Origin of the sequence: Streptomyces sp. NBC_00285 (assembly GCF_036174265.1) — a bacterium.
Lineage (GTDB): Bacteria > Actinomycetota > Actinomycetes > Streptomycetales > Streptomycetaceae > Streptomyces.
This window is the reverse complement of record NZ_CP108055.1, coordinates 2,856,917-2,912,632: the sequence shown is the minus strand read 5'-3', so window position 1 is coordinate 2,912,632 and position 55,716 is coordinate 2,856,917. Positions and strand designations below refer to the sequence as shown.

Annotated in this window: 56 protein-coding genes and 1 pseudogene (2 of these 57 only partly in view); 36 read left to right on the top strand and 21 right to left on the bottom strand. The window is 71.5% G+C overall.

Annotated elements, in window-relative coordinates; all coding sequences use genetic code 11:
* Both OHT57_RS13455 and OHT57_RS13450 read left to right on the top strand, forming a co-directional pair.
* Positions 1–640, top strand: the 3' portion of a protein-coding gene (locus OHT57_RS13455; protein WP_328746598.1) for an ABC transporter permease. 185 nt of this gene lie to the left of the window's left edge; only the last 640 of its 825 coding nucleotides appear in the window; the start codon falls outside the window, past its left edge; it ends in the stop codon at positions 638–640.
* A 34-nt stretch (positions 641–674) separates the two neighbouring features.
* On the top strand, positions 675–1,352 hold the full coding sequence (locus OHT57_RS13450) for a DUF2567 domain-containing protein (RefSeq protein WP_328746597.1): 678 nt from the start codon (positions 675–677) through the stop codon (positions 1,350–1,352).
* Between the two features lie 217 nt (positions 1,353–1,569).
* Here OHT57_RS13450 and ybaK read toward each other — a convergent pair whose 3' ends face one another.
* The 4 genes from ybaK to OHT57_RS13430 all read right to left on the bottom strand — a co-directional run bounded on the left by ybaK (position 1,570) and on the right by OHT57_RS13430 (position 5,589).
* A complete protein-coding gene (ybaK, locus tag OHT57_RS13445) occupies positions 1,570–2,073 on the bottom strand; it encodes a Cys-tRNA(Pro) deacylase (protein WP_328746596.1) in 504 nt (167 codons plus the stop codon).
* A 15-nt stretch (positions 2,074–2,088) separates the two neighbouring features.
* The gene (locus tag OHT57_RS13440; RefSeq protein ID WP_328746595.1) at positions 2,089–2,829 is read right to left on the bottom strand and encodes an LON peptidase substrate-binding domain-containing protein; all 741 of its coding nucleotides are present in this window, start codon (positions 2,827–2,829) and stop codon (positions 2,089–2,091) included.
* Between the two features lie 11 nt (positions 2,830–2,840).
* Positions 2,841–3,848, bottom strand: coding sequence for a hypothetical protein (locus OHT57_RS13435; RefSeq protein ID WP_328746594.1), 1,008 nt, complete (start codon positions 3,846–3,848; stop codon positions 2,841–2,843).
* A gap of 163 nt (positions 3,849–4,011) precedes the next feature.
* On the bottom strand, positions 4,012–5,589 hold the full coding sequence (locus OHT57_RS13430; RefSeq protein WP_328746593.1) for an oxidoreductase: 1,578 nt from the start codon (positions 5,587–5,589) through the stop codon (positions 4,012–4,014).
* Positions 5,590–5,748: 159 nt separating this feature from the next.
* Here OHT57_RS13430 and hisD point away from each other — a divergent pair, with 159 nt between their 5' ends.
* The 10 genes from hisD to OHT57_RS13380 all read left to right on the top strand — a co-directional run bounded on the left by hisD (position 5,749) and on the right by OHT57_RS13380 (position 13,488).
* The gene (hisD, locus tag OHT57_RS13425) at positions 5,749–7,074 is read left to right on the top strand and encodes a histidinol dehydrogenase (RefSeq protein WP_328746592.1); all 1,326 of its coding nucleotides are present in this window, start codon (positions 5,749–5,751) and stop codon (positions 7,072–7,074) included.
* On the top strand, positions 7,071–8,201 hold the full coding sequence (locus OHT57_RS13420; protein ID WP_328746591.1) for a histidinol-phosphate transaminase: 1,131 nt from the start codon (positions 7,071–7,073) through the stop codon (positions 8,199–8,201). Before hisD ends, OHT57_RS13420 begins: the two co-directional genes overlap by 4 nt.
* Positions 8,198–8,791, top strand: a complete 594-nt coding sequence (gene hisB, locus OHT57_RS13415) for an imidazoleglycerol-phosphate dehydratase HisB (protein ID WP_328746590.1) — start codon at positions 8,198–8,200, stop codon at positions 8,789–8,791. The genes OHT57_RS13420 and hisB overlap by 4 nt, the downstream gene beginning before the upstream one ends.
* A gap of 3 nt (positions 8,792–8,794) precedes the next feature.
* Positions 8,795–8,959, top strand: coding sequence for a hypothetical protein (locus OHT57_RS13410; RefSeq protein ID WP_328746589.1), 165 nt, complete (start codon positions 8,795–8,797; stop codon positions 8,957–8,959).
* The gene (hisH, locus tag OHT57_RS13405; RefSeq protein WP_328746588.1) at positions 8,956–9,609 is read left to right on the top strand and encodes an imidazole glycerol phosphate synthase subunit HisH; all 654 of its coding nucleotides are present in this window, start codon (positions 8,956–8,958) and stop codon (positions 9,607–9,609) included. The genes OHT57_RS13410 and hisH overlap by 4 nt, the downstream gene beginning before the upstream one ends.
* Entirely contained in the window at positions 9,609–10,337 is a 729-nt protein-coding gene (gene priA / locus OHT57_RS13400) for a bifunctional 1-(5-phosphoribosyl)-5-((5-phosphoribosylamino)methylideneamino)imidazole-4-carboxamide isomerase/phosphoribosylanthranilate isomerase PriA (RefSeq protein ID WP_328746587.1), read from the top strand. Before hisH ends, priA begins: the two co-directional genes overlap by 1 nt.
* Positions 10,334–10,732, top strand: a complete 399-nt coding sequence (locus OHT57_RS13395) for a RidA family protein (protein ID WP_328746586.1) — start codon at positions 10,334–10,336, stop codon at positions 10,730–10,732. Before priA ends, OHT57_RS13395 begins: the two co-directional genes overlap by 4 nt.
* A complete protein-coding gene (gene hisF / locus OHT57_RS13390; RefSeq protein WP_328746585.1) occupies positions 10,729–11,484 on the top strand; it encodes an imidazole glycerol phosphate synthase subunit HisF in 756 nt (251 codons plus the stop codon). The genes OHT57_RS13395 and hisF overlap by 4 nt, the downstream gene beginning before the upstream one ends.
* A 143-nt stretch (positions 11,485–11,627) precedes the next feature.
* Positions 11,628–12,215, top strand: coding sequence for an ArsR/SmtB family transcription factor (locus OHT57_RS13385; RefSeq protein WP_328746584.1), 588 nt, complete (start codon positions 11,628–11,630; stop codon positions 12,213–12,215).
* Between the two features lie 22 nt (positions 12,216–12,237).
* Positions 12,238–13,488 (top strand): MFS transporter, encoded by a 1,251-nt coding sequence (locus OHT57_RS13380; RefSeq protein WP_328746583.1) that lies wholly within the window; start codon positions 12,238–12,240, stop codon positions 13,486–13,488.
* A gap of 233 nt (positions 13,489–13,721) precedes the next feature.
* Here OHT57_RS13380 and OHT57_RS13375 read toward each other — a convergent pair whose 3' ends face one another.
* On the bottom strand, positions 13,722–14,357 hold the full coding sequence (locus OHT57_RS13375) for a TIGR03085 family metal-binding protein (protein ID WP_328746582.1): 636 nt from the start codon (positions 14,355–14,357) through the stop codon (positions 13,722–13,724).
* Positions 14,358–14,439: 82 nt separating this feature from the next.
* On the opposite strand from OHT57_RS13375, the gene hisI reads away from it, so the two are divergent.
* The 11 genes from hisI (at position 14,440) to lgt (ending at position 23,251) form a co-directional block, all read left to right on the top strand.
* Complete coding sequence (gene hisI, locus OHT57_RS13370) at positions 14,440–14,832, top strand: phosphoribosyl-AMP cyclohydrolase (protein WP_328746581.1); 393 nt, start codon at positions 14,440–14,442, stop codon at positions 14,830–14,832.
* Between the two features lie 11 nt (positions 14,833–14,843).
* Entirely contained in the window at positions 14,844–16,322 is a 1,479-nt protein-coding gene (locus tag OHT57_RS13365) for an anthranilate synthase component I (RefSeq protein WP_328746580.1), read from the top strand.
* A 71-nt stretch (positions 16,323–16,393) separates the two neighbouring features.
* On the top strand, positions 16,394–17,035 hold the full coding sequence (locus OHT57_RS13360; RefSeq protein WP_328746579.1) for a TIGR02234 family membrane protein: 642 nt from the start codon (positions 16,394–16,396) through the stop codon (positions 17,033–17,035).
* 106 nt (positions 17,036–17,141) lie between these two features.
* On the top strand, positions 17,142–17,390 hold the full coding sequence (locus tag OHT57_RS13355) for an HGxxPAAW family protein (protein ID WP_328746578.1): 249 nt from the start codon (positions 17,142–17,144) through the stop codon (positions 17,388–17,390).
* A 92-nt stretch (positions 17,391–17,482) separates the two neighbouring features.
* Positions 17,483–17,914 (top strand): DUF2752 domain-containing protein, encoded by a 432-nt coding sequence (locus OHT57_RS13350; protein WP_328746577.1) that lies wholly within the window; start codon positions 17,483–17,485, stop codon positions 17,912–17,914.
* A 139-nt stretch (positions 17,915–18,053) separates the two neighbouring features.
* On the top strand, positions 18,054–18,863 hold the full coding sequence (gene trpC, locus OHT57_RS13345; protein WP_328746576.1) for an indole-3-glycerol phosphate synthase TrpC: 810 nt from the start codon (positions 18,054–18,056) through the stop codon (positions 18,861–18,863).
* 21 nt (positions 18,864–18,884) lie between these two features.
* On the top strand, positions 18,885–19,052 hold the full coding sequence (trpM, locus tag OHT57_RS13340; RefSeq protein WP_328746575.1) for a tryptophan biosynthesis modulator TrpM: 168 nt from the start codon (positions 18,885–18,887) through the stop codon (positions 19,050–19,052).
* A 133-nt stretch (positions 19,053–19,185) separates the two neighbouring features.
* Positions 19,186–20,469: a tryptophan synthase subunit beta gene (gene trpB / locus OHT57_RS13335; protein ID WP_328746574.1), complete on the top strand. Its 1,284-nt coding sequence runs from the start codon at positions 19,186–19,188 to the stop codon at positions 20,467–20,469.
* Complete coding sequence (trpA, locus tag OHT57_RS13330) at positions 20,466–21,290, top strand: tryptophan synthase subunit alpha (protein WP_328746573.1); 825 nt, start codon at positions 20,466–20,468, stop codon at positions 21,288–21,290. Before trpB ends, trpA begins: the two co-directional genes overlap by 4 nt.
* A gap of 91 nt (positions 21,291–21,381) precedes the next feature.
* Complete coding sequence (locus OHT57_RS13325; protein ID WP_328746572.1) at positions 21,382–22,161, top strand: DsbA family protein; 780 nt, start codon at positions 21,382–21,384, stop codon at positions 22,159–22,161.
* Between the two features lie 115 nt (positions 22,162–22,276).
* The gene (gene lgt, locus OHT57_RS13320; RefSeq protein WP_328746571.1) at positions 22,277–23,251 is read left to right on the top strand and encodes a prolipoprotein diacylglyceryl transferase; all 975 of its coding nucleotides are present in this window, start codon (positions 22,277–22,279) and stop codon (positions 23,249–23,251) included.
* 62 nt (positions 23,252–23,313) lie between these two features.
* Here lgt and OHT57_RS13315 read toward each other — a convergent pair whose 3' ends face one another.
* The 6 genes from OHT57_RS13315 to OHT57_RS13290 are packed head-to-tail and all read right to left on the bottom strand — an operon-like array spanning position 23,314 to position 30,244.
* Complete coding sequence (locus OHT57_RS13315; RefSeq protein WP_328746570.1) at positions 23,314–24,138, bottom strand: HpcH/HpaI aldolase/citrate lyase family protein; 825 nt, start codon at positions 24,136–24,138, stop codon at positions 23,314–23,316.
* Positions 24,135–25,325, bottom strand: a complete 1,191-nt coding sequence (locus OHT57_RS13310; RefSeq protein ID WP_328746569.1) for a CaiB/BaiF CoA transferase family protein — start codon at positions 25,323–25,325, stop codon at positions 24,135–24,137. The genes OHT57_RS13315 and OHT57_RS13310 overlap by 4 nt, the downstream gene beginning before the upstream one ends.
* On the bottom strand, positions 25,322–26,683 hold the full coding sequence (locus tag OHT57_RS13305; RefSeq protein WP_328746568.1) for an ADP-ribosylglycohydrolase family protein: 1,362 nt from the start codon (positions 26,681–26,683) through the stop codon (positions 25,322–25,324). The genes OHT57_RS13310 and OHT57_RS13305 overlap by 4 nt, the downstream gene beginning before the upstream one ends.
* The gene (locus OHT57_RS13300) at positions 26,671–27,849 is read right to left on the bottom strand and encodes an ADP-ribosylglycohydrolase family protein (protein ID WP_328746567.1); all 1,179 of its coding nucleotides are present in this window, start codon (positions 27,847–27,849) and stop codon (positions 26,671–26,673) included. Before OHT57_RS13300 ends, OHT57_RS13305 begins: the two co-directional genes overlap by 13 nt.
* 8 nt (positions 27,850–27,857) lie before the next feature.
* Positions 27,858–29,174 (bottom strand): ADP-ribosylglycohydrolase family protein, encoded by a 1,317-nt coding sequence (locus OHT57_RS13295; RefSeq protein ID WP_328746566.1) that lies wholly within the window; start codon positions 29,172–29,174, stop codon positions 27,858–27,860.
* On the bottom strand, positions 29,171–30,244 hold the full coding sequence (locus OHT57_RS13290; RefSeq protein ID WP_328746565.1) for an ADP-ribosylglycohydrolase family protein: 1,074 nt from the start codon (positions 30,242–30,244) through the stop codon (positions 29,171–29,173). Before OHT57_RS13290 ends, OHT57_RS13295 begins: the two co-directional genes overlap by 4 nt.
* Before the next feature lie 280 nt (positions 30,245–30,524).
* Here OHT57_RS13290 and OHT57_RS13285 point away from each other — a divergent pair, with 280 nt between their 5' ends.
* The 3 genes from OHT57_RS13285 to OHT57_RS13275 all read left to right on the top strand — a co-directional run bounded on the left by OHT57_RS13285 (position 30,525) and on the right by OHT57_RS13275 (position 37,683).
* Positions 30,525–31,256 carry a VIT1/CCC1 transporter family protein gene (locus OHT57_RS13285; RefSeq protein WP_328746564.1) on the top strand — a complete coding sequence of 244 codons (732 nt, stop codon included), beginning with the start codon at positions 30,525–30,527 and terminating at the stop codon, positions 31,254–31,256.
* A 378-nt stretch (positions 31,257–31,634) separates the two neighbouring features.
* A complete protein-coding gene (gene gltB, locus OHT57_RS13280) occupies positions 31,635–36,230 on the top strand; it encodes a glutamate synthase large subunit (protein WP_328746563.1) in 4,596 nt (1,531 codons plus the stop codon).
* Complete coding sequence (locus OHT57_RS13275) at positions 36,223–37,683, top strand: glutamate synthase subunit beta (protein ID WP_328746562.1); 1,461 nt, start codon at positions 36,223–36,225, stop codon at positions 37,681–37,683. The genes gltB and OHT57_RS13275 overlap by 8 nt, the downstream gene beginning before the upstream one ends.
* A 153-nt stretch (positions 37,684–37,836) precedes the next feature.
* Here OHT57_RS13275 and OHT57_RS13270 read toward each other — a convergent pair whose 3' ends face one another.
* From OHT57_RS13270 to OHT57_RS13255, 4 genes are all read right to left on the bottom strand, one after another.
* The gene (locus OHT57_RS13270; protein ID WP_328746561.1) at positions 37,837–38,784 is read right to left on the bottom strand and encodes a chitosanase; all 948 of its coding nucleotides are present in this window, start codon (positions 38,782–38,784) and stop codon (positions 37,837–37,839) included.
* Entirely contained in the window at positions 38,781–38,942 is a 162-nt protein-coding gene (locus OHT57_RS13265) for a hypothetical protein (RefSeq protein WP_328746560.1), read from the bottom strand. The genes OHT57_RS13270 and OHT57_RS13265 overlap by 4 nt, the downstream gene beginning before the upstream one ends.
* A gap of 115 nt (positions 38,943–39,057) precedes the next feature.
* The gene (locus tag OHT57_RS13260; protein WP_328746559.1) at positions 39,058–40,035 is read right to left on the bottom strand and encodes an acyl-CoA dehydrogenase family protein; all 978 of its coding nucleotides are present in this window, start codon (positions 40,033–40,035) and stop codon (positions 39,058–39,060) included.
* Complete coding sequence (locus OHT57_RS13255) at positions 40,035–41,174, bottom strand: acyl-CoA dehydrogenase family protein (RefSeq protein WP_328746558.1); 1,140 nt, start codon at positions 41,172–41,174, stop codon at positions 40,035–40,037. The genes OHT57_RS13260 and OHT57_RS13255 overlap by 1 nt, the downstream gene beginning before the upstream one ends.
* Positions 41,175–41,222: 48 nt before the next feature.
* Here OHT57_RS13255 and OHT57_RS13250 point away from each other — a divergent pair, with 48 nt between their 5' ends.
* Genes OHT57_RS13250 through OHT57_RS13240 form a run of 3 tightly spaced genes read left to right on the top strand, consistent with a single transcriptional unit; the run spans position 41,223 to position 43,829 of the window.
* A complete protein-coding gene (locus tag OHT57_RS13250) occupies positions 41,223–42,020 on the top strand; it encodes an SDR family oxidoreductase (protein ID WP_328746557.1) in 798 nt (265 codons plus the stop codon).
* Between the two features lie 13 nt (positions 42,021–42,033).
* The gene (locus tag OHT57_RS13245; RefSeq protein ID WP_328746556.1) at positions 42,034–42,648 is read left to right on the top strand and encodes a TetR/AcrR family transcriptional regulator; all 615 of its coding nucleotides are present in this window, start codon (positions 42,034–42,036) and stop codon (positions 42,646–42,648) included.
* 23 nt (positions 42,649–42,671) lie between these two features.
* Positions 42,672–43,829, top strand: coding sequence for an acetyl-CoA C-acetyltransferase (locus OHT57_RS13240; protein ID WP_328746555.1), 1,158 nt, complete (start codon positions 42,672–42,674; stop codon positions 43,827–43,829).
* A 3-nt stretch (positions 43,830–43,832) separates the two neighbouring features.
* On the opposite strand, the gene OHT57_RS13235 is transcribed toward OHT57_RS13240, so the two are convergent.
* Genes OHT57_RS13235 through OHT57_RS13220 form a run of 4 tightly spaced genes read right to left on the bottom strand, consistent with a single transcriptional unit; the run spans position 43,833 to position 47,156 of the window.
* Positions 43,833–44,882: an NAD(P)H-dependent flavin oxidoreductase gene (locus tag OHT57_RS13235; protein ID WP_328746554.1), complete on the bottom strand. Its 1,050-nt coding sequence runs from the start codon at positions 44,880–44,882 to the stop codon at positions 43,833–43,835.
* Positions 44,882–45,598, bottom strand: coding sequence for a CoA-transferase subunit beta (locus tag OHT57_RS13230; protein WP_328746553.1), 717 nt, complete (start codon positions 45,596–45,598; stop codon positions 44,882–44,884). Before OHT57_RS13230 ends, OHT57_RS13235 begins: the two co-directional genes overlap by 1 nt.
* Complete coding sequence (locus tag OHT57_RS13225; protein WP_328746552.1) at positions 45,595–46,401, bottom strand: CoA transferase subunit A; 807 nt, start codon at positions 46,399–46,401, stop codon at positions 45,595–45,597. The genes OHT57_RS13230 and OHT57_RS13225 overlap by 4 nt, the downstream gene beginning before the upstream one ends.
* Positions 46,398–47,156, bottom strand: a complete 759-nt coding sequence (locus OHT57_RS13220; RefSeq protein WP_328746551.1) for an enoyl-CoA hydratase family protein — start codon at positions 47,154–47,156, stop codon at positions 46,398–46,400. The genes OHT57_RS13225 and OHT57_RS13220 overlap by 4 nt, the downstream gene beginning before the upstream one ends.
* Positions 47,157–47,212: 56 nt before the next feature.
* Between OHT57_RS13220 and OHT57_RS13215 the strand changes: the two genes are divergently transcribed.
* Complete coding sequence (locus OHT57_RS13215) at positions 47,213–47,977, top strand: SDR family oxidoreductase (RefSeq protein WP_328746550.1); 765 nt, start codon at positions 47,213–47,215, stop codon at positions 47,975–47,977.
* Positions 47,974–48,879, top strand: coding sequence for an SDR family oxidoreductase (locus tag OHT57_RS13210; RefSeq protein WP_328746549.1), 906 nt, complete (start codon positions 47,974–47,976; stop codon positions 48,877–48,879). Before OHT57_RS13215 ends, OHT57_RS13210 begins: the two co-directional genes overlap by 4 nt.
* A 96-nt stretch (positions 48,880–48,975) precedes the next feature.
* On the opposite strand, the gene OHT57_RS13205 is transcribed toward OHT57_RS13210, so the two are convergent.
* Both OHT57_RS13205 and OHT57_RS13200 read right to left on the bottom strand, forming a co-directional pair.
* Positions 48,976–49,857 carry a hypothetical protein gene (locus tag OHT57_RS13205; protein ID WP_328746548.1) on the bottom strand — a complete coding sequence of 294 codons (882 nt, stop codon included), beginning with the start codon at positions 49,855–49,857 and terminating at the stop codon, positions 48,976–48,978.
* Between the two features lie 37 nt (positions 49,858–49,894).
* Positions 49,895–51,664 carry a glycoside hydrolase family 35 protein gene (locus OHT57_RS13200; protein ID WP_328746547.1) on the bottom strand — a complete coding sequence of 590 codons (1,770 nt, stop codon included), beginning with the start codon at positions 51,662–51,664 and terminating at the stop codon, positions 49,895–49,897.
* Positions 51,665–51,748: 84 nt separating this feature from the next.
* Between OHT57_RS13200 and OHT57_RS13195 the strand changes: the two genes are divergently transcribed.
* From OHT57_RS13195 to pepN, 5 genes and pseudogenes are all read left to right on the top strand, one after another.
* A complete protein-coding gene (locus tag OHT57_RS13195) occupies positions 51,749–52,624 on the top strand; it encodes a helix-turn-helix domain-containing protein (protein WP_328746546.1) in 876 nt (291 codons plus the stop codon).
* Positions 52,625–52,647: 23 nt separating this feature from the next.
* Positions 52,648–52,758: pseudogene (locus OHT57_RS13190) on the top strand (AraC family transcriptional regulator); the annotation flags it as partial.
* A gap of 265 nt (positions 52,759–53,023) precedes the next feature.
* On the top strand, positions 53,024–53,374 hold the full coding sequence (locus OHT57_RS13180; RefSeq protein ID WP_328746545.1) for a chorismate mutase: 351 nt from the start codon (positions 53,024–53,026) through the stop codon (positions 53,372–53,374).
* Between the two features lie 137 nt (positions 53,375–53,511).
* Entirely contained in the window at positions 53,512–54,108 is a 597-nt protein-coding gene (locus tag OHT57_RS13175) for a response regulator (RefSeq protein WP_328746544.1), read from the top strand.
* Between the two features lie 56 nt (positions 54,109–54,164).
* Positions 54,165–55,716 carry the 5' portion of an aminopeptidase N gene (gene pepN, locus OHT57_RS13170; protein WP_328746543.1) on the top strand. It continues 935 nt past the right edge of the window, so 1,552 of the gene's 2,487 nt are visible here — the first part of the coding sequence; it begins with the start codon at positions 54,165–54,167; its stop codon lies off the right edge, out of view.

Below are 55,716 nucleotides of genomic sequence, written 5' to 3'. Positions count from 1 at the left end.
GTCGATCGGGATCATGATCCTGATGCGGGGAGTCGTGGACGGCGGGGGCGAGGCGCAGTCCGTGGTCGCCGGGGCGTCCGTGCTCGTCGTCGCGTTCGTCGCGCTCAACCTGCTCGCGCAGTACTTCGGGCAGCTGCGGGCGAGCGGCGGGCTCGACCACTACGCCACGCTGCCGGTGCCGCCGGCCGCCGTGGTGCTGGGCGCCGCGGGGGCGTACGCCTCCTTCACCGTGCCCGGGACCCTGGTCACCGCCGTCTTCGGATGCGTGCTGTTCGGGCTGCCGCTGGCCCATCTGTGGGTGCTGGTGGCAGTGATCCCGCTCGCGGGTGCCGCCCTGGCGGGACTCGGCGCGGCGCTCGGACTGCTGGCACCGCGGCCGGAACTCGCCACGCTGCTCGGGCAGCTCGGGATGTCCGCCGCGCTGCTGCTCGGAGTGCTGCCCGCCGACCGGATGCCCGAGGCGGTGCGGTTCGCGCGGGACCTGCTGCCCTCGACCTACGGCGTCGAGGCCTTCGCACGGACCTTCGGGCCGCATCCCGACTGGGCCTTCGTACTCGGTGACCTCGCCGTGTGTGCATGCGTCGGCGTGGCCTCGCTGGCCGTCGCCACCTGGGCCTACCGCCGGGCAGCCGTCCGGTGACGCGCCGCACAGCCGGGCCTGGCACGATGTCAGAGTGACCGCACCGTTGACGCCTCCTCCGCCGCCGCACGAACCGTCCTCGCACGATGTGTGGCAGGCCCCGCCTGCCGGCTACGCGGCTGCCGTCGAAGCGCCGTACGGGCAGGGCGGGCCCGGGATGAAGACCGAGCTGATCGAGGCCGCGGTGATCACGGTGGCCGTGGCGCTCGCCGGGGCGCTGCTCGGGGTGCTGTGGTGGTGGCTGGCCCCGCACGTGCCGCTCGTCGGGAGTGTGGACGAGCAGGGGAACTGGGTCGTCTACCTCAAGGACACCGAGGGGGAGCAGGCGGTGGGCGCGGACGGCACGTTCGTCCTGCTGGCGCTCGCTCTCGGGGCGGTGAGCGCGGTCGCCGTGTTCCTGTGGCGTCGGCGGGGCGGGGTGCCGCTCGTGGTGGGGCTGGCCGTGGGGGCGTTCCTCGCATCCCTGCTCGCATGGCGGGTGGGGATGTGGCTCGGGCCGTCGTCCGATGTGCTCGCCCATGCGAAGTCCGCGGGCAAGGGAGTGACCTTCTCCGCGCCGTTGAAGCTGGGCGCGAAGGGGGCGCTGCTGGTCTGGTCCCTGGCCGGGCTGCTCGTGCACCTGGGGCTCACCGCGCTGTTCGGACCCCGGGATCCCGAGCCGGTGTACGTGCCGGTGGTTCCGCAGGACGGGTACGGGGCGCCTGTGCAGTAGGGGCTTTTTTCGCCCCCGCCGCCCCTTCCCTTCCCGGGGGGCTGCGCCCCCAGACCCCCCTTCGGCCCAAAGGGCCTCGCACTCAAGCGCCGGACGGGCTTCTACGCCGGGCGGCTGCCGTGGTTCGAACGGCCCTTCTTGGTGCGCCACTTGCGCTTGCGTGTTTTCTTCGACATGCCCTCTGTGCTTAGTCGAGGAAGGGGACCTCGTCGAGGGGTCACGCGCGGGCGATGGGGGCGAGGACCGCGTTCGTGAGGTGGACCAGGTCGGTCGGCGCGAGTTCCACCTCCAGGCCCCGGCGGCCCGCCGAGACGCAGATCGTGTCGTGGGCGGAGGCCGAGGCGTCCAGGACCGTGGGGAGCCTCTTGCGCTGGCCCAGGGGGGAGATGCCGCCCCGGACGTAGCCCGTGGTGCGTTCGGCGAGGGTCGGGTCGGCCATGGCGGCCCGCTTGCCGCCCGCCGCCGTCGCCAGGGCCTTCAGGTCCAGTGAGCCCGCCACCGGGACCACCGCCACCGTCAGCGTGCCGTCCACGTCGGCCACCAGGGTCTTGAAGACGCGGTCGGGGGAGACGCCCATCGCCTCGGCCGCCTCCTCGCCGTAGGACGGGTGGGAGGGGTCGTGGTCGTAGGCGTGGACCGTGTAGGGCACCTCGGCGGCGGTCAGGGCCACCGTCGCCGGCGTGCCCCCGGACTGCTGCTGCTTCTTCGGCTTCTTCGCCATGGACGGGTTCCGGCCTCAGTTCAGACTCGTCGGGCCGCGCGTCAGCTCCGACGCCGGCAACGACGGAAGATTACGGATGATCGACGTCTCCGCGCGCAGCAGTTTCAGTTCGTCGCGGAGGCGGGACGCGGTGTCGGGCGCCTGGAGGAGGCGCTGCTTGGTGGGGGTGTCCAGCATCATCGCCGCCGCCACCAGGTACGACACCACCGACGGTTCGTCGGGGAGGTCCGCGCCGCTCGACAGGGAGCGTTCCCGCGCCCCCGCCAGGCGTTTCTGGTACTGGCGGAAAGCCCGCAGCACTCCCTCCGCCAGCGGCCCGGACTCGTCGCCCGCGGCCTCCGGCAGCTCCTCCAGCTCGGCCGTCAGGAAGGGGCCGGAGGCGTCGACGGACACGAGACGGGCCCGGGTCGTGCCGGTCGCCAGGACCTCGAACGTGCCGTCCGCCCGTTCCCGTACCGTCGCCGCGTCCGCGACGCAGCCGACCGCGTGGAACGCCTTGACCGGGTCCTCGCCGAAGCCGGCCGTGGGGCCGCGTTCGGGCTCGGCGGCCTGACCCGGCAGGCCCGGCGCGCTGGGCGCGACCTCGTGGCCGTCGCGGATCGCCACGACGGCGAAACGGCGCGGCTCCTCCTCGGGCGTCTTCAGCAGTTCGCGCATCATGGCGCGGTAGCGCTCCTCGAAGACGTTGAGAGGAAGCACGAGCCCCGGGAACAGTACTGAGTTCAGGGGGAAGAGCGGGAGCCGCACGGTGGTCACGGCGCCAAAGCCTAATGGCCTCCGGAGCGGACACGTCCCCCGTGCTCACTCCGCGGATGGATCAACGCATGCCGCCGGACCTCCTCGCGGACCTCCAGGAACCTGCTCAGCGGGTCCTCCGACGTCCTGCTCCACGGGAACGAGGTCGCGTACGGGCCGATCAAGCGCAGCTGCTCCAGGGCGTCCGTCCAGCGGCCGAGGCGCACCAGGACGTACACCAGCTTGTTGCGGATCTCGGCGGGCCACGGGTCGGCCGCCGCGAGCGTGGCGGACAGGTCGATCGCCCGGTCCGCCGCCGCGTCCAGCCGCTCACGCGTCACCGCCGTGCCGCCGTCCGTCAGACAGGCGAGGGCCGCCCGCACGGGCAGCGCCTGGACGAGGGAGCCGGGCGGGGAGTCCTGCGCGGCCAGGTCGGCGAAGTCGAAGCACTCGCGGTACGAGCCGCGCCAGGAGGCCGACAGATAGCGCAGGGCGGCGACATGGCAGCCGTAGTGGAGCGGGGCGCGTCTGAGGGCCGCCTCCCACAGTTCGCCGAAGTAGGTGGGTCCGGCCTGCGAGCCGCGCGCGTGGTCCAGGGCGAGCCGCCACGGCACCGGGTCGCGGTCGTCGCAGCGCGCGGCGGCCGTGATCAGCGGGCTCAGCTCGCGCAGCAGCTCCGCCCTGGCCGGCGAGTCCCAGGCACGGTCCACCGCGAGCTGGGCGGCAAGGAGCAGCCGGTCCGGGTCGTACGGGGCCTCGGCGTGCCAGGCGTCGTACCACTCGGAGCGTGAGCGGGCGAAGGCGGCGAGCCGCCGGACGTACCGGTCGCGCAGTTCCCAGGCGGCGCTCGCGCGGGTCGCGGCGAGCAGCTCGGCCGCCCGCCCGTAGGTGCCCTGCCCGGCCGCGACCAGCGCGGGGCCGAGCCGGTCGTCGGGTGCGTCGAGCAGTACCTCGTCGTCGGCGGACAGTCCGCCGGTGAGATACGGGGCCATCCGTGTCGCGCGGATGAAGGGGGGCAGCAGAGCCATGGTGTCGACCATTGAAGGACCGCAGGTGGACACTGCGCCAGTGCGAACGTGCAACTCGTGGAAAGTTGTACGCCGGAAAGTCAAGGGACATTAAAAAGGTGACCGTTGAACAACCTCCTGACCAGCGGTCTCACCGGTTCCTCTCACTGCCTTGTCGATTTCTCCACAGTCCCCGCTAGCCCCGCCGCAGCAGTCTCGTGGCCCCCGCCGCCACCGTGGTCGCCAGGATCCAGCCGACGAGAACCATCGCCGCCGCCAGCCACTGCCAACCGCCGCGCAACTGCCAGAAACCGACCTGGCCCAGGTCGATCACCGGAAGCAGCAGGTCGAGGGCGAACAGCGCCGGGTTCCAGGCCGGATGGTCGCCGCCCTTGAGCGGCGGATGGCTCGCGTGTGCGAACGCCATGGAGCTCGCCGCCCACAGCACCGCCATCCACACGGCGGCCCGGCCGGGCCGGTACCCGTAGGCGACCGTCCAGTCCTGGATGTATCCCCACACCTTGGCGGCCAGTGGCAGGCTCTCGCGGCGCCGCCGCTGCTTGGCGAGCAGCACCTCGCGCGCGTCCTCGTCCTCACCGCCGGTCCGCAGCACGGCGGCCAGCCGCTCGTACGGCTCCGGGTTGTACTCGGCGGTCGCCGCCGCCACCCACTCCAGCCGCTGGGCCAGCGGGAAGGGACCGTGCGGTACGAGGTTCTCGTAGACGAAGCCGCCCATGTGCAGACTGCCCGGGCCGGGCCAGGCGGTCGCCCGGTCCACGAGGTTGCCGACCCGCGCCCCCGAGAGGACCACCTTGCCGCGCTGCGGCTTCTCGCCGAGGAAACGCAGCTCCGGCGCCTGGACGCGGCGCAGCGACAGCTCCTGCTCGTCGGTGAAGGTGAACCGGGCCCGCTCCAGGTCGACCGCGTCCCCGAACCGCCCGTCGTCCAGCCGGATGCCGCCCTGGCACTCGAAGCGCTGGATCCGCGTCCCGCGCGCGGGAGTCGCCCCGCTCAGCATGGAGGCGCCGACGCCCGCCGGGGTCAGGTACAGGGTGCGCCCGACGGTCAGCTGGGGGGCGTTCAGCGCGAGCCGGGTGTACGGGTTGACCAGTCGGGCGCCGCGCAGGCTCAGCGAGACGCCGATGGTGGCGCTGCGCAGGCTCAGCTCGCCGTGCGACTCCAGGAGCTCGGCCTGCAGGTCCTGGCCCACCGTCATGCCGTCGGCGGCGATCGAACGGCCGCTGCGGTCGCGGTAGACGATCGCCTGGTTCATCAGCAGGTCCGTACCGATGTGCGCGTCGGTCAGCCGTACGCCGTTGTGGAACCGGCAGCGGGGCAGGTGCAGATCGCCCTCCGTGTGCACCCGGGCCGCCTCCAGGCGCGGCACGGAGCAGTCCACGAACCGCGCGGTGGTGAAGCGGGCCTCCGGCAGCAGGATCTCCCGCTCGAAGCGGCAGCCCTTCATCTCCAGGTACGGCACCACGGTGCCGCCCGCGAGGTCCAGGATGCCGCTGATCTGCACACCGGTGAGCTTCAGGGACGGCACCCGGCCGGCGAGCGCGGGCGGGCCGTCCAGGAGCAGCCAGCAGACGATACGCGCGCGGACCGTGCGCTCGGGCCCCCAGGGGTGCCCGCCGTGCGGGTCGTCCACGACGGTGTCGCCGCTGCTCAGGTCGTACACGGTGCCGTTGCGGAAGGCCTGCCACATGCCGGCCTCGGCGGCGGTCAGATCGTCCGGCAGGTCTCCGCCCCGGATGCCGGCCCCCTCGGTCACGTCTCTGTCATCCCCTCGGCTGCTCACGGGTTTCGCACAAACGTTCATGCCCGCTCGGTGACCTCACGAACGCTAGACGTGAAGGGGATCTTCCGGGTTGCGTATCAGCCACTGGAATGCGCGAACGGGCCCTGATGCGGGTCTGAGAGAATTGACCGCGTGATCTCCCGAATCGATCTGCGCGGCGACGTCCTCCCCGAGGGCCCCGCCCTGCGCGACCTGCTGCCCCGAGCCGACTTCGACGTCTCGGCCGCCCTGGAGAAGGTGCGTCCGATCTGCGAGGCCGTGCATCATCGGGGCGACGCGGCGCTGATCGACTTCGCCGAGAAGTTCGACGGGGTCCGGCTCGACCGGGTCCGGGTGCCCGCGGAGACCCTCACGCGCGCGCTGGAGGAGCTCGACCCCGCCGTGCGCGCGGCCCTGGAGGAGTCCATCCGCCGCGCCCGGCTCGTCCACCGCGAGCAGCGCCGGACGAACCGCACGACACAGGTCGTGCCCGGCGGCAGCGTCACCGAGAAGTGGGTGCCCGTCGACCGGGTCGGGCTGTACGCGCCGGGCGGCCGGTCGGTCTACCCGTCCTCCGTGATCATGAACGTGGTGCCCGCGCAGGAAGCGGGGGTCGAGTCGATCGCCCTGGCCTCCCCGGCCCAGGCCGAGTTCGACGGACTTCCGCACCCCACGATCCTCGCCGCGTGCGCGCTGCTCGGTGTCGACGAGGTCTACGCCGCCGGTGGTGCGACGGCCGTCGCGATGTTCGCGTACGGCACCGAGTCCTGCCCGCCCGCCAACATGGTCACGGGGCCCGGCAACATCTGGGTCGCCGCCGCCAAGCGCTACTTCACCGGCAAGATCGGCATCGACGCCGAGGCCGGCCCGACCGAGATCGCGGTCCTCGCCGACGACACGGCCGACCCGGTGCACGTCACCGCCGACCTGATCAGCCAGGCCGAGCACGACCCGCTCGCCGCCGCCGTCCTGGTCACCGACTCCGTCGCGCTCGCGGACGCCGTCGAGAAGGAGCTGGAGACCCAGGTCGCGGCCAGCAAGCACATCGAGGACCGGATCGTGCCCGCCCTGAAGGGCCGGCAGTCCGCGATCGTCCTCGTCGACGGCATCGACGAGGGACTCAGGGTCGTCGACGCGTACGGCGCCGAGCACCTGGAGATCCAGACGGCCGACGCCGCCGCGGTCGCCGACCGGGTCCGCAACGCGGGCGCGATCTTCATCGGACCCTGGGCGCCGGTCTCGCTCGGCGACTACGCCGCCGGGTCCAACCACGTGCTCCCGACCGGTGGCTGCGCCTGCCACTCCTCCGGGCTGTCCGTGCAGTCCTTCCTCCGCGGCATCCACATCGTCGACTACACGAAGGACGCGCTGGCGGACGTCGCGCACCACGTGGTGACGCTGGCGGAGGCGGAGGACCTACCGGCCCACGGGGCGGCGATCAAGGCCCGGTTCGGGTGGAAGGTACCGGCGAGCAAGTGAACTTCGGAATCGACGATCTCCCCGTACGGGACGAGCTGCGCGGCAAGTCCCCCTACGGCGCGCCCCAGTTGGACGTCCCCGTACGGCTGAACACCAACGAGAACCCCTACCCGCTGCCCGAGCCGCTGGTCGAGCGCATCGCCGAGCGCGTCCGCGAGGCGGCCCGGACCCTCAACCGCTACCCGGACCGGGACGCGGTCGAGCTGCGCACCCGGCTCGCCGGATACCTGACGGACACGTCCGGTCACGAGGTGGGCCTCCCCAACGTCTGGGCGGCCAACGGCTCCAACGAGGTCATCCAGCAACTGCTCCAGACCTTCGGCGGACCCGGCCGTACGGCGATCGGCTTCGAGCCGTCGTACTCGATGCACGCGCTCATCGCACGCGGCACCGGCACCGGCTGGATCTCCGGTCCGAGGCGCGAGGACTTCACGATCGACCTCGCCGCCGCCGAGAAGGCGATCGCGGAGAACCGGCCGGACGTCGTGTTCATCACCACGCCGAACAACCCCACGGGCAACGCGGTCCCGCCCGAGACGGTCCTCGCGCTGTACGAGGCCGCGCAGGCGGCGAGGGCCGAGACCGCCGGGGCGATCGTCGTGATCGACGAGGCGTACATCGAGTTCAGCCACGGCGACTCGCTGCTGCCGCTGCTCGAAGGACGGCCGAATCTCGTCGTCTCGCGGACGATGTCGAAGGCGTTCGGAGCGGCGGGCCTGCGCCTCGGCTATCTCGCCGCGCACCCGGCGGTCGTGGACGCCGTGCAGCTCGTACGGCTGCCCTACCACCTGTCGGCCGTCACCCAGGCGACCGCGCTGGCCGCCCTGGAGCACACCGAGACGCTGCTGAAGTACGTCGAGCAGCTGAAGGCCGAGCGGGACCGGCTGGTGGACGAGCTGCGCGCGATCGGCTTCGAGGTCGTGGACTCGGACGCGAACTTCGTGCAGTTCGGGCGGTTCGACGGCCCGGGTGGTTCGCACGCGGCCTGGCAGAAGATTCTCGACCGGGGCGTCCTGGTCCGGGACAACGGCATCCCGGGGTGGCTGCGGGTCAGCGCCGGCACCCCGGACGAGAACGACGCGTTCCTCGACGCGGTCCGTGAGTTGACGAAGGAGCAGAGCACATGAGCCGCGTGGGACGAGTGGAACGGGTCACCAAGGAGACCTCGGTCCTCGTCGAGATCGATCTCGACGGGTCCGGAAAGGTCGACGTGTCGACAGGGGTCGGCTTCTACGACCACATGCTCGACCAGCTCGGCCGGCACGGTCTGTTCGACCTCACCGTGAAGACCGAGGGCGACCTGCACATCGACTCGCACCACACCATCGAGGACACCGCCCTCGCGCTCGGCGCCGCCTTCAAGCAGGCGCTCGGCGACAAGGTGGGCATCTACCGCTTCGGCAACTGCACGGTCCCGCTGGACGAGTCCCTCGCCCAGGTGACCGTCGACCTGTCCGGCCGCCCCTACCTCGTGCACAACGAGCCCGAGAAGATGGCGCCGATGATCGGCGAGTACGACACCACCATGACCCGGCACATCCTGGAGTCCTTCGTCGCCCAGGCGCAGATCGCCCTGCACGTGCACGTGCCCTACGGACGCAACGCGCACCACATCGTGGAGTGCCAGTTCAAGGCGCTGGCCCGGGCCCTGCGCTACGCCAGCGAACGCGACCCGCGCGCGGCCGGCATCCTCCCCTCCACGAAGGGCGCGCTGTAAGCCATGACAGGACTCTCGACCCTCCTGATCGTCGTCGGCCTCTTCCTGGCCGGCGGCATCTACTCCTTCGCCAAGCAGCAGATGCCCAAGAGCCTCATCGTGCTGCTCTCCATCGGCGCCGCGATGTGTCTGGTCTCCGGCGTCCTGAGGCTGGAGGTGTGGAATTGAGCGCTCCGTCGAAAAGCACGAAGAAGGTCGTCGTCTTCGACTACGGCTTCGGCAACGTGAGGTCAGCCGAGCGCGCCCTCGCCCGCGCGGGAGCCGACGTCGAGATAACGCGTGACTACGACAAGGCCATGAACGCGGACGGGCTGCTGGTGCCGGGCGTCGGCGCCTTCGCCGCCTGCATGAAGGGTCTGCGCGAGGCCCGCGGCGAGTGGATCATCGACCGCAGGCTGTCCGGCGGGCGCCCGGTGATGGGCATCTGCGTCGGCATGCAGATCCTGTTCGCGCGCGGCATCGAGCACGGCGTGGAGACCGAGGGCCTCGACGAGTGGCCCGGCACGGTCGAGCCGCTGAAGGCCGACATCGTGCCCCACATGGGCTGGAACACCGTCGACGCGCCCGCCGGCTCCCAGCTGTTCGCCGGCCTGGACGCGGACGCCCGCTTCTACTTCGTGCACTCCTACGCCGTCCACGACTGGTCGCTGGAGACGCTCAACAAGGCGATCGCCGCGCCCAAGGTCACCTGGTCGACGCACGGCAGGCCCTTCGTGGCCGCCGTGGAGAACGGCGCCCTGTGGGCCACGCAGTTCCACCCCGAGAAGTCCGGTGACGCCGGAGCGCAGCTGCTGAACAACTGGATCGGAACCCTCTGATGCCCTCCAAGCTCGAACTCCTCCCCGCCGTGGACGTCCGCGACGGCCAGGCGGTCCGGCTCGTGCACGGCGAGTCCGGCACGGAGACCTCCTACGGCTCACCTCTGGAGGCCGCGCTGTCCTGGCAGCGGGCGGGCGCCGAGTGGCTGCACCTGGTCGACCTCGACGCGGCGTTCGGCACCGGTGACAACCGGGACCTGGTCCGCCAGGTCACCGAGGCGATGGACATCAAGGTGGAGCTGTCCGGCGGCATCCGCGACGACGCCTCCCTGGCCGCGGCCCTCGCCACCGGCTGCACCCGGGTGAACCTCGGCACGGCCGCCCTGGAGAGCCCGGAGTGGGTCGCCAAGATCATCGCCGAGCACGGCGACAGGATCGCGGTGGGTCTCGACGTCCGCGGTACGACCCTCAAGGGCCGCGGCTGGACCCGCGACGGCGGCGACCTCTACGAGACGCTGAAGCGCCTCGACTCCGAGGGCTGCGCCCGGTACGTCGTCACCGACATCGCCAAGGACGGCACCCTCCAGGGCCCGAACCTGGAGCTGCTGCGCAACGTGTGCGCGGTGACCGACCGCCCGGTGGTGGCCTCCGGCGGGGTGTCCTCCCTGGACGACCTGCGGGCCATCGCCGAGCTGGTACCCCTCGGTGTCGAGGGCTCCATCGTCGGGAAGGCCCTGTACGCGAAGGCGTTCACCCTGGAAGAGGCCTTGGAGGCGGTGGCCAAGTGAGCGAGCTGCGACGCGTGAAGACCGGCGCGCCCTGGGAGGACACCTTCGGGTACTCCCGCGCGGTGGAACTGCCGAACGGCCTGGTCCTGGTCTCCGGCTGCACGTCGGTGGTGGACGGTGAGATCGCCGGGGGCGGTCCCTACGAGCAAACGGTCAACGCTTTCAACGTCGCGTTCGCCGCGCTGGAGGAACTGGGCCTGGGCCGCGACGATGTGGTGCGGACACGCCTGTACATCACCCACGCCCGGGACGTGGAGGATGTGGGCCGCGCACACAAGGAACTGTTCGACGCTGTCCGGCCCGCCGCATCCATGATCATCGTCTCCGGTTTTGTGGACCCGGATCTGGTCGTCGAGGTCGAGGTCGAGGCGTACCGAGGGGAGAGCGCGGAATGACCCTCGCGGTACGCGTCATCCCCTGCCTGGACGTGGACAACGGCCGGGTCGTCAAGGGCGTCAACTTCCAGAACCTGCGGGACGCGGGCGACCCCGTCGAGATGGCCAAGGTGTACGACGCCGAGGGCGCCGACGAACTGACGTTCCTGGACATCACCGCTTCGTCGGGAAACCGCGAGACGACCTACGACGTGGTGCGCCGCACCGCCGAGCAGGTCTTCATCCCGCTCACGGTCGGCGGCGGTGTCCGCACGGCCGAGGACGTGGACAAGCTGCTGCGGGCGGGGGCCGACAAGGTCGGCGTCAACACCGCCGCGATCACGCGCCCCGAGCTGATCAAGGAGATCGCCGAGCGGTTCGGCCGGCAGGTGCTGATGCTGTCGGTGGACGCGCGGCGCACTTCCGCAGGCACGTTCGAGGTGACCACCCACGGCGGCCGCAAGGGCACCGGCATCGACGCCGTCGAGTGGGCGCACCGGGCCGCCGAACTCGGCGCCGGCGAGATCCTGCTCAACTCGATGGACGCGGACGGCACCAAGGACGGCTACGACCTGGAGATGATCCAGGCCGTCCGCAAGCACGTGACCGTGCCGCTGATCGCCTCCGGCGGAGCGGGGAAGCTCGGCCACTTCCCGCCGGCCGTCGGGGCGGGCGCCGACGCGGTGCTCGCGGCATCCGTCTTCCACTTCGGGGATCTGCGGATCGGCGAGGTGAAGGGTGTGCTGCGCGAGGCGGGGTATCCCGTGCGGTGACCTCTGAAACGGTTGCGTGACGCTTTTAGGCGTTGAGTAAGCCCCGGCCGCCTGGTGGCCGGGGCTTACTTGCGAGCAGTTACGAAAGAGAAGTTGCGCAAAATATATTGCGCAACTTTTCTTTCGTATCTATGGTCGGAGGCATGGCAAGCACGGAGAACCGCAGGATCAAGGACGTCGGGACGCTCAAGGCGCTGGCCCACCCGTTGCGGGCGAACCTGTACCGGCTGCTGTGCATCAAGGGCGTCGCCACCGCCTCACAGCTCGCGGAGAGCGTCGACGAGGCCGTCTCGCTGGTCAGCTACCACCTGCGCAAGCTCGCCGAGCACGAACTCGTCGAGGAGGCCGAGCCGCGGAGCGGGGACGGCCGGGAGCGCTGGTGGCAGCCCGCCTCGGACGGGGTGAGCATCCGGGACGAGGACTTCCGCGATGACCCCGGGAAGGCGGCTGCGCACATGGCGGTCACCCGGCTCTTCCACGAACAGCGGGCCGACCTCTACCGGCGTTTCCTCGACGAACGGCCCACCTGGGGCTCCGAGTGGAATGCCGCGGCCCCGGACAGCGAGTCGTGGCTGCGGCTGACCGCGAGCGAACTGGACGGCCTGCGCGCCGAGCTGGAAGCCCTGGTCAGGAAGTACGACGAGAAGGGCCGGTCCGCCGAGGCCGCCGGCGACACCGAGGGGCGCGAGAACGTCGCGCTGTTCATGTACGGATTCCCGTTCCGCGCCTGACGTCCCGAGAGGACACCTTCCCGTGACCACCACGTGCACAGCCGTGCCCGCCGCCCCCGAACTCCCCGCCCACCGCGACGGCAACGTACTGCGCTGGCTCGCCGCCTACACCTTCTCGATGATCGGCGACAGCGTCTACTACATCGCCCTGTCCTGGGCGGCCGTACAGGCCGGCTCGCCCTCGCAGGCCGGTGTGGTCATGGCGGTGAGCGCCCTGCCGCGGGCCCTGCTCATGCTGGGCGGCGGAGTGATCGCCGACCGGCTCGGGCCGCGCAAGGTGGTCATCGCGAGTGACGTGGTGCGTTGCGCGGCCGTGCTGGCGGTGGCAGGGCTGCTGTTCCTCACCAGCCCGGGACTGTGGCCGCTGGCCCTGCTCGCCCTGGTCTTCGGCACCGTCGACGCGGTGTTCATGCCGGCTGTGGGCGCCCTCCCCGCGCGCGTGACGAGTCGCGGACAGCTCGCGCGCGTGCAGGGCATGCGGGGGCTCGGCATCAGGTTCGCCAGCGTGGTCGGCGGGCCGCTCGGAGGGCTCGGGGTGGCGGTCGGCGGGGCGGCGGCCGCGTTCGGGCTCGCGGGGCTGCTGATCGCCGTCTCCGTGCCGCTGCTGATCACCGTGCGGATGCGGGAGCTGCCCGCCGATGACAAGGCGGCCGCACAGGGGGGTACCGCCTGGCGCGACCTGGTGGGCGGCCTGCGCTACATCCGCGGCCACCGCGTGCTCGCCCCCCTGATGGTCGCCATAGCCCTCGGCGACCTCGGCTTCGTCGGCCCGCTCAACGTCGGCCTCACCCTGCTCGCCGACGAGCGCGGCTGGGGCGCCTCGGGCATGGGCTGGGTGCTGTCCGGCTTCGGTGTCGGCGCCGGTGCGGCCGCCCTGCTGCTGACCGTGCGGGGCCGTCTGCCGCACGCCGGCCAGGTGGCGGCCTGCGCCATCCTCGCCGGGTCGGTCGCGATCGGCTCTCTCGCCTACGTCCCGTCCGTCCTTGCGGCCGTTGGCGTCGCCCTGCTGATCGGGCTGCTCGCGGGGCTCAGCGGCGCGATGTGCGGCGCGCTGCTCCAGACTCAGGCCGAACCCGCCTGCCTGGGTCGCGTCACCGCGGTGTCCGGCCTGGTCAGCCTGGGCTTCGCCCCGCTGAGCATGCCCCTGTCGGCCGCCGCCATCGGGGCCTGGGGCACCGGCCCGGTCTTCGTGGTCAGCGCGGTGGTCTGCGGCCTCGGCGGGGTCGTCGCCCTCGGCGTGAGGGACCTGCGCCGGGCCGAACTGCCGAGGTGACATGCGGGACTTGCGCCGGGCGGAACAGACTGGGCGACGTGCGCTCTCCGCGCGAGGCCGAGGTGTCCGATCCGCCTGCTCCGCTCCCGCGGAGTCACCCGAGCTGCCTGCTCCGCGCCATGGCTAGGTGTCCAAACCGTCCGCTCCGAGCGGGGCCGGGCTGAGCCACCAGCTCCGCCTCCCGACGCGCTCGAGCGACCGCCGCCGGTCGTCGAGGGTTTCTGAGGTCGCCGTCAGATCCCGAGTTCCTTCGCCTCGTGCAGCCTGGCGATCGCGTCCTTGTCGCCGTCCAGCTCGACCTCGGCCGCGTTCTGCCTGCCGTACAGGAACAGCACCAGCTCCGACGGCTCGCCGGTCACCGTCACGACCGGCGCGCCGCGGTGGGCGACCGCCGTCTGGCCGTCCGGGCGGCGCAGCACCAGGCCGGTGGGGGCGCCGCGGCCCATCAGCCGGGCGGTGCGTTCCAGACGGGACCACAGGGCGTCCTGGAAGACCGGGTCGAGCTCGCGCGGCGCCCAGTCCGGGCGGGCGCGGCGGACGTCCTCGGTGTGGACGTAGAACTCGACTGTGTTCGACAGCTCCTCGACCTGCTTGAGCTGGAACGGCGAGAAGCGCGGTGGGCCGGTGCGGATCAGCTGGATCAGTTCCTCGTACGGCTTTTCGGAGAACTCGGCCATCACCCGGTCCAGACGGGACGCGAGCTGCTTGATCAGCAGCCCGCCGGCGGCGTCGGGACGGCGCTCGCGCACCACCACGTGGGCCGCGAGGTCGCGGGTGAGCCAGCCCTCGCAGAGGGTGGGGGCCTCCGGGCCCTCCGCCTCCAACAGATCGGCGAGCAGAAGTCGTTCACGCTTGGCGAAAGTCGACATGCAGTCAGCCTACGACCCCCGGAGGGGTCCGCACAGTGGACACCGCGCCAAGCTTGTCAGTGGCGCGCGGCACAATGGCCACATGACCAGCACGCCCCAGCCCAGCAGCCTCGACCCGGAGATCGCCGCGCGCCTCAAGCGCAGCCCCGACGGGCTCGTCCCGGCGATCGCCCAGCAGTACGACACCGGTGAGGTGCTCATGCTCGGCTGGATGGACGACGAGGCCCTGCACCGCACGCTGACCACCGGCCGCTGCACCTACTGGTCGCGCAGCCGCCGTGAGTACTGGGTCAAGGGCGACACCTCGGGCCACTTCCAGTGGGTCAGGTCCGTCGCCCTCGACTGCGACGCCGACACCGTTCTGGTCAAGGTCGACCAGGTCGGCGCCGCCTGCCACACCGGCGCGCGCACCTGCTTCGACGCCGACGTACTGCTCAAGGACGCCGGTTCCGGCGTACCGGCCTCGGATCAGTAAGGTCAGCCGCCATGGACCTCGAGACCTTCCGCAAGCTGGCCACCGACCGCCGTGTCATCCCCGTCACGCGCAAGCTCCTGGCCGACGGCGACACCCCCGTCGCCCTCTACCGCAAGCTCGCCGCCGAGCGTCCCGGCACCTTCCTGCTGGAGTCCGCGGAGAACGGCCGCTCGTGGTCCCGCTACTCGTTCGTGGGCGTGCGTTCCGCGGCCACGTTGACCGCGCGTGACGGCCAGGCCCACTGGCTCGGCACCCCGCCCGTCGGCGTCCCCGTCGACGGGAACCCGCTCGCCGCCCTCCGCGCCACCATCGAGACCCTGCACACCCCGCACCAGGAGGACCTGCCGCCCTTCACCGGCGGGATGGTCGGCTATCTCGGCTACGACATCGTCCGCCGCCTGGAGAAGATCGGTCCCGGCGAGCGCGACGACCTGCAGCTCCCCGAGCTGACCATGCTGCTCACCAGCGACCTCGCCGTCATGGACCACTGGGAGGGCTCGGTCCTGCTGATCGCCAACGCGATCAACCACAACGACCTCGACACCGGCGTCGACGAGGCCTACGCGGACGCGGTGGCCCGCCTGGACGCGATGGAGGCCGACCTGTCGAGGGCGGTCGCCCAGCCCGCCGCCGTCCTGCCGCCCTCCGAGCTCCCCGAGTACACCGCGCTCTGGGGCGGCCCCGACTTCCGGGCGGCCGTGGAGGACATCAAGGAGCGCATCCGGGCCGGCGAGGCCTTCCAGGTCGTCCCCTCGCAGCGCTTCGAAACGCCGTGCACGGCAAGCGCGTTGGACGTGTACCGGGTCCTGAGGGCGACGAACCCGTCGCCGTACATGTACCTGTTCCGCTTCGACGGCTTCGACGTCGTGGGCTCGTCCCCCGAGGCGCTGGTCAAGGTCGAGGACGGACACGCCATGGTCCACCCCATCGCTGGCACCCGGTGGCGCGGGGCGACCCCGCAGGAGGACCAAGCCCTCGCCGACGAACTGCTGGCCGACCCGAAGGAGCGCGCCGAGCACCTGATGCTGGTCGACCTCGGCCGCAACGACCTGGGGCGGGTCTGCGAGCCCGGCTCCGTCGAGGTCGTCGACTTCATGTCCGTGGAGCGGTACTCACACGTGATGCACATCGTCTCGACCGTCACCGGCAAGGTCGCGCAGGGCCGTACCGCCTTCGACGTGCTGACGGCCTGTTTCCCGGCCGGCACGCTCTCCGGGGCGCCGAAGCCCCGCGCGATGCAGATCATCGACGAACTGGAGCCGTCCCGGCGCGGGTTGTACGGCGGCTGCGTCGGCTACCTCGACTTCGCGGGCGACTCCGACACGGCGATCGCCATCCGCACCGCCCTCCTGCGCGACGGCACGGCCTACGTGCAGGCCGGCGCCGGTATCGTCGCCGACTCCGACCCGGTCGCCGAGGACACGGAGTGCCGCAACAAGGCGGCGGCGGTGCTCCGCGCCGTACACACGGCGAACCGGCTCGGCAAGTAGGGGTCTTCGCCGGGGAATGGGGCGCTTCTCACGGGGCCCCGGGTGCCCGTTCGCCCGGGGTTCGGGTGATAGTGGGGTACGTGACTGCTGTACCGCACCCCCGTTCCGAAGCCGCAGGACCCGCCAGGGCCGGCCGCCTCAGTCTTGCCGTAGCCCTGCTGGCCGGCGCGCTCGGCGCCGCCGTGGCGCTGCTGGCCACCCGCCAGCAGTGGTCCGAGGGCACCGCGACCGTGGCCGGCGGCTCCTTCCCCCTGACCGCCCGGGGCAGCGACGTGACCGGAGTCCCGGCCGCGCTGGCCATAGTGGGCCTTGCCGCGCTCGTCGCCGTGTTCGCCGTACGCAAGGCCGGCCGCCTGCTGGTCGCCGCGTTGCTCGCCCTGTCCGGCGCCGGGATCGTGACCGCCGCGCTGATCGGGGCGAGCGATTCCTCCGCGCTGGACGAGAAGGCGGCCAAGGCGTCCGGCGACACGTCCGCCACGGTCGCCTCGCTCAGCCACACCGCCTGGCCGTACGCCGCCGTGGTGGGCGGCGCGCTGATCCTGCTGGCCGGTCTGCTCGCCCTGCGCTACGGGCGGCTGTGGCCCGCGATGTCAGGCCGGTACGAGCGCGACGGGGCGCCCCGGGTGCGCCGTCGGGCCCCGGTGGTGGATCCCGACCGGCCGGAGGACATCTGGAAGGCGCTCGACAGGGGAGAGGATCCGACGGGGGCGTAGTGGTCGCCCGCGAAGCGTGACCCCGGATCACTTTGTGCCCCCGCGTGCGGGACAATGACTTCGAGCGTCCGGCTCGGACATGTACTTCAGCACCTAGGAGCAAGCAATGGCGGGCAGCAGCCACGGTCACACCCCGGCCGCCTGGACCGGTGTCACCATCATCTTCATCGGTTTCTGCGTCGGGGGCGCCTTCATGGTGATGGCCCAGCCTGCGGGCTTCTGGGCCGGTATGGCGATCGTGGTCATCGGTGGTGTCATCGGCTGGATCATGAGCGCGATGGGGATGGGTATGCCCAAGGACGCCCACAGGCCGCTCGTCACCTCGCGACCCGAGCAGGCGAACGCCGACAGCTGACACGCGGACACGAACCCCGTCGAGGGGCGGCCGGGCGAAATCGCCGGGGCCGCCCCTCACGCGTTCGGGCGGCGGCGGGGGAGAATGCCGAAGTGAACGCCGACAGCCAGCGAGTGGCACCTCAGACCAGTCTGCCGGGACGCCTGGCCGTCCCGGCGGGAATCCTCGCGGCCGTCGCCGGGGCCTTCGCGTACGTGGGGGCTGTCGACCCCAACCAGCCCGGCCACTACCCCGTCTGCCCGCTCTACCGCCTCACCGGCCTCTACTGCCCCGGCTGCGGCGGACTGCGCAGTGCGCACGCCTTCGTGCACGGGGACTTCCTGGCCGCCCTCCAGGACAACGCGCCGGCCGTTGTGGGCTATCTGGGGTTCGCCGTGCTGTGGACCGTCTGGGTGGTCCGTGCGGCCCGCGGCCGGCCGCTGCGGCTCGGTCTGGGGCCGGTGCACCTGTGGACGCTGGGGACATTGCTGCTGGTCTTCACGGTTGTCCGGAACCTGCCGTTCGGTGGCTGGCTACATCCTTGATCAACTGGTGAATGTCCAGGTAGTGGGACCGACGTCAACCGGATGTGAGGCCAACGCCCTCCTGCGGATACCATCGCAGTGACCACCTCTTTTTCATCGGTCGCTGGAATTGTCAACCGTCTGGAAGGGGGCCGCTCGCGTGAGTGTGCTCGACGAGATCATCGACGGCGTCCGTGCCGACCTCGCGGAACGGCAGGCGCGCGTCAGCCTCGACGAGCTCAAGGAGCGCGCGGCGAAGGCTCCCGCGGCCAAGGACGGCGTGGCCGCACTGCGCGGCGACGGCGTCAAGGTCATCTGCGAGGTCAAGCGCTCCAGCCCCTCCAAGGGCGCGCTCGCCGCGATCGCCGACCCGGCGGCCCTGGCCGCGGACTACGAGGCGGGCGGCGCGGCCGTCATCTCCGTCCTCACCGAACAGCGCCGCTTCGGCGGCTCGCTGGCCGACCTGGAGGCCGTCCGCGCCCGCGTGGACATCCCGGTCCTGCGCAAGGACTTCATCGTCACGTCGTACCAGCTGTGGGAGGCCCGGGCGTACGGCGCCGACCTCGCGCTGCTCATCGTCGCGGCCCTGGAGCAGCCCGCCCTGGAGTCCCTGATCGAGCGCGCCGAGTCGATCGGTCTCACCCCGATCGTCGAGGTGCACGACGAGGACGAGGTCGAGCGGGCGGTGGACGCCGGAGCGAAGATCATCGGCGTCAACGCGCGTAACCTCAAGACCCTCGAGGTCGACCGCGGCACCTTCGAGCGGATTGCCCCCGAGATCCCGGCCGGCCTGGTCAAGATCGCCGAGTCGGGCGTCCGGGGCCCGCACGACCTGATCGCCTACGCCAACGCCGGCGCCGACGCGGTTCTGGTGGGCGAGTCCCTGGTGACGGGCAAGGACCCGAAGAGCGCGGTGTCGGACCTGGTGGCGGCGGGCGAGCATCCGGCTCTCCGGCACGGGCGCGGCTGATCACCGGCTAGAGTTGGCCCGATGACTCTCACCGTGACGACCGCAGACAGCCACGCGCGCCTCGCGCGCGGCTGTCGTCCTCGCGGCTGTCGCGCACCGGCCCGCCGGGTGCACGGCCGCCGGGTGCGGTACGTCATCGGTGATGAACCCGGGCAGGTCAACGGCCGTCGATGGCAGCGCGCCCTCTAGGGGCGCGGGACTCTGTTCGATGTGCGGCCACCGCCGCGCGGGCGCGACCGGCCACAACGGCCCCGCCGCCGTCCGACGTCTCCGCCCCACGGCTCTCAGTGTCTTTTTCACGCACTCACCGTGAGGTTCAGCCATGCCCAGCGAGTTCTTCATCCCCGACCCCGAGGGTCAGGTCCCCAGCGCCGAAGGCTACTTCGGCGCGTTCGGCGGCAAGTTCATCCCGGAGGCCCTCGTCGCCGCCGTGGACGAGGTGGCCGTCGAGTACGACAAGGCCAAGCACGACCCCGAGTTCGCCCGCGAGCTCGACGACCTGCTCGTGCACTACACGGGCCGCCCGTCGGCGCTCACCGAGGTGCCGAGGTTCGCCGAACACGCCGGTGGCGCCCGGATCTTCCTGAAGCGGGAAGACCTCAACCACACCGGCTCCCACAAGATCAACAACGTGCTCGGCCAGGCCCTGCTCACCAAGCGCATGGGCAAGACCCGTGTGATCGCCGAGACCGGCGCCGGCCAGCACGGCGTCGCCACGGCCACGGCCTGCGCCCTGTTCGGCCTCGACTGCACGATCTACATGGGTGAGATCGACACCCAGCGCCAGGCCCTCAACGTAGCCCGGATGCGCATGCTCGGCGCCGAGGTCATCGCCGTGAAGTCCGGCAGCCGCACCCTGAAGGACGCCATCAACGAGGCGTTCCGCGACTGGGTCGCCAACGTCGACCGCACCCACTACCTGTTCGGCACGGTGGCCGGCCCGCACCCGTTCCCGGCCATGGTGCGCGACTTCCACCGGGTCATCGGCGTCGAGGCCCGCCGTCAGCTCCTGGAGCGCGCGGGCCGGCTCCCCGACGCGGCCGTCGCCTGCGTCGGCGGCGGCTCGAACGCCATCGGCCTCTTCCATGCCTTCATCCCCGACACGGACGTACGCCTCATCGGCTGCGAGCCCGCCGGGCACGGCGTGGAGACCGGCGAGCACGCGGCGACCCTCACCGCGGGCGAGCCCGGCATCCTGCACGGCTCCCGCTCCTACGTCCTCCAGGACGAGGAGGGTCAGATCACCGAGCCGTACTCGATTTCGGCCGGTCTGGACTACCCGGGCATCGGCCCCGAGCACTCCTACCTCAAGGACACCGGCCGCGCCGAGTACCGCGCGGTCACCGACGACGCGGCGATGCAGGCCCTGCGCCTGCTGTCGCGCACCGAGGGCATCATCCCTGCCATCGAGAGCGCCCACGCGCTGGCCGGGGCCCTGGACGTCGGCAAGGAGCTCGGCAGGGACGGGCTGATCGTGATCAACCTGTCCGGCCGCGGTGACAAGGACATGGACACGGCCGCGCGCTACTTCGGCCTGTACGACACCGACGCCGAGGTGGCCGCGAACGCCGCCGACATCGCTGAGATCGAGGGGGACGCGAAGTGAGCGGCACCATCCAACTGCTGTCCGACACCCTCGCCGCCGCCAAGGCGGAGGGCCGTGCCGCGCTCATCGCCTACCTCCCGGCCGGGTTCCCGACCGTGGACGGCGGCATCGAGGCGATCAAGGCCGTCTTCGACGGCGGCGCGGACATCGTCGAGGTCGGACTGCCGCACAGCGACCCCGTCCTCGACGGCCCGGTCATCCAGACCGCCGACGACATCGCCCTGCGCGGCGGCGTCAAGATCGCGGACGTCATGCGCACGGTCAAGGAGGCCTACGAGGCCACCGGGAAGCCGGTGCTCGTGATGACGTACTGGAACCCCATCGACCGCTACGGCGTCGAGCGCTTCACCGCCGAGCTCGCCGAGGCGGGCGGCGCGGGCTGCATCCTGCCCGACCTGCCCGTGCAGGAGTCGGCGCTGTGGAGGGAGCACGCGCACAAGCACGGGCTCGCCACGGTCTTCGTGGTCGCGCCCAGCAGCAGGGACGCGAGGCTCGCCGAGATCACCGCGGCGGGCAGCGGGTTCGTGTACGCGGCCTCGCTGATGGGCGTCACGGGGACCCGGGAGTCGGTCGGGGCGCAGGCACAGGACCTGGTCGAGCGGACCCGGGCCGCCACCGCCGGTGCCGATCTGCCCGTCTGCGTCGGGCTCGGTGTCTCCAACGCCCGGCAGGCCGCCGAGGTCGCGGGCTTCGCCGACGGCGTCATCGTGGGCTCGGCCTTCGTGAAGCGGATGCTGGACGCGCCGGACGACAAGGCCGGGGTGGAGGGCGTCCGCGAACTCGCGGGCGAGCTGGCGAAGGGCGTGCGCCGACAGGCGTGACTCACCTGGCGTAACGGGACAATCGGTCACTCGAACGGGTGGACCTGGGGCCGGGGAGGCGCGGTGCGCCTCCCCGGTTCGTTCTGCGGGTGTGAGCGAGAAGAACCGTGAGGGAAAGCGCACCGCCCGGGAGCGGCTGGCGGAGGAGCGCGAGAAGCAGAAGTCCGCGGAGAAGCGGCGCCGGGTGCTCGTCGTGGGCGCGAGTGTCGTGTGCGTCCTGGGTCTCGCGGCGGCGATCGGCGTCGTCGCGGCCAACGCGGGCAAGGACAAGGACAGCAAGGACGCGTCGGGGCCGGTCGTGGCGCCGTCGGGGGCCAACGGCCAGGACAGCCTGGCCATCCCGGTCGGCAAGGAAGGCGCCAAGTCGACCCTTGTGGTCTGGGAGGATTTCCGCTGCCCGGCCTGCGATGCGTTCGAGACGGCGTACCGCCCGGTGATCCATGAACTCACCGGGTCCGGCAAGCTCAAGGTCGAGTACCACCTGGCGACGATCATCGACGGCAACATGGGCGGCACCGGCTCGCGCAACGCGGCCAACGCCGCGGCCTGCGCCCAGGACGCCGGGAAGTTCCCCGGCTACCACGACGTGCTCTACGAGAACCAGCCCGTGGAGACGAGCGACGACTACTCCAAGAACGAAAAGCTCCTGGAACTGGCGAAGAAGGTCGACGGGCTCGACACGCCCGCGTTCCGCGCCTGCGTGGAGAAGGGCACCCACAACAGTTGGGTGGACAAGTCCGCGGCGGCGTTCCGCAGTGGCGGATTCTCGGGCACGCCGACCGTGCTGTTCAACGGCAAGAACATCTACCAGGACCGGACGATGACTCCGGCCAAGCTGAAGCAGCAGGTGGAGGCCGCCGACAAGGGGTGACAGAAGGGGTGACGGGAGGTGAGGGCGCGGGCGGGTCCTCACACCCTCCTGTTATGGACCCGTTGCCGGGCCGCCTGCCGTGGGCCCGGCCTGGCAGGGTAGCGTCGACCCTGCCATGGAACTTGCCTATATTCCCAGCCCGTCGCGCGGGGTGATCCACCTCGGTCCCATCCCGCTGCGTGGCTATGCGTTCTGCATCATCATCGGTGTCTTCGTCGCTGTCTGGCTCGGCAACAAGCGTTGGATCGCCCGCGGCGGACGGGTCGGCACGGTGGCCGACATCGCGGTCTGGGCCGTGCCGTTCGGTCTGGTCGGCGGCCGCCTTTACCACGTGATCACGGACTACGAGCTGTACTTCAGCGAGGGCCGTGACTGGGTGGACGCCTTCAAGGTCTGGCAGGGTGGTCTCGGTATCTGGGGCGCGATCGCGCTCGGCGCGGTCGGTGCCTGGATCGGCTGCCGCCGCCGGGGCATCCCGCTGCCGGCGTGGGCCGACGCCCTCGCCCCCGGTATCGCCCTCGCGCAGGCGATCGGCCGCTGGGGCAACTGGTTCAACCAGGAGCTGTACGGCAAGCCGACCGACCTGCCCTGGGCCCTGCACATCACGTCCTCCACGGACGGCCGGGTACCGGGTTACTACCACCCGACGTTCCTGTACGAGTCACTGTGGTGCGTCGGGGTCGCGCTCCTCGTCATCTGGGCGGACCGCCGCTTCACGCTCGGACACGGACGGGCCTTCGCGCTGTACGTCGCCGCGTACTGCACGGGGCGCGGCTGGATCGAGTACATGCGGATCGACGACGCCCACCACATCCTGGGCCTGCGGCTCAACGTGTGGACCGCGATCATCGTGTTCCTGCTCGCGGTGACGTACTTCGTGCTGTCGGCGAAGAAGCGGCCGGGCCGCGAAACCGTGGTCGAGCCGGCTGCCGAGGACTCCGAGGACGCGGCCGAAGAGGGCGCGAAGGCCGACGGCGGCGAGAGGACCGAATCCAAGGCCGATGCCGACTCCGAATCCGGCTCAGCCGAGCTGACGGACGAGGCGGAGACCGAGACCGCTGCCGAGACCGAGTCCGCGAAGAAGACCTGACGGTCTGTCGTACGTCGACGAGGGCGCCCCGGGATCCGATCCCGGGGCGCCCTCGTCGTAGGTCAGCGGCGGTGGGTCAGGGACAGGGTGCGGTGGGCCTGGGCGACCACCGCCGCGTCGATGAAGGTGCCGTCCGGGAGGGCCTGGGCTCCCTGTTGGGCCTCTGCTGCCTTGAGGACGGTTTCCGCCCGCTCGATCTCCTCGTCCGTGGGGAGGTAGGCGCGCTCGATGACCGGGAGCTGGCGGGGGTGGATCGCGGCCCGTCCCAAAAAGCCCAGGGCGCGGCCGTGGGCGCAGGAGGTCCTGAGGCCGTCCAGGTCCCGGGTGTCGGGGTGGACCGACTGGGGCGGGGGCGGCAGGGCCGCGGCTCGCGCGGCGACCACGACCCGGGAGCGGGCCCAGTCGAGGCCGGTGTCGTCCCGTAGGCCCAGGTCGGCGCGGAGGTCGGCCTCGCCGAGGGCGATCCCCCGGAGGGCGGGGTGCGCGGTGGCGATGTCGTAGGCCCGCTCGATGCCCAGGGCCGATTCGAGCAGGGCGTACAGGGGCGGACCGCTTCCTTCGGCCGTGGCCGTCGTCCTCGCGACGCGGGTGATCTGGCCGGGGGTCGTGACCTTGGGCAGGCGCAGGCCGCAGAGCCCGGGAAGGGAGGCCAGCGCGGCCAGATCCGCTGCGGCCAGGGGACCGTCGAGGGCGTTCAGCCGGACGTGGACCGGGATCGGCTGGGGGTCGGTGAGGCGTTCGGCGGTGGCCTGGCGGGCGTACTCCTTGCGGTCCGCCGCGACCGCGTCCTCCAGGTCGACGACCACCACGTCGGCGCCGGCGGACAGGGCCTTGGTGACGATGGCGGGGCGATCGCCGGGGACGTACAACCAGGTGAGTGTCGTCATACGGACCCCTCCTCGCGCAGGGTGGCCAACTCGGCTTCGGCCAGGCCCAGTTCTGTCAGAACCTCCTCCGTGTCCGCGCCGTGCGGGCGGCCCGCCCAGCGGATCGCGCCGGGGGTCGAGGAGAGGCGGAAGAGGACGTTCTGCATGCGCAGTGGGCCGAGGTCGGGGTCGTCGACGGTGGTGACGGTGTCGAGGGCCTGGTACTGCGGGTCGGCCATCACGTCCCGGATGTCCTGGACGGGTGCGACCGCGGCCTCCGCTTTCTCGAAGGCCGAGAGGACCTCGGTGCGGGTGCGTCCGGCGATCCAGGAGCCGACCGCCGCGTCCAGCACGTCTGCGTGTTCCGCTCTTTGGGCTCCCGTCGCGAACCACGGCTCGTCGATCAGCTCGGGGCGGCCGACCAGCCGCATCACGCGTTCCGCGATCGACTGGGCCGACGTGGAGACGGCGACCCAGGTGCCGTCGGCCGTGCGGTAGGTGTTGCGCGGGGCGTTGTTGGCGGAACGGTTGCCGGTGCGTTCCTGGACGTGGCCGAGCTGGTCGTACCAGGTCGGCTGGGGGCCGAGGACCGTCAGGATCGGCTCGATGATCGCCATGTCGACGACCTGGCCCTCGCCGGTGCGGTCGCGGGCCGCCAGTGCCGTCATCACCGCGTAGGCCGTGGCCAGGCCGGCGATGGAGTCGGCGAGTCCGAAGGGCGGCAGGACCGGGGGCGCGCCCGGTTCGCCGGTGATCGCCGCGAAGCCGCTCATCGCCTCGGCGAGCGTGCCGAAGCCGGGGCGGTGGGCGTAGGGGCCGAACTGACCGAAGCCGGTGACCCGGGTGAGGACCAGGCGGGGGTTGACGGCGGACAGCTCGGGCCAGCCGAGGTCCCACTTCTCCAGGGTGCCGGGGCGGAAGTTCTCGATGACGACGTCCGCCGTCTCGGCCAGGCGGAGGAAGGTGGCCTGACCGCCCGGTTTCGAGAGGTCCAGCGTGATCGTGCGCTTGTTGCGGCCCAGGAGTTTCCACCACAGGCCGATGCCGTCCTTCGAGGGGCCGTGGCCGCGGGAGGGATCCGGTTTCGTCGGGTGCTCGATCTTGACGACCTCCGCGCCGAAGTCGCCGAGCATGGTGGCGGCCAGCGGACCCGCGAACAGGGTGGCCAGGTCGAGGACGCGGAGACCGGTGAGGGGGGCGTGGGTCATGGGCGGGCAGTCTCCCGGTGGGTGAGGTGGGCCAGGGTGTCGAAGCCGGTGCCGTTGAAGTCGGCGACGGAGGTGGCGAGACGGTTCTTGAGGGGGGCGGTCCAGCGGTCGGGGAGGTGGTCGGGGGCGCCGGTGAGGAGGCCGGCGATGCTTCCTGCCGTGGCGCCGTTGGAGTCGGTGTCCCAACCTCCGCTGACCGCACGGCAGATGGAGCCGGTGAAGTCGCCGCCGGCGTGGGTGAGGGCGGCGGCGATCAGCGCGGTGTTGGGAATCGCGTGGACCCAGTGGTGGGTTTCGGCGTGGGTGGCGTGGAGTTCGTCCACGACGTCGTCGAAGTCGGCGTGTTTCCCCGCGAGTTGCACGGCGTGGGTGATCGCCTTCGCCAGACGGGAGTTCGGGGGGATCACGGTGAGGCCGGTGTTCAGGCAGGCATGGATGTCGGTGGTACCGGACGCGGCCTCGGCGATCACCGCGGCCGTGAACATCGCCGCGTAGACGCCGTTCGCCGTGTGGCTGAGGGTGGCGTCCCGGTGGGCCTGTTCGGCCGCCGCGGCCGGGTTGCCGGGGTTGGTCCAGCCGTGGACGTCGGCGCGGATGAGAGCGCCGATCCATTCGCGGAAGGGGTTGCGGTGGCGGGCCGTCCTCGGGGGTTCCAGGCCCTGGAGGAGGTTGCGGTAGGCGACGCGTTCGGCGGTGAACGTTCGGCCCGCGGGGAGTTCGTCGAGCCAGCGGGTCGCCACGTCCGTGGTGGTGAAGGCCCTGCCGTGGCGTCGCAGCAACAGCAGGTTCAGCAAGGGGTAGTTGAGGTCGTCGTCCTCGGGCATGCCGTCGATGTTCTCGGCGAGGGACGTGGTGGCCGAGCGGCGGTTCCACGGGTGGGCGGTGAGGAGTTCGGCGGGTACGCCCTTCGCCGTGAAGTAGGTGTTCAGGGGCCAGTTGCCGGTGGACCGGGCGAGTCGGCGGATGGCGTCCAGGGGGAGCTTCTCCACCGGTTTGCCCAGTAGGCAGCCGACCGCCCGGCCCAGCCAGGCCGCTTCCAGCGCGGCCACGGACGGAGGCGCCGTGGGAGTGGGGGCGGGCCAGTCCGGGCACAGGTTCCGGATCCTTCTCAGATCCGTTGGCTCGCTGTCCGCCAACGTGCTGGGCAGGTCGGCCAGTTCGTCCAGCAGGTCCTCTGCCAGCTGCCGCAGATACCTCGACGCGGGCTGCCCGGAGGCGCCCGCCCGCAGCGGGGCGTCGGGGCCGCCCGCGGCCCGCCATCTCGCCGCGACCGAGGACGGCTCCCGGCCGTCCTGGGACGCCTGGCGCAGTTCGTGGCCGAGCAGGTCCTCCGGCTGGACCCAGGTCAGTCGGAGCATCTCGGGCCTCCGAGCGCCGCGAACGCCGCCTCGTGGCTTCGGCGATGGCGTACATCCTGCGCGAAGATCTCCCCGGTCACGGCCGTCAGGGTCGCCGCCGGTTCCCAGAGGTCCAGGCGGCTGGCTTCCGCGACCGTCTTGGACCAGTCCTCCGGGACCGGGGAGCCGAGCGCGCCGGCCAGCGCACCGGCCATGGTGGCGATCGAGTCGCAGTCCCTGCCGTAGTTCACCGAGCCGAGAACCGCCTGGCGGTAGTCGCCGCCGGCCACCAGCAACATCCCCAGGGCGATGGGGAGTTCCTCGATCGTGTGGAGACGGGAGGGGCGGCGGGCGCCGAGGGAGGGGGCGCGGTAGTCGGGGCCCACGGTGTCGTAGGGGGCAACGGCCTCGCGCAGGGGTCGTAGCGCCGATTCGACGTCCGTGTGCCGGCCGGCCACTTCGCAGACCTGCTCGATCGCGGTACGCGTGCCGTCCTTCGCCAGGGTCAGACAGGCCGTGACGACCGAGTCCGGTGTGGCGTCCGGGGTCGCCGCCGCGGCCACCGCCGCCGCGAAGACTCCCGCCGCCTCCCGGCCGTACGACGACTGGTGGGCGGCCGCGATGTCCAGGGCCTCCGCGTAGGCGGCCCGCGGGTCGGCCGCGTTGACCAGGCCCACGGGGGCCATGTACATCGCCGCGCCGCAGTTGACGATGTTGCCGACGCCCGCTTCCCGCGGATCCACATGGCCGTAGTGGAGGCGGGTGACCAGCCACTTCTCCGCGAGGAAGATGCGGTGCAGGGGCAGGGCCTCCGCCTCCAGTTCCGGGATCCAGCGGGGGTTCGTCATCAGGTCGGGGACCAGGTGGTCGGCGATCGCGTAGGCGTCGAGGTGGCCTCTGACGCGGTCGTAGACGCGGATCAGCGCGTGGGTCATCAAGGTGTCGTCGGTGACGTGGCCGTCGCCCTTGTGGTACGGGGCGATGGGGCGGGCGGTGCGCCAGGCGTCGCCGTTCCAGGGGCCGACGATGCCGTGGACGCGGCCGGCGTGGCGTTCGAGGATCTGGTCGGGGGAGTAGCCCTCGACGGGACCGCCGAGGGCGTCGCCGACCGCCGCACCCACGAGGGCGCCGGTGATCCTGTCCTCAAGGCTGTGCTCTGGATCGGTTTCTGGTTTTTTGGGCGTCATGCGCCGAATCATCCTCCCGGGAGGGGCGGTTGTGCGGATTCCAGGAGTCCGGCGAGTTCCACGAGGTCCGTTCCGGTGAGGCGGGGGAGGGCGCAGCCGGAGAGGGTGCGGCAGGTGGCCCGCCAGGAGGCGGGGATCGCGGCGGCGCCGCCCAGTGCGCCGGTCAGGGCCCCCGCCAGGGCGGGGGCCGAGTCGGCGACCCGGGAGAGACAGGCCGCGGCCGGGACCGCTTCGGCGATCCGGCCGCGGGCCGCGGTGGCCAGGGCGAGGGCCACCGGGACGGTTTCGGCGGCCGCGATGCCGTAGCTGTAGACGTGGTCGACGATCTCGTGTTCCAGGGCGGGGATCAGGGCGAACGCGCTGTCGGCGGACCGTGCGAGGTGCAGGGCGTGACGGGCATTGCGGCCGATCTCGGTGTCCTCGGGGAGTTCGGCGAGGGCCGCTGCCACGCAGGTGTCGACGGGTGCGCCGGTCAGGGCGAGGGACAGGGCCGCGGCCATCGCCCGGGCGCCGTGCACCCCGTCGCCGTCCTGGGTGTAGCGGGCGTCGAACTCGGCGAGATCCGCGGCGAGTCGGGGGTCGCCGAGGTGGGCGACGGCGAGGACGCAGGCCCGGACGCAGGCCGCGTCGTCGAAGTAGTGGGGGTTGTCGTGGCCGGTGGCGGGCGGGCGCAGACCGGCCACGAGGTTGCCCAGTCCCGCCCGTACGGAGATACGGGCGCGCAGCGGGAGGACGGCGGACTCGATCTCGGGGGCACGGTCCGCCGCCGCGGCCACCTCGGCGGCCAGGGCGTTCCAGGTGAGGTCGATCGCCGCTCTGGTACGGCGTTCTCGGGTCAGGTCGCCCAAGGCCGTGTCGTCTCCCGCGCGCAGGAGGGCTTCCGCGGTGAAGGCCGCCCATTCGGCGTCGTCGGAGGGGCCCAGGCGCAGCGGCTCGGGGGGCTGGTTCAGGGCGATGGGGACGGGGAGGGTGGTGGTGGCGTTCTGCTCGGCGAAGGTGTCGAGTTCGCGGGTGAGGCGGCGGGTCCAGTCGGGCATCCGGGCCGCTCGGTGGCGGGCGGCCGGCCAGCCGGCGGCGTCGCCCGCGGCCAGGCCCAGGAGGAGGCCGACGGTCCTTTCGGCCTTGTCCCCGCGGGTTGCCTGCGGCAACCGGGCCGCGTCGGGGTCCTCGGTTCCCCGGCTCCCACCGGCACCATCCGCATGGCTTTCCTGGTCGGGTGCGGGTGGCCCCTGCGGGGCGTTCCCGTCGTCGGTGGCAGCGGCTGAACTCCCGTTCGCTGTGAGGGAGAGGGCCGCCGTCTCGTCCCACGGTGCCGGTGGGGTCATGAGGACACCTCCGTGTCGTTGTCCGCCGCGAGTGCGAAGGCGTTCGGATTCGGCTGTCCGCTCCACTTCGTGTCCTCGCCCGCCACCAGCAGTTCCGCCACGTCCAGGACGTGATGGCCCGCCATGGAGGGGAGGCAGCTGCCTCGCGCCGGGCCGATCGCCGATGCCCAGTCGGCCGGGATGGCCGACGCGCCCCTGGTCGCGCCGGCCAGTGCGCCCGCCACCGCGGCCGTGGTGTCGGCGTCCCTCCCCATGTTCACCGCCGTCAGCACCGCCTCGCGGAAGTCGCCGTCGGCCACCGCGTAGGCCCCGAAGGCGAGGGCCACCGCCTCCGGGGCCAGGTCGGTCCACGGATAGCCGCCGATGACGACGCAGGAGCGGACCGCCCGTTCGCCCCGGTGGGCCACCGCCACGGCACGGCGCAGGGAGCGGGCCGTCCAGCTGTCGTCCGGGATCACCGCCAGCGCCGAGGCGACCACCGCGATCGTCGGGGCGCCTGCCATCGCCGCCGCCACTCCGGCCGCGACCGCCTGGCCGCCGTAGATGCCCTCGCCGGCATGGCTCACCGAGCCGTCGATTGCCACCAGGCGGGCGGCCTCCGCGGGGCGGCCCGCCGCGAAGACCCCGAAGGGGGCCGCCCGCATGGCCAGGCCGTCGCTCCAGGCGTGCCGGTGCTGGGCGGAGATGGGGGCGGCGAGGCCCCGGCGGAGGTTCTCCAGCGTGCCGCGCTCACTGAATCCCGCGCCCCGGAACGGGCCCTCGTCGCGGTCCGCGATCCACTCGTGCCAGGCCGCCTCCACATGGGAGGGGGTCAGGGCCGAGCCGTGGCGGGCAAGGAGCAGGCCGGAGAAGATCGCGTACTCCGTGTCGTCCGTGCCGGCCGGCTCGTCCACCACGTATCCCTCGATACGGCCCCAGCGGGCGCGGATCTCCGACGGCTTCATGTTCTCGGCGGGGGCCCCGAGGGCGTCTCCGACCGCGAGGCCCAGCAGGGCGCCGCGGGCCCGCTCGCGGAGTCCGGCGGCGCCCTGGGGCGCGGGGACCGAGGGAATGCAGGCGATCGATGCCATACGCGGCCTCTCCACAAGGACAGACGGTGTTCCGCGCGCGGGCGGAACCATTTGCCCATGTGTCCCACCATCGGCGGTTGACCTGAGCCTCCAGAGCCTCAGCATCACCCGGTCGACATATGAGCGCTGTCGCGATCGTCTGTGCATTCGAAGGTAAAGGTGCTGGTTAGCCCAGCCTTTCCTTGCTGGCGGGCGGGAATGGCCCGTCGTACTGTGGTCGTTGTTAAGAATTAGAATATGTCCAAAGTTAGCTTTGGCTTAGCTTTCCTGGGGGACCGGAATGGCCATCATCGACATCGAAGCGCCGCTGCACGAGGCACACCGCGACAACCACACGCACCGGGACGTGAACGGCGGCTGGCTGCGGCCCGCCGTCTTCGGCGCCATGGACGGACTCGTCTCCAACCTCGCCCTGATGACCGGTGTCGCCGGCGGGGCCGTCGGTCAGAACACCATCGTGCTGACCGGACTCGCGGGGCTCGCCGCCGGCGCCTTCTCCATGGCCGCCGGTGAGTACACCTCCGTCGCCGCGCAGCGCGAACTCGTCGAGGCCGAACTGGACGTGGAGCGGCGGGAGTTGCGCAAGCATCCGCAGGACGAGGAGGCCGAGCTCGCCGCCCTGTACGAGGGGCGGGGTGTCGAGCCCGCGCTGGCGCGCGAGGTCGCCCGGCAGCTGTCGAAGGACCCCGAGCAGGCCCTTGAGATCCATGCCCGTGAGGAACTGGGGATCGATCCGGGCGATCTGCCCTCCCCGCTCGTCGCCGCCGTGTCCAGCTTCGGGTCCTTCGCCCTGGGTGCGGTGCTGCCGGTGCTCCCGTATCTTCTCGGCGCGACCGTGCTCTGGCCCGCCGTGCTGCTGGCCCTTGTCGGACTGTTCGCGTGCGGTGCCGTCGTGGCCAGGGTGACCACCCGGACCTGGTGGTACAGCGGCCTGCGGCAGTTGGTCCTGGGAGGCGCGGCGGCCGGTGTGACGTACGCCCTGGGCAGTTTCTTCGGAACGGCCGTAGGATAGATCGGTTGCTACTTATGCGGTGGTCCGCATAAGTAGCCGTTACTCGCTGGTTTCGAATGCTTAACCACTGGGCATGAGCCACAAGCGCTACGGGCAATGACGCTTACGGCGCGCTCGCGGGGTCGATGACGACACCCTCCCCGCTCCCTGGGCCGACGGACATGGATCTGACCGATCAGTCCGGCTCGGTCCCCACATACTTCAAGCCACGTGTGCGACACCCCCCTCGCGCCCCGTGGCGTCCGCATGTTGGAACGGAGTATCCGGTTCCCGAGATCCGCTCCATCATGTAACCTGCACGAAATTTTGCACAACGCAGAGGGCCAACGTCGTCCCTCGGCAATCTGAATATGCCAATTGACGACGACGGGAGAGCCGATGCGTACGCCGCGCCAGCCGTCCCAGCACTCCACGAATGGCCAGAAGTGGTCCTTCATGGATGCTCGCCCTGCTGCGCAGGGTATGTACGACCCCCGCAACGAGCACGACGCCTGTGGCGTCGGCTTCGTGGCCACCCTCACCGGCGAGGCGAGCCACGCGCTGGTCGAGCAGGCGCTCACGGTTCTGCGCAACCTGGAGCACCGCGGTGCCACCGGCGCCGAGCCCGACTCGGGTGACGGCGCGGGCATCCTGTCCCAGGTTCCGGACGCCTTCTTCCGTGAGGTGGCGGACTTCGAGCTGCCCGCGGCCGGCGAGTACGCGGTCGGTATCGCCTTCCTGCCGGACGACGGCATCGAGGACGCCGTCTCGAAGATCGAGACGATCGCCCACGAGGAGGGCCTGACGGTCCTCGGCTGGCGCGAGGTCCCGGTCGCCCCGCAGCTGCTCGGCGCCACCGCCCGCTCCACGATGCCGACCTTCCGTCAGGTGTTCGTCAGCGACGGTTCCTCGGCGGACCTCGACCTCGACCGCAGGGCCTTCGTGCTGCGCAAGCGCGCCGAGCGCGAGGCCGACGTGTACTTCGCGTCGCTGTCCGCGCGGACGATCGTGTACAAGGGCATGCTGACCACCGGCCAGCTGGAGCCCTTCTTCCCGGACCTGTCCGACCGCCGCTTCGCCTCCGCGATCGCGCTCGTGCACTCCCGGTTCTCCACGAACACCTTCCCGTCGTGGCCGCTCGCCCACCCGTACCGCTTCGTCGCGCACAACGGTGAGATCAACACCGTCAAGGGCAACCGCAACTGGATGGTCGCCCGCGAGTCCCAGCTCGCCTCGGACCTCTTCGGAGGCCGGGACACCCTGGACCGGATCTTCCCGATCTGTACGCCGGACGCCTCCGACTCGGCGTCCTTCGACGAGGTGCTCGAACTCCTGCACCTGGGCGGCCGTTCACTGCCGCACTCCGTGCTGATGATGATTCCGGAGGCGTGGGAGAACCACGACTCCATGGAGCCCGCCCGCCGCGCGTTCTACGAGTTCCACTCCACGATGATGGAGCCCTGGGACGGCCCGGCCTGTGTCACCTTCACCGACGGCAAGCAGGTCGGCGCGGTCCTCGACCGCAACGGCCTTCGCCCCGGCCGCTACTGGGTCACCGACGACGGCCTCGTCGTCCTCGGCTCCGAGGTCGGCGTCCTGGACATCGACCCCGCCAAGGTGGTCCGCAAGGGCCGCCTCCAGCCCGGCCGGATGTTCCTCGTCGACACCGTCGAGCACCGCATCATCGAGGACGACGAGATCAAGGCCGGCCTCGCCGCCGAGCGGCCGTACGCCGAGTGGCTGGAGGCCGGGGAGATCGAACTCTCCGACCTGCCCGAGCGCGAGCACATCGTGCACACCCACGCCTCGGTCACCCGCCGCCAGCAGACCTTCGGTTACACCGAGGAGGAGCTGCGCGTCCTGCTCGCGCCGATGGCCAAGGCCGGTGCCGAGCCCATCGGTTCGATGGGCACCGACTCGCCGATCGCCGCGCTCTCCTCACGCCCGCGGCTGCTCTTCGACTACTTCACCCAGCTGTTCGCGCAGGTCACCAACCCGCCGCTGGACGCGATCCGCGAAGAGCTGGTCACCTCGCTGCGCAGCTCGCTGGGCCCGCAGGGCAACCTGCTGGAGCCGACCGCCGCGTCGTGCCGCACGGTCACCCTGCCGTTCCCGGTGATCGACAACGACGAGCTGGCCAAGCTCATCCACATCAACGCCGACGGCGACATGCCCGGCTTCAAGGCCGCGACCCTCTCCGGCCTGTACCGGGTCTCCGGCGGCGGCGACTCCCTCGCCGCGCGCATCGAGGAGATCTGCGCCGAGGCCGACGCCGCCATCGACAACGGCGCCCGGCTGATCGTCCTCTCCGACCGCCACTCCGACGCCGAGCACGCGCCGATCCCGTCGCTGCTGCTCACCGCGGCCGTCCACCACCACCTGATCCGCACCAAGCAGCGCACCGAGGTGGGCCTGCTGGTCGAGGCCGGTGACGTCCGCGAGGTCCACCACGTCGCCCTGCTGATCGGCTTCGGCGCCGCGGCCGTCAACCCCTACCTGGCGATGGAGTCCGTCGAGGACCTCGTCCGCGCCGGCACCTTCCTGTCGGACATCGAGTCCGAGAAGGCCATCCGCAACCTGATCTACGCCCTGGGCAAGGGTGTTCTGAAGGTCATGTCCAAGATGGGCATCTCGACCGTCGCCTCCTACCGCGGCGCCCAGGTCTTCGAGGCCGTCGGCCTCGACTCGGCCTTCGTCCAGAAGTACTTCAGCGGCACCGCCACCAAGATCGGCGGCATCGGCATCGACGTCGTCGCCAAGGAGGTCGCCGCCCGGCACGCCAAGGCGTACCCCGCCTCCGGCATCGCGCCGGCGCACCGCGCCCTGGAGATAGGCGGCGAGTACCAGTGGCGCCGCGAGGGCGAGCCGCACCTGTTCGACCCGGAGACGGTCTTCCGCCTCCAGCACTCCACGCGCGCCAACCGTTACGACATCTTCAAGAAGTACACGGACCGCGTGAACGAGCAGTCCGAGCGCCTCATGACGCTGCGCGGACTCTTCGGCTTCAAGTCGGACCGGCCCTCGATCTCCGTCGACGAGGTCGAGCCGGTCTCCGAGATCGTCAAGCGCTTCTCCACCGGCGCCATGTCGTACGGCTCCATCTCCAAGGAGGCGCACGAAACCCTCGCCATCGCCATGAACCAGCTGGGCGGCAAGTCCAACACCGGTGAGGGCGGCGAGGACGCGGACCGGCTGTACGACCCGGCCCGGCGTTCCGCGATCAAGCAGGTCGCCTCCGGCCGCTTCGGTGTGACTTCGGAGTACCTGGTCAACGCGGACGACATCCAGATCAAGATGGCCCAGGGCGCCAAGCCCGGCGAGGGCGGCCAGCTGCCCGGCCACAAGGTCTACCCGTGGGTCGCCAAGACCCGGCACTCCACCCCGGGTGTCGGTCTGATCTCCCCGCCGCCGCACCACGACATCTACTCCATCGAAGACCTCGCCCAGCTGATCCACGACCTGAAGAACGCGAACCCGCAGGCGCGGATCCACGTGAAGCTGGTCTCCGAGGTCGGCGTCGGCACCGTCGCGGCGGGCGTGTCCAAGGCCCACGCGGACGTCGTCCTGATCTCCGGTCACGACGGCGGTACCGGTGCCTCCCCGCTGACCTCGCTGAAGCACGCCGGCGGCCCCTGGGAGCTCGGTCTCGCCGAGACCCAGCAGACCCTGCTGCTCAACGGACTGCGTGACCGCATCGTCGTCCAGACCGACGGTCAGCTCAAGACCGGCCGTGACGTCGTCATCGCCGCGCTGCTCGGCGCCGAGGAGTTCGGTTTCGCAACCGCACCGCTCGTCGTCTCCGGCTGCGTCATGATGCGCGTCTGCCACCTGGACACCTGCCCGGTCGGCATCGCCACCCAGAACCCGGTACTGCGTGACCGGTTCACCGGCAAGGCCGAGTACATCGTGAACTTCTTCAAGTTCATCGCCGAAGAGGTCCGCGAGATCCTCGCCGAGCTGGGCTTCCGCACCATCGAGGAGGCCGTCGGCCACGCCGGGACCCTCGACGTCGCGCGTGCCGTCGACCACTGGAAGGCGCAGGGCCTGGACCTGGCCCCGCTCTTCTACGTGCCCGAGCTGCCCGAGGGCACCGCGCTGCACCAGGTCATCGCGCAGGACCACGGCCTGGAGAAGGCGCTCGACAACGAGCTGATCAAGCTCGCCGCCGACGCCCTGGCCGCAGACTCGGCGACCGACGCCCAGCCGGTGCGCGCCCAGGTCTCCATCCGCAACATCAACCGCACGGTCGGCACCATGCTCGGCCACGAGGTGACGAAGAAGTTCGGCGGTGCGGGCCTGCCCGAGGACACCATCGACATCACCTTCACCGGCTCGGCGGGCCAGTCCTTCGGCGCCTTCCTCCCGCGCGGTGTCACGCTGCGCCTGGAGGGCGACGCCAACGACTACGTCGGCAAGGGCCTCTCCGGCGGCCGGGTGATCGTCCGTCCCGACCGGGGCGCCGACCACCTCGCCGAGTACTCGACGATCGCGGGCAACACCATCGCGTACGGCGCGACCGGCGGCGAGCTGTTCCTGCGCGGTCGCACCGGCGAGCGCTTCTGCGTCCGCAACTCCGGTGCCACGGTCGTCTCGGAGGGCGTGGGCGACCACGGCTGCGAGTACATGACCGGCGGTCACGCGGTCGTCCTCGGACGGACGGGCCGTAACTTCGCGGCCGGCATGTCCGGCGGCGTCGCCTACGTCATCGACCTCGACCGGGACGACGTCAACGTCGGCAATGTCGACGCCATAGAGGCTCTGGACGACACGGACAAGCAGTGGCTGCACGACGTGGTGCGCCGCCACCAGGAGGAGACCGCCTCCACGGTCGCCGAGAAGCTGCTCGCCGAGTGGGACACCGCCGTGGAGCGCTTCAGCAAGATCATCCCCAGCACGTACAAGGCAGTGCTCGCCGCCAAGGACGCCGCCGAGCAGGCGGGACTCTCCGAGTCCGAGATCACCGAGAAGATGATGGAGGCGGCGATCAATGGCTGACCCGAAGGGCTTTTTGAACCACGGCCGTGAGGTCGCCAAGTCCCGCCCCGTCGACGTACGTCTGAAGGACTGGAACGAGGTCTACGTCCCCGGCTCCCTGCTGCCGATCATCAGCAAGCAGGCCAGCCGCTGCATGGACTGCGGTATCCCGTTCTGTCACAACGGCTGTCCGCTCGGGAACCTCATCCCCGAGTGGAACGACTACGCCTACCGCGAGGACTGGGCGGCCGCGAGCGAGCGTCTGCACGCGACCAACAACTTCCCCGAGTTCACGGGCCGGTTGTGCCCGGCCCCGTGCGAGTCGGCGTGTGTGCTCGGCATCAACCAGCCGGCCGTGACCATCAAGAACGTCGAGGTCTCGATCATCGACAAGGCCTGGGACAGCGGCGACGTCGCGGCCCAGGCCCCGGAGCGCCTGTCCGGCAAGACCGTCGCCGTCATCGGGTCGGGCCCCGCCGGTCTCGCCGCCGCCCAGCAGCTCACCCGGGCCGGCCACACCGTCGCCGTCTACGAGCGCGCGGACCGCATCGGAGGCCTCCTCCGCTACGGCATCCCCGAGTTCAAGATGGAGAAGCGGCACATCAACCGCCGTATCGAGCAGATGCGCGCGGAGGGCACCCGCTTCCGCACCGGCATCGAGATCGGCCGCGACCTCAAGGCGACCGACCTGAAGAAGCGGTACGACGCCGTCGTCATCGCCGCCGGCGCCACGATGGCCCGTGATCTTCCCGTCCCCGGGCGGGAGTTGAAGGGCGTCTACCAGGCGATGGAGTACCTGCCGCTGGCGAACAAGGTCCAGGAGGGTGACTACGTCACCGCCCCGGTCTCCGCCGAGGGCAAGCACGTCGTCGTCATCGGCGGTGGCGACACCGGCGCCGACTGCGTGGGCACCGCCCACCGCCAGGGCGCGGCCTCCGTCACCCAGCTGGAGATCATGCCCCAGCCGGGCGAGGAGCGGAACCCGGGCCAGCCGTGGCCGACGTTCCCGATGCTCTACAAGGTCACCTCCGCGCACGAGGAGGGCGGCGAGCGGGTCTACTCCGTCTCCACCACCCACTTCGAGGGCGACGAGGACGGCAACGTCCAGTGGCTGCACCTCAGCGAGGTCGAGTTCATCGAGGGCCGGCTGACCCCGAAGCCGGGCACCGAGCGCAAGATCCCCGCCCAGCTCGTCACCCTCGCGATGGGCTTCACCGGCACCGACCGGGACAACGGCCTGGTCGAGCAGTTCGGCCTGGACCTCGACGAGCGCGGCAACATCGCCCGCGACGCCGACTTCCAGACCAACGTGCCGGGTGTCTTCGTCGCCGGTGACGCGGGCCGCGGCCAGTCGCTCATCGTGTGGGCGATCGCGGAGGGCCGTTCGGCCGCCCGCGGCACCGACCGCTTCCTGGCCGGCGCGAGCGAACTGCCCGCGCCGATCCGCCCGACGGACCGTTCGCTGATGGTCTGACGGTGACACAGGGGACCTGACGGTCCCTCAACGAACTCCCGTACAACGGCGTACGGGCGGGCTCTCCGGGGGACATCCCCCGGACCCCCCGAGACGGCGCCTGCCCTCCACGTCCCCGACCGGACCGGAAGGCGGGCGCCGTCGCATGTCCTCTCACGGAACCCGGTACGTCTCCCCGTACACCTGCCACTCCAGCGGTGGCGTCAGGTGCAGGTTCCCCTCGTTCAGGAACCACCTCTGGGCGGTGTCGACGCGGGAGGTGTCGATGTCCGCCTTGCGCGTCTTCATGGCGGCCCGGCGGACATCGAGGAAGGCGTTCAGGTAGGCCTTCTCGGACCCGCCCTCGGCCGGGCTGTCGGCCTGTTCGAGGGCGCGTGCGCGCAGGCCGTAGAAGCTGCCGGCGTCGGTGCCGGGGCCGTGGAAGACCATGGCGTCGTAGTAGACGAACTGGCCGAGCGCACCGAGTCCGTCGAGCTTGGCGAGGCGGACGGCGGGGTCGAAGTAGACGCGGTCGCGTTCCGTGTCCTGGGCCTTCTGGAAGGCCGGCAGGGAGGCCTCCGCCTTCCACGCGGCCGTGAAGCCGGGGTCCAGGCCCTCGTGGGAATCGCTGCCGTCGACCGCGCGCAGGGCGGGCAGGTAGGCGGCGAGGCCGTTGCCGGGGTGGTCCTTCGTGTAGCGCTCGACGAGGGTGAGCAGATCGTGGGTGCCGGTGCAGAAGCCGATGAGGCCGGCCGTGTAGCCCTGGCCGTCGCCGATGTCCTCGATGTAGGCGTAGGCGCTGCGCCATTCGAGGGTGGAGTTCTCGGCGCTCGCCACCAGCTGCTGGGCGAGCTCCTTCTCGGCGGGGGCGTCCAGGCCCGGCGGCGGGCCGGCGGGCGTCTCGTCGTCCTGTGGGCTCGCTGACGGCGTCGGTGTCGGTGTCGGCTGTTCGGCCCGGGCCTTGGCGTCCAGGGGGTCCCTGGCGTTCTCGGCCGGCTGCGACCGGTGGGCGCCGAAGGGACCCGCCCGTCCCGTGTCGGACTGTTGGGGCGTGAGAAAGCAGACCGACGCCGTCACGGCCACGGGGACGGCCGCGAAGAGCAGTACTCCGGCGCGTTTCACTGGGCTCCCGTCAGCTCGGCGACCTCGGCGCCCCAGGTGCAGGTGCGCACGGGGAGCGTACGCGCAGGCGAAGGCGGCCGCATCGCGGGAGAGCCGACCGAGGAGGTGGCGCAGGCGAGCGCGTCGGGGCCGATGAGGACCTGCATGACCCGGGGCACGGCCGTGATCCGTCCGGCCGACGCCGTCCGAGCACGCCACGCCGACCGCGCACCGGCCGCGCTCAGGGCAGTGAGGCCCGACGGGGGGCCGCTGTCGCTTCCTCGTCCAGGTCCCTCAGCGGCGGCGACCATCGCTGAGGACGGTCGCGCGGCACTCGTCGGGGGTGCCCCACGCGGTGCGCAGCGCACGGGCCTTGGTGAGCCGGAGGGACAGGTCGCACTCCGCCGTGTAGCCGATCGCGCCATGGAGCTGGAGCGCGGTCCGGGCGGTCCGGTACGCCGCCTCGCAGGCCGTGACCTTGGCGGCGGCGACGTCCGAGGGGGTCATGGTCAGGGCGGCGCCGAGGAGCAGGGGGCGCGCGAACTCCAACGCGAGCTTGGCATCGGCGAGTTGGTGCTTGACGGCCTGGAAGGACCCTATGGGTGCGCCGAACTGGGTGCGCTGCTTGACGTGGGCGACCGTCATGTCGAGGAGGGCGAGGCCCGCACCGAGGGCTTGGGCGGCAGTGGTGAGGCGGGCGGTGGTGAGGGCGTGGGCGGCGGCCGCGGTCACCTGGGGACCGACGGCGAGGAGTTCGCCGCCGGGGGGGAGGTGGGAGAGGCGGCGGGCGGGGTCGAGGGAGGCACGGGGCGGGCCGACGGGCGGGGGTGCGAGGTGCAGTTCCGCCCCCGAGAGCGTCAGCCGTACATCCGCCATGTCGGCGTCCAGCGCGTACGGCCCCGTGGCCCAGGTCGCCGTCGACTCGCCCGAGGCCAGCGCGGGCAGCAGGCGCTTCGCCGGGCCGGTGTCGTCCAGCGACGCGAGCAGTGTCGCCGCCGCGACCGTCTCCACCAGCGGGCCGGGAACCGCGTGTCGCCCCAACTCCACGAAGGCCACGGCGAGTTCCACGGGACGGGGGCCCATGCCCTCGTAGGTCTCCGGTACCGCCAGGGCGAACACGCCCGCGTCGGCGACACGGTGCCACAGTGTGCGGCCGCTGTCGTGGTCGCCGCGGCTCCAGTCCCGTATCACGCGGGGCGTGTCCGCGGCCGTCAGCATCGCGTCCAAGGAGGCGGCGAACGCGCGCTGTTCGGAGTCGAGCAGAAACCGCATCACCGGCGTCCCTTCGGCAGGCCCAGAACGCGTTCGGCGATGATGTCGCGCTGGATCTCGTTCGTGCCGGCGTAGATGGGGCCGGCCAGCGCGAAGACGTACCGCTCGGCCCACTCCGTGTCCGCGAACTCGCCCTCCTCGCCCAGGAGATCGAGGGCCGTCTCGGTGAGCGCGATGTCGTACTCGGACCAGAACACCTTGTTGAGGCTGGACTCGGGGCCGAGCGCGTCGCCGTCCAGGAAACGGGAGGCGGCGGCGTAGGTGAAGAGCTGGTAGGCGCGGGCTCCGATCAGGGCGTCCGCGACCCGGTCCCGGGTGTCCCGCGGGCTGCCCTGGGTCCGCCACAGGGTGTGCAGACGCTCGGCGGCCGCGAGGTAGCGGCCCGGGGAGCGGAGCATCAGCCCGCGTTCGTTGCCCGCTGCGGACATCGCGATCCGCCAGCCCTGGCCGGGGGCGCCGATGACGTCCGCGTCGGGTACGAACACCTCGTCCAGGAAGAGCTCGGCGAAGGCCGGTTTCCCGTCGAGGCGGCGGATCGGGCGCACGGTGACACCGGCGGCACGCAGGTCGAACATCAGGTAGGTCAGGCCCTGGTGGGGTCTGGGGGTGTCCGGGTCGGTGCGGAACAGGCCGAACGCGCGGTCCGCGAAGGCGGCCCGGGAGGACCAGGTCTTCTGGCCGCTGAGCAGCCAGCCGCCCTCCGTGCGCACGGCCCTCGACCTCAGGGATGCCAGATCCGAGCCCGCCTCCGGCTCCGACCAGGCCTGCGCCCAGACCGTCTCCCCGGTGGCCATCGGCGGCAGTACGCGCGCGCGTTGCTCCGGTGTGCCGTGGTCGAAGAGGGTCGGCGCGAGGAGGCTGATGCCGTTCTGGCTGACGCGGCCGGGCGCTCCGGCCGCGTAGTACTCCTCCTCGAAGAGCAGCCAGCCGATCAGTCCGGCGTCCCGGCCGCCGTACGCCGTCGGCCAGTTGACCACCGGCCAGCGGTCCGCCGCGAGTTCCGCCTCCCAGGCGCGATGAGCCGCGAAGCCCTCCTCGGTCTCCAGGGAGGGCAGGGGAGCGGCGGGCACATGCGCGCGCAGCCATGCGCGGGCCTCGGCGCGGAAGGCATCCTCCGCCTGCGTGAACGCCAGATCCATGGCCACCCGTCCTTCCCTAACAAGTGTTTGGTAGGTTAGCGTGACGTCATGACAGGCGTCGAGAGTCCGGTGTACGAACCGGGGCACGGGCTGCTGAAGGGACGCACCGCCGTCATCACGGCCGCGGCCGGCGCGGGCATCGGCGGGGCGACCGCACGCCGCTTCCTGGAGGAGGGCGCGCGCGTCCTGATCAGCGACGCGCACGCACGCCGGCTGAAGGAGTACGGCGCCGCACTGGCCGGGGAGTTCGGCCCGGACCGGGTCGCCGTGCTGCCCTGTGACGTCACCGACGAGGAACAGGTGCGGACGCTGTTCGAGACCGCCGTAGGAGAGCACGGCAGGCTCGACATCCTCGTCAACAACGCGGGCCTCGGCGGCACTTCGGCCCTCGTCGACATGAGCGACGACCAGTGGACCCGCGTCCTGGACGTCACGCTGACCGGCACGTTCCGCTGCACCCGGGCGGCCCTGCGGCTGATGAAGGACTCCCGTGACTCCCACGGCGGAGTGATCGTCAACAACGCCTCAGTCGTCGGCTGGCGAGCCCAGGCCGGCCAGGCGCACTACGCCGCCGCGAAGGCCGGCGTGATGGCCCTGACCCGGTGCGCAGCCGTGGAGGCCGCCGAGTACGGCGTACGCGTCAACGCCGTGTCACCGAGCCTCGCCATGCACCCGCACCTGGTGAAGGTGACGTCGGCGGAGCTGCTGGCGGAACTCACCGCGCGCGAGGCCTTCGGGCGGTACGCGCAGCCCTGGGAGGTGGCCAACGTGATCGTGTTCCTGGCGTCCGGCTACTCCTCGTACATGACGGGCGAGGTCGTCGCCGTCAGCAGTCAACACGCCTAGGACAATGGACGATGTGCCGACCAAGAAGAAGCCCCAGGTGAGCGCCGCGGCGCCCGCCCGCCGTCGCGAACTCCTCGACACCGCCGCCGAGGTCTTCGCCGAACAGGGCTACAACGCCACGACCGTACGCAAGATCGCCGACCACGCGGGCATGCTCGCGGGCAGCCTCTACTACCACTTCGACTCCAAGGAATCGATGCTGGAGGAGATCCTGCGGACCTTCCTCGACGAGCTCTGGGACGGCTACGACACCGTCCTGGACGCCGAGCTGGGCCCCCGCGAGACCCTGGAGGCCCTGGTCACCGAGTCGTTCCGGGAGATCGACCGGCACCGCGCGGCCGTCGCGATCTACCAGAAGGAGAGCAGGCAGCTGGTCGCGCAGGAACGGTTCGCGTTCCTCGCCGAGTCGCAGCGCAGGTTCGAGAAGGCCTGGCTGTCCACGCTGGAGCGCGGGGTCGCGGCCGAGGTGTTCCGGGCCGACCTCGACGTACGGCTGACGTACCGGTTCGTGCGCGACACCGTGTGGGTCGCCGCGTCCTGGTACCGGCCCGGCGGACAGCACAGCCCGGAGGAGATCGCCCGGCAGTACCTGTCGATGGTGCTGGACGGGATCGCCGTACGCGAATAGCCCTTTCAGAGCAGGGAGTTGCCATGGCCGAGGCCTACATCGTCGAAGCGGTCCGTACGCCCGTCGGGCGGCGCGGGGGAGGACTGAGCGGGGTCCACCCGGCCGATCTGGGCGCACATGTGCTCAAGGCGCTGATCGCGCGCGCGGGCGTGGATCCCGCCGCCGTCGAGGACGTCGTGTTCGGGTGCCTGGACGCGGTCGGCCCGCAGGCCGGGGACATCGCGCGGACCTCGTGGCTGGCGGCCGGACTGCCCGAGGAGGTGCCCGGGGTGACCGTGGACCGGCAGTGCGGGTCCTCGCAGCAGGCCGTGCACTTCGCCGCGCAAGGTGTGCTGTCCGGGACGCAGGACCTGGTCGTCGCCGGCGGGGTGCAGAACATGTCCATGATCCCGATCGCCTTCGCGACCCGGCAGGCCGCCGAACCGCTCGGACTGACCCAGGGGCCCTTCGCGGGCAGCGAGGGCTGGCAGGCGCGGTACGGGGACCGGCCGGTGAACCAGTTCGTCGGAGCCGAGACGATCGCCGCCAAATGGGGCATCAGCAGGCAGGATCAGGAGGAGTTCGCCCTGCGCTCGCACCGGCGGGCACTGCGGGCCATCGACGAGGGGCGCTTCGAGCGCGAGACGGTGGCCTATGGCGAGGCCGCCGTCGACGAGGGCCCGCGCCGGGACACCTCCCTGGAGAAGATGGCCGCCCTGAAGCCGGTCATCGAGGGCGGCACCGTCACGGCCGCCTGCTCCTCGCAGGTCTCCGACGGCGCGGCCGCCATGCTGATCGCCTCGGAACGGGCGGTCCGCGAACACGGCCTCACGCCACGTGCCCGCGTCCACCACCTCTCCGTGCGCGGCGAGGACCCCATCCGCATGCTCACCGCCCCCATCCCGGCCACCGCCCACGCCCTGAAGAAGACCGGCCTCACCATCGACGACATCGACCTCGTCGAGATCAACGAGGCCTTCGCCCCGGTCGTCCTGGCCTGGCTGAAGGAGACCGGGGCCGACCCCGACAAGGTCAACGTCAACGGCGGCGCGATCGCCCTCGGACACCCGCTGGGCGCCACGGGCCTGAAGCTCATGACGACCCTGCTCCACGAACTGGAACGCACAGGCGGCCGGTACGGACTCCAGACGATGTGCGAGGGCGGCGGGCAGGCGAACGTGACGGTGATCGAGCGGGTGTGACGGTCATCCAAGGTCTCTGAGGGCCTCCAGAACCTCCTCCGCCTCCTTCACGATCCGTGTCACCAGTTCCGCGCACGACGGCAGGTCGTCGATCACCCCGGCGACCTGGCCGGAGGCCATGACGCCGAGATCCGTACGGCCGTCGACCATCGCGGACCTGAGCAGCATGGGCGTGTTGGCGGCGAGCAGGACCTGGCTCCAGGACAGGTCCTTGCCGTGGCGCATCGCGAGGCCGTCGCGGGCCATCGCCCGCCAGGTCAGCCCCGACAGTCTCCGGAAGCCGGCCGCTCGGTGCACCGCGTGCCAAAGGGCCCTGGCCCGGCCGGAGTTCTCCAGCGTGGTCACCAGGTCGGTGCGGAGCATGCGGTGGGGGAGTCCGTCGACCGCCCGGGTCACCGTCACGTCCTTGACCGTCGCCGCCAGATAGCGCGCTTTCACCGCCTCCGGCACCGTCGAGTCCGAGGTGAGCAGGAACCGGGTGCCCATGGCGACGCCCGCCGCCCCGTACGCGAGCGCGGCGACCAGGCCCCGCCCGTCGAAGAAGCCGCCCGCCGCCACGACCGGGATGTCCACCGCGTCCACGACCTGCGGCAGCAGCACCGTCGTCGCCACGTCCCCGGTGTGCCCGCCGCCCTCCCCGCCCTGCACGATCACCGCGTCCGCGCCCCAGGCCGCGACCTTCTCGGCATGTCGGCGGGCCCCGACGGACGGGATCACGACGACCCCCGCCGCCTTCAGTTCACCGATCAGCGCGGCGGAGGGCGCGAGCGCGAAGGACGCCACCCGCACGCCCTCGTCGACGATCACCCGCACCCGGTCCCCGGCGTCCGCCGCGTCGGCCCGCAGATTGACCCCGAAGGGCGCGTCCGTACGGGACTTCACCTCCCGTACCGCGTCGCGCAGTTGGCCGAGTGTCATGGTCGCGGAGGCCAGGATGCCGAGCGCGCCCGCGTTCGCCGTGGCGGATACCAGGCGTGGTCCGGCGACCCACCCCATCCCGGTCTGCACGATCGGGTGGCGGACGCCGACCAGCCGGGTGAACGCGGTCTCCATCAGCTGCCGACCTCCCGGGAGCGGGTGTTGTGCGGGTCGAGCACCTCGCGGATCAACTCCAGCTCCTGGTCCGTCGGTTCACGGGTGTACGGCACCTCGTCGGGGATCACCGGGTCGAAGCCGGTGGCCTGTCTGACCTGGTCCACGGTGACCCCCGGATGCAGCGACGCCAGCCGCATCGCGTGGTCCGGCGTCGCGAAGTCGAAGACGCCCAGGTCGGAGACGACCCGGGGGATCCGGTGGTAGCGGGCTCCGGCCGCACGGTCGTACCCCACCCCGCACACCATGTCGACCTTCTCCACGAACACCCGCCGGGAGTGCCTCGGCACCCAGTAACTGGTCGGGTTGTTGAGGGTGTTGACCGGCGCTCCCCGCACCCCGAGCAGCTGTCGCGTCGGCCGGGCCCAGTCGCCGATGCAGGAGATGTTCTGGTTGCCGTACCGGTCGATCTGGCTCGCGCCCATCATCACGTGCCGCCGGCCGCCGGTGACCAGGGCGAGGTGCTGTCGGTACGGCAGCCAGCCCTCGACGGTGCCGTCGTCCCGCACGAGCATCGCCTCGCCGTCGGTGAGGAGGAGGTCGGGGGAGAACGTCCGCCGGGCCAGGCGGGCGCCGACGGAGGGGATCAGGCCCATCGGGCTGGCGAGGATCTCACCCCCGCCGCGCCAGGCGTCGGCGCAGGCGATCACGCAGTACTCGCTCCGCGTCACGGTCACGGTGTCGTCCCCTTCAGATGGCGCTCGGCGAACTCCGGCCAGGGTGTGCTCGCGTACTCCTTCTGTGCGGCCTCGTCCCGGCCGTAGTCCGGTGCGCAGGACGTGAAGTGCGCTCCGTTCGGAGCCTCGACGACACCCGTCACCGTGTGCCGCCTGACCAGGAGCGACTGGAGGGCCGCCCCCTTGGTCAACTCGGCGGTGTCGACGACCTGTTCGCACGAGACGTAGGCCGCGCCGGCGGCCTCGCAGAACAGGTCGTCGAAGTACGGGTCGGGGCCCAGGTACTGCGCGTTGCCGAGCCGGTCGGCACGGTTGAGGTGGACGAGGGCCGCGTCGAGACGCAGCGCGGGCATGGCGACGAAGGTCTCCCCGTCGTCGTACGGCGATGTCACCGTGCGCAGGCCGGGGTTGACCCGCATCACGTCCGAGCCGATGCCCGCCCGCACCGGCAGGAACGGCAGCCGGTTCGCCGCGGCCCGCAGCCCCCACATGAACATGGCCTCGTCGATCTCCATGAGCTCGAAGGCGCCGCGCTCGCGGGCCGCCCGGTAGTGCGGTTCCAGGGGGATCGAGTCGAGGGTGACGAAAGGGGCGACCAGTTTCCGTATCCGGCCGGCGGCGGCGAGCATGCCGACGTCCGGGCCGCCGCAGGAGACGACCGTCAGGTCGGTGACATCGGAGCGCAGCAGCGCGTGGACCAGGGCCATCGGCTTGCGGCGGGAACCCCAGCCGCCGATGCCCAGGGTCATCCCACTGGCCAGCCGGGCGACCGCCTCGTCGGCGGACATCGTCTTGTCGCTCACGTCCCGTCCCTTCCGAACCTGTCGCGGACCCGGTCGGCGACCCCGGCGACGCTCGCCTCGAAGGTGAAACCCTGCTCGAAGCGGTAGCTGCGGCGGACGTCGACGGGGTCGATGCCGTTGATCGCGGCCTTTGCGAGGCGCAGCAGCTCGCCGTCCTTGGCGGCAATCTCGCGGGCCAACTCCACTGCGGCGGCGGACAGTTCCTCGCGGGGGACCACTCGCCACACCGAGCCGTGCGCGTGCAGCTCGGCCGCCGTCACCGTGCGCGAGGTGTAGTACAGGGCGCGCATCAGATGCTGCGGGACCAGGCGGGACAGATGGGTGGCTGCGCCCAGCGCCCCGCGGTCCAGTTCGGGCAGTCCGAAGGTGGCGTCCTCGCTCGCCACGACGACGTCCGCGTTGCCCACGAGCCCGATCCCGCCGCCCAGACAGAACCCCTGGACGGCCGCGACGACGGGTACCTCGCACTCGTACACCGCCGAAAAGGCCTCGAAGCAGCCGCGGTTGGCGCCGATCAGGGCGCCGGGCCCCTGGCTCTGGAGCTCCTTGATGTCCACGCCCGCGTTGAACCCGCGCCCCTTCGCGGCCAGGACCACGCACCGTACCTGCGGGTCGCGGCCCGCGGTGCGCACGGCGTCGGCCAGAGCGAACCAGCCGTCCACCGGGAGGGCGTTCACCGGCGGGAAGTCGACCGTGACGACGGCGACGCCCTCTTTTTCCAGCCCCTTTTCCGGGGGCGAGGTGGAGACACCCATGGAAGCATCAGCTACCTTTCCACCAAACGTTTGTTAGGTGAGAAGGGTAGCGGCGAATGGAGCTGAACGGGAAGGTCGTGGTCGTCACCGGCGGGACCCGGGGAGTCGGCGCCGGTATCGCCCGCTCCTTCGTGGACGCGGGGGCGGAGGTCGTCGTCTGCGCCCGCAGGCCCCCCGAAGTCCCCCTGCCGGCAACACGGTTCGCGCAGGTCGACGTCCGGGACGCCGACGCCGTGGGGCACTTCCTCGACGGACTGCCGCGGCTGGACGTACTGGTCAACAACGCGGGCGGGGCGCCCTACCGGCTGCTCGCCGACAACCGTCCCGAACGGCACGTCCGCGTACTGGAGTTGAACCTCCTCGCCCCGCTGACGGTGTCCCTGGCCGCCTACGAGCACCTCAAACGCAGCCGCGGCTCGATCGTCATGATCGGGAGCGTCAGCGGCGGTCGGCCCTCACCCGGCGCCGCCGCGTACGGGGCCGCCAAGGCGGGCCTGGAGAACCTCGCCCGCTCGATGGCCGTGGAGTGGGCGCCGGACATCCGCGTGAACACCCTGGTCGTCGGGATGGTCGACACCGAGCGGTCCTCCCTCTACTACGGCGACGAGGAGGGTATCGCCGCCGTCTCCCGCACGGTCCCGCTCGGCCGTCTCGCCGATCCGTCGGACGTGGGAGCGGCGGCCGTGTTCCTCGCCTCGGACGCCGCCGCCTACATCAGCGGGGCCTCCCTGCTCGTGCACGGCGGCGGCGAGCGGCCCGCCTTCCTCGACGCCACCAACGCGACAACCGTCGGCAACCCTCGGCAAGGAGACGTGAGATGACCGGAATCTGCGACGGCCGGGTCGTCGTCGTCACCGGCGCGGGCCGCGGCCTCGGCCGTGCCCACGCCCTCGCCTTCGCCGCCGAGGGCGCCCGGGTCGTCGTCAACGACCTCGGCGTCGGCCTCGACGGCACACCGGGCCCCGACAGCCCGGCCGCTCTCGTGGCCGAGGAGATCCGCACAGCGGGCGGCGAGGCGATCGCACACGGCGGTGACATCGCGAGCAGTGCGGGGGCCGAGTCCCTGATCACCACCGCCCTTCGGACGTACGGCCGCCTCGACACCCTCGTCAACAACGCCGGGTTCCTGCGCGACCGGATGCTCGTCAACCTCGACGAGGACGACTGGGACGCCGTGATGCGCGTACACCTGAAAGGGCACTTCCTGCCGCTCAAGCACGCGGCCGCGCACTGGCGGGCGGAGGCCAAGGCGGGCCGTGCGCCGACGGCCCGGGTCGTCAACACGTCCAGCGGGGCAGGCCTGTTGGGCTCCGTCGGGCAGGGCAACTACAGCGCCGCGAAGGCCGGGATCGTCGCCCTGACCCTGGTCGCCTCCGCCGAACTCGCCCGCTACGGCGTCCAGGTCAACGCGATCGCCCCCGCGGCCCGCACCAGGATGACCGAACGCACCTTCGCCGACACGATGGCGGCCCCTTCGGCAGGCTTCGACGCGATGGCCCCGGAGAACGTGTCCCCCCTCGTCGTCTGGCTGGGCTCGGAAGCGAGCGCGGGCGTGACCGGCAGGGTCTTCGAGACGGAGGGCGGCCGCATCACGGTGATGGAGGGCTGGAGCCCGGGCCCGAGCGCGGACAAGGGCGCGCGGTGGACCCCGGCGGAGGCGGGAGAGACGGCACTGAAGCTGTTGGGGGAGGCCGGGACACCCGAGCCGGTGTACGGGGCGTGACCGGATCGACCCAGGGGCGCGGGGCTCTGTTGGATGTGCGGCTACCGCCGCGCGGGCGCGACCAGCCACAACGCACCCGCAGGCGGCCCACACACCCTAGGTGTCGCACTCCAGCACCGTCCGGCACAGCGCACACCGCGCCCGTACCCGCCCCCGCACCGGCACCCGGATCCGCTGATGACAGGTGGGGCAGGGGAACGACACCCGTAACCCGCCCCCGTCCGGCGTGAACGCATACGGCACCCCCGGCCCGGGGCCGGACCCCCCGTGCCGCCGGTCACGCGCGTACCGCCGCCGCCCCGCCCACCCCGCCGCCGTGAGCGGGGGCTGCTGTTCGTCCTCCCGGGCCCGGGCCATCCCCTTCACATACGCCGTGTACGCCTGCGCACTGGTGAACCACACCGACGGATCCTCACCGAACACCAGCGACCGCTTCGCCAGCACGTACCCGAACTCCTCCGGCGTGAGATACCCAAGCTTCTGCGACGAGGCCGCGTCCTCCCGGTACGCGTCGAGCAGCAGCCACCCCGCCCCGAGATACGTCGTCGCCGTGTCCGTGAGGATCTCGTTGTCCCCCGTCCCGGGATAGGACAGCCCCAGCCGGTGCAGATACACATGCATGATCTCGTGCGCGAGCGCCGCCCCGATGTCCCGCCGATGCGTACGGAAACGGTCGTTCAGCTCCACGAAGTACTCGGGCCCCGCGGTCAGTTCGACGTTCGCCGCATGCGTCATCTCCCGGAACCCGACGACGAGCCGGGCATCCGGCAGCCGGTAGTGCCGCACCAGCTCCCGGGCCACCCGCTGCGCGCCCAGATGAAGATCGTCGGTGTCGCAGAACGCCACGTCCACCGGCGCCACACTCGTCGCGAACGTCTGGACGGTGTCGTACGAGAGCCGTTTCCACAGTGCGGTGATCGACGCCCGCACCTGCTCCAGGTGCGGATAGCCGTGCTCGACCGGTCCGTCGTTCGTCACGCCGGTACCCCCAGGACGCCCAGAACCCGATACCACTCTACGAGGATGCGCCCGGAATATCGCCGGCCGTATCCGGCGCCCGCAGCCGGAGCCCCGGGCCGCCCGCCGGCGCCCCCTCCAGTTCCAGCACCCACACCTCGTTGCCGCCCTCCCGCAGCACCGGCCCGGGCACGTACAGCGACCGCTGCGGGCCCACGGACCAGTACCGGCCGAGGTTGAAGCCGTTGACCCACACGAACCCACGGGTCCAGCCCTCCAGCTCCAGCACCGCGTCCCCCGCACCCCGCACGCTCACCTCACCCCGGTACAGACCGGGTGAGCCGTCCTCGGGGACCCCGCCGAAGTCCAGGCCCGCAGGCGAGTCCAGCGCGTCCAGCCGCAGCCCCCGCGCCCGCACCCCGTGCAGGAACTGCCGCTCGTGCAGCAGCCCCCCGGTGATCCCCTTGCCCTCCCCGCTCCTCGGCCCGTAGTTGACCCGCCCCAGCGACTCCACCCACAGCTCCACGCGCGCGTGCCCCGCCACCGGCTCCTTCAGCCGCACGTCGTCCTCGCTGAGCACCCCGGCCCGCTCCCCGTCGACGTACACCACCGCCAGGTCCCGCAGCCCGCGCACCGTCAGCGGATACGGCTGCCGCGGACCCGGCACCGTCACCTCGTACCGCACCAGCCCCCGGTCGACGTCCAACTCCTCGAAGCCCGGCGGGACAGGGCCCTCGACGGACGGCCCGCCCCGCGCCTCCAGCACCGTCGCCAAGGACGCCCACCCGGCCACCCCCACATCCCCTGGCGCCCCCAACACCGCTGGTGCGGGCGGCAGTTCGGCCACCGGACCGTACGCGGACAGCACCTCACGAAAACGCCAGAACTTCTCCGTCGGCCGCCCGTACTCGTCGATCGGCGCGTCATAGTCGTACGACGTCACGTCCGGCTCCAGCGGACCGTCGTGCAACGCGCCCCCGCCCCGGTTCGCGCCCGCCCAGCCCGCGAAGTTGGTGCCGCCGTGTGCCATGTACAGGTTCACCGACGCACCGCACTCCAGGATCTCCCGCAGCGTCGCCGCCGCGTCCACGGCATCCCGTACGACATGCTCGCCGCCCCAGTGGTCGAACCAGCCGCACCAGAACTCCATGCACATCAACGGGCCGTCCGGGCGGTACCGGCGCAGCACGTCGAAGGCCGTGCGGGCGCCCGAACCGAAGTTGACCGTGGCGAGGACACCGGGAACCGAACCACCGCTCAGCATGTGGTCCTCGGCACCGTCCGACGTGCACAGGGGAACGGTCACGCCCTGAGCGCGCAACAGCTCGGCCAGCCACCGCAGATACCCCGCATCGGAGCCGTAGCTGCCGTACTCGTTCTCCACCTGCACCATGAGCACCGGGCCACCCCGGTCGATCTGCCGCGCCACGACCTGCGGGAGCAGCCGCCCGAACCAGCGCTCCACCTGCCCCAGATACACCTCGTCGCTCGTACGCGCGTGGCCCTTCAGCCAGTGCGGCAGCCCACCGTTCTCCCACTCCGCGCAGATGTACGGGCCCGGACGGACGATCGCCCACAGCCCGGCCTCCCGCGCCGCGTCCAGGAACCGGCCCAGCGCCTGAACGTCCCGGACGTCACCCGGGTGCGGCTCGTGCAGGTTCCACGGCACGTACGTCTCCACGCAGTTGAGGCCCATCGCCCGCAGCATCGCCAGCCGGTGCCCCCACTGCGCCTCGTGCACCCGGAAGTAGTGCAGCGCGCCGGACAGCAGCCGCACCGGCCGCCCGTCCAGCAGGAAATCGCTTTCACCCGTCGTGAACTCGCTCATAGGCTCCACCCTCACCACTGGCGGCGCCCCCGTCCATGGACAAAGATCAGCGCTGCTTGGACCGAAGCGCATGCAAGGAGCGCGATGTACCACACCTGGATGCGGTTCCTCACCCCCAGCCCCGTCCACCACCGCCTGGGCCTGGTCTGCCTCGGCGTCGGCCTCCAGCACGGCGCGCTGCCCACCGTCGGCCCCCGCACCCTCGACAGCCACGTCGCCGTCGTCGTCAGCGCCGGCACCGGCTGGTACGAGACCCCCGACGGCCGGCGCACGACGGTCACCGCCCCCGCCCTGCTCTGGCTCACACCCGGAGTCCCGCACCGCTACGCACCCGACCCGGAGATCGGCTGGGACGAGGGATTCGTCGGCTTCACCGGACCCGCGACCACCACATACACCGAACTCGGCTACATCGAACCGGACCGCCCCGTCGTACCCCTCTCCGACGCCACCGGCCCACGCGCGGTCATCGCCCGTATCGTGCGGGCCGCCCGCCGCGACAACCCCCTCCTGGAGGTGGAGACCGGCGCCGCCGTCCACGAACTGCTCGTCACGCTGCGCCGCGCCCGCGCCGACCTCGCACCCGACGGCGACCCCGTCCTCAAGTTCCTCGCCCGCGACGCCTTCAAAGCCATGTCGGTCGCCGACCACGCCGGCCGGCACGGCATGACCCTCGCCGAACTGCGCACCGCCGTCCGCCGCGGCGCCGGCTGCAGCCCCAAGGACTACCTCCTCGGCATCCGCCTGGGCCGCGCCAAGGAACTCCTCGCCGCCACCGAACTCCCCGTCGCCTCCGTCGCCCGCCGCGTCGGCTACGACGACCCCGCCTACTTCTCCCGCCTGTTCACCCGCCGCGTCGGCATGCCCCCGATCCGCTTCCGCGCCCAGGAGAGCCGCGCGGTCCCCGGCGGCTGGAGCAACCAGGTCCCGGACCCGGACGATCCGCCGACGATCAGGTGATCCCGTCCGCCGTTGCGCTCACCCGCCGCGTCGGCATGGCCCCGATCCGCTTCCGCGCCCAGGAGAGCCGCGCGGTCCCCGGTGGCTGGAGCAACCAGGTCCCCGACCCGGACGATCCGCCGACGATCAGGTGATCCCGTCCGCCGTTGCGCTCACCCGCCGTGCCGGCAGGGCACCGGTTCGTTTCCGCGCCCGGGAGAGCCGCACGGTTCCCGTCTGGTTCGTCGCCGGGCAGGACCGGACGGCCCCCGTCCGCTTCCGTGTCCGGGAGGGGCGCACGCCCCGTCCGCTTCCGCGCCCAGGAGAGCCGTGCGGTCCCCGGCGGCTGGAGCAACCAGGTCCCCGACCCGGACGATCCGCCGACGATCAGGTGATCCCGGGCCCGTAGGGTTGTCGCCCATGACCACCAGCAACAACGCGACCGGTGCCGTCGACCCCGCCGTCCGCGAGGAGCTCGCCCGGCTGCGGAACAGCATCGACAACATCGACGCGGCCGTCGTCCACATGCTCGCCGAACGCTTCAAAGCCACCCAGCAGGTCGGCCACCTCAAGGCCCGCCACCAGCTGCCGCCCGCCGACCCGGCCCGCGAGGCCCGCCAGATCGAGCGGCTGCGCACCCTCGCCGAGAACGCCCGACTCGACCCGGCCTTCGCCGAGAAGTTCCTGAACTTCATCATCGCCGAGGTGATCAGGCACCACGAGCGCATCGCCGAGGACACCCTGAACGACCCCACCCCGTCCGCCGGTTGACCTCGGCCGCCACCCCGGGGACGTGACACGGCGGCCCGCACACGGCATGCTGCCCGTGCACTCCTTGTCAGCCTGCGAGCACTCCGCGTCAACGCGCGGGCGTACGCTGACTGTCCGCGAGGGAGGGACGTCGGGCCATGCCGTCGGATTCCAAGATCCTCATCGTCGACGACCACGAGGACACGCTCTACGCCCTGGAGAGCGCCCTGGCCCCCCTGGGCTACCAGCTCGGCCGGGCCACCAGCGGCGACGAAGCCCTCAAGCAGGTACTGCGCGGCCAGGTCGGCCTCCTGCTCCTCGACGTACGCATGCCCGGCGTCAGCGGCCTGGACGTGGTCCGCTACATGCGGCGCCTGGAACAGACCCAGCACATCCCCGTCATCCTCCTCACCGGCTTCGGCCCCGACCACGAACTGACCTCCGCAGCCTTCAGCCTCGGCGTCGCCGACCTCGTGATGAAACCCATCGACCCCTGGGCCCTGCGCACCAAGGTCCGCTACCTCTTCGACGCCCACCGCCGCCACCTCGCCCTCACCCAGGAAGTGCGGGAACTGCGCGCCCTCGTCAAGGACCACCCCGACGACAAGAAGGACCCGGACCACATCGGCGTAGGCGTAGGCGTCGAGGGCGGGCAGGGCGCCGCCCACCCCGCCCTGCCCCACCCGGACGCCAGGGTCCCGGTGCAACGCGGACAAGGAGCGCACACCGGGGAGCTCAAGCCGGACCGGACATAAGGCATGTACCGATCCGCCTCTGTGAGTTGCCCGTGCCATCAGGCAGCATGTCCTGCATGTCCGTACTGACGCGCGACGAAGCGCAGACCCGTGCCAAGCTCCTCGACGTTCACGACTACACCATCGCGCTCGACCTCAGCACCGGCGACGAGACCTTCGAGTCCCGGACCGTCGTCCGGTTCACCGCGCGCGCGGACGCGGACACCTTCGTCGAACTCAAGCCGGCCGAACTGCGCGAGGCCACCCTCGACGGCCACCCCCTCGACCCGGAATCCCTCGACGAGAACCGTCTCCCCCTCACGGGACTGGCCGCCGGCGAGCACGAACTGCGCATCGACGCCGTCATGCGGTACTCCCGCACCGGCGAGGGCATGCACCGCTTCACCGACCCCACCGACGGCGAGACCTACGTCTACACCCAGCTGTTCATGGACGACGTCCAACGCGTCTTCGCCGCCTTCGACCAGCCCGACCTCAAGGCCGTCTTCGACCTGTCGGTCAAGGCCCCCGAGAACTGGACCGTCCTCGCCAACGGCATCACCACCGACCTCGGCGAAGGCCGCTGGCAGGCCGCCCCCACCCCCCGGATCTCCACCTACCTCGTCGCCGTCGCCGCAGGCCCCTGGCACTCCGTGCACACCGAACACCGCGGCCTGCCCTTCGGCATCCACTGCCGCCGCTCGCTCGCGCCCTACCTCGACCCCGACGCCGACGAACTCTTCGAGATCACCAAGCAGTGCTACGACCGCTACCACGAGAAGTTCGAGGAGCCCTACCCCTTCGACTCCTACGACCAGGCGTTCGTCCCCGAGTTCAACGCCGGCGCCATGGAGAACCCCGGACTCGTCACCTTCCGCGACGAGTTCGTCTACCGCTCCGCCGTCACCGACACCGAACGCCAGACCCGCGCCATGGTCATCGCCCACGAAATGGCCCACATGTGGTTCGGCGACCTCGTCACCCTGCGCTGGTGGGACGACATCTGGCTGAACGAGTCCTTCGCCGAGTACATGGGCTACCAGACCCTCACCGAAGCCACCCGCTTCACCGACACCTGGACCGACTTCGGCGTCGTCCGCAAAGCCTGGGGCTACGACGCCGACCAACGCCCCTCCACCCACCCCGTCGCCCCCGAGAACGTCGACGACACCGCCTCCGCCCTCCTCAACTTCGACGGCATCTCCTACGCCAAGGGCGCCTCCGCACTACGGCAGTTGGTCACCTGGCTCGGCGAGAAGGACTTCCTCGCCGGCATCAACACCCACTTCAACCGCCACAAGTTCGCCAACGCCGCCCTCGCCGACTTCATCGACTCCCTCGCCTCCGCCACCGAACGCGACGTCCACGCCTGGGCCGACGCCTGGCTGCGCACCACCGGCGTCGACACCCTCCGCCCCACCATCACCCGCGGCGAGGAAGGCACCCACACCCTCCAGGTCGAGCACAAGGGCAGCCGCCCCCACCGCATCGCCGTCGGCCTCTACGACCAGGACGTCACCGACCAGGCCCGCCACCTCGTCCTGCGCGAACGCCTCGACCTTGACGTCCCGCACCACACCCCCCTGCCCATCGGCAAACGCCCCGCCCTCCTCCTCCTCAACGACGGCG

What these genes read in the sequence shown, in the direction of transcription:
- ybaK (WP_328746596.1), bottom strand. Translation starts at nt 2,073, where the DNA reads ATGGCGAAGAAGCCGAAGAAGCAGCAGCAGTCCGGGGGCACGCCGGCG.
- OHT57_RS13435 (WP_328746594.1), bottom strand. Translation starts at nt 3,848, where the DNA reads ATGGTCGACACCATGGCTCTGCTGCCCCCCTTCATCCGCGCGACACGG.
- hisB (WP_328746590.1), top strand. Translation starts at nt 8,198, where the DNA reads ATGAGCCGCGTGGGACGAGTGGAACGGGTCACCAAGGAGACCTCGGTC.
- OHT57_RS13410 (WP_328746589.1), top strand. Translation starts at nt 8,795, where the DNA reads ATGACAGGACTCTCGACCCTCCTGATCGTCGTCGGCCTCTTCCTGGCC.
- priA (WP_328746587.1), top strand. Translation starts at nt 9,609, where the DNA reads ATGCCCTCCAAGCTCGAACTCCTCCCCGCCGTGGACGTCCGCGACGGC.
- hisF (WP_328746585.1), top strand. Translation starts at nt 10,729, where the DNA reads ATGACCCTCGCGGTACGCGTCATCCCCTGCCTGGACGTGGACAACGGC.
- OHT57_RS13385 (WP_328746584.1), top strand. Translation starts at nt 11,628, where the DNA reads ATGGCAAGCACGGAGAACCGCAGGATCAAGGACGTCGGGACGCTCAAG.
- OHT57_RS13375 (WP_328746582.1), bottom strand. Translation starts at nt 14,357, where the DNA reads ATGTCGACTTTCGCCAAGCGTGAACGACTTCTGCTCGCCGATCTGTTG.
- hisI (WP_328746581.1), top strand. Translation starts at nt 14,440, where the DNA reads ATGACCAGCACGCCCCAGCCCAGCAGCCTCGACCCGGAGATCGCCGCG.
- OHT57_RS13365 (WP_328746580.1), top strand. Translation starts at nt 14,844, where the DNA reads ATGGACCTCGAGACCTTCCGCAAGCTGGCCACCGACCGCCGTGTCATC.
- OHT57_RS13355 (WP_328746578.1), top strand. Translation starts at nt 17,142, where the DNA reads ATGGCGGGCAGCAGCCACGGTCACACCCCGGCCGCCTGGACCGGTGTC.
- trpM (WP_328746575.1), top strand. Translation starts at nt 18,885, where the DNA reads ATGACTCTCACCGTGACGACCGCAGACAGCCACGCGCGCCTCGCGCGC.
- trpB (WP_328746574.1), top strand. Translation starts at nt 19,186, where the DNA reads ATGCCCAGCGAGTTCTTCATCCCCGACCCCGAGGGTCAGGTCCCCAGC.
- lgt (WP_328746571.1), top strand. Translation starts at nt 22,277, where the DNA reads ATGGAACTTGCCTATATTCCCAGCCCGTCGCGCGGGGTGATCCACCTC.
- OHT57_RS13315 (WP_328746570.1), bottom strand. Translation starts at nt 24,138, where the DNA reads ATGACGACACTCACCTGGTTGTACGTCCCCGGCGATCGCCCCGCCATC.
- OHT57_RS13310 (WP_328746569.1), bottom strand. Translation starts at nt 25,325, where the DNA reads ATGACCCACGCCCCCCTCACCGGTCTCCGCGTCCTCGACCTGGCCACC.
- OHT57_RS13305 (WP_328746568.1), bottom strand. Translation starts at nt 26,683, where the DNA reads ATGCTCCGACTGACCTGGGTCCAGCCGGAGGACCTGCTCGGCCACGAA.
- OHT57_RS13300 (WP_328746567.1), bottom strand. Translation starts at nt 27,849, where the DNA reads ATGACGCCCAAAAAACCAGAAACCGATCCAGAGCACAGCCTTGAGGAC.
- OHT57_RS13295 (WP_328746566.1), bottom strand. Translation starts at nt 29,174, where the DNA reads ATGACCCCACCGGCACCGTGGGACGAGACGGCGGCCCTCTCCCTCACA.
- OHT57_RS13290 (WP_328746565.1), bottom strand. Translation starts at nt 30,244, where the DNA reads ATGGCATCGATCGCCTGCATTCCCTCGGTCCCCGCGCCCCAGGGCGCC.
- OHT57_RS13285 (WP_328746564.1), top strand. Translation starts at nt 30,525, where the DNA reads ATGGCCATCATCGACATCGAAGCGCCGCTGCACGAGGCACACCGCGAC.
- gltB (WP_328746563.1), top strand. Translation starts at nt 31,635, where the DNA reads ATGCGTACGCCGCGCCAGCCGTCCCAGCACTCCACGAATGGCCAGAAG.
- OHT57_RS13275 (WP_328746562.1), top strand. Translation starts at nt 36,223, where the DNA reads ATGGCTGACCCGAAGGGCTTTTTGAACCACGGCCGTGAGGTCGCCAAG.
- OHT57_RS13260 (WP_328746559.1), bottom strand. Translation starts at nt 40,035, where the DNA reads ATGCGGTTTCTGCTCGACTCCGAACAGCGCGCGTTCGCCGCCTCCTTG.
- OHT57_RS13255 (WP_328746558.1), bottom strand. Translation starts at nt 41,174, where the DNA reads ATGGATCTGGCGTTCACGCAGGCGGAGGATGCCTTCCGCGCCGAGGCC.
- OHT57_RS13250 (WP_328746557.1), top strand. Translation starts at nt 41,223, where the DNA reads ATGACAGGCGTCGAGAGTCCGGTGTACGAACCGGGGCACGGGCTGCTG.
- OHT57_RS13240 (WP_328746555.1), top strand. Translation starts at nt 42,672, where the DNA reads ATGGCCGAGGCCTACATCGTCGAAGCGGTCCGTACGCCCGTCGGGCGG.
- OHT57_RS13235 (WP_328746554.1), bottom strand. Translation starts at nt 44,882, where the DNA reads ATGGAGACCGCGTTCACCCGGCTGGTCGGCGTCCGCCACCCGATCGTG.
- OHT57_RS13220 (WP_328746551.1), bottom strand. Translation starts at nt 47,156, where the DNA reads ATGGGTGTCTCCACCTCGCCCCCGGAAAAGGGGCTGGAAAAAGAGGGC.
- OHT57_RS13215 (WP_328746550.1), top strand. Translation starts at nt 47,213, where the DNA reads ATGGAGCTGAACGGGAAGGTCGTGGTCGTCACCGGCGGGACCCGGGGA.
- OHT57_RS13210 (WP_328746549.1), top strand. Translation starts at nt 47,974, where the DNA reads ATGACCGGAATCTGCGACGGCCGGGTCGTCGTCGTCACCGGCGCGGGC.
- OHT57_RS13200 (WP_328746547.1), bottom strand. Translation starts at nt 51,664, where the DNA reads ATGAGCGAGTTCACGACGGGTGAAAGCGATTTCCTGCTGGACGGGCGG.
- OHT57_RS13195 (WP_328746546.1), top strand. Translation starts at nt 51,749, where the DNA reads ATGTACCACACCTGGATGCGGTTCCTCACCCCCAGCCCCGTCCACCAC.
- OHT57_RS13180 (WP_328746545.1), top strand. Translation starts at nt 53,024, where the DNA reads ATGACCACCAGCAACAACGCGACCGGTGCCGTCGACCCCGCCGTCCGC.
- OHT57_RS13175 (WP_328746544.1), top strand. Translation starts at nt 53,512, where the DNA reads ATGCCGTCGGATTCCAAGATCCTCATCGTCGACGACCACGAGGACACG.